The sequence below is a fragment of the Flavobacterium tructae genome, assembly GCF_002217475.1.
In the GTDB taxonomy this organism is placed as follows: Bacteria; Bacteroidota; Bacteroidia; order Flavobacteriales; family Flavobacteriaceae; genus Flavobacterium; species Flavobacterium tructae.
On sequence record NZ_MUHH01000016.1, the window covers coordinates 1 to 57,671 of the forward strand.

Here is a 57,671-nt window from a genome sequence, read left to right on the forward strand (position 1 = left end):
CTTTTTGGTACAAAGATTTTTTGCTCATAATTGATTAAATTGAAAAAATAAATAGACGACTATTTTTAAATTTTGCGCAAAAGTACCCATTTCAATCGATTTCGTAAACTGTTTTATGATTTATTTTTGAAATTTGTATAAAAAATAATTTTTCCTAATTACTTAAAAATTGAACTTATGATAATGAAAATGGGAGCTCATTTGCGAAGAAAAACAAAAAAGTCACCTTATTTCTAAGATGACTTTTTTAGGAGTTTTCAGTCTCGGCTTTCAGTTTCCAGTGTGAAACAAGCTGTAAACTGCTACTGAGAACTGCGACCGTAAGGAGAGGTTTAAATAATAATTCTGAGAATTTCACCCGACTTACTGATCATTTCAAGACGCACACTTTGTCCGTCATTTTTATTGTTTAAAAGTTTAGAAACAGTTTCAATGTTGGTTGCTTTTACATTGTCAATACTTAAGATAATATTGCCTTGAAGCTCATTTTGATATTGCATTAAGTTTTCGTTAGTGATGCTTCTGATTTTTACACCATAATCAATTTTAAATTTCTTTTTATCTGAGGCATCGATGTTTTCCAGCTCGATTCCTTTAAATTCAGTGCTGAAAAATTCATTTTTACTTAAGGTTACCGGAACTGTTTTTGTTTTTCCATCTTTAATATAGGTCACTTTTACAACATCATTAGGACGTTTGGTATTAATGTAACCGGACAGATCTGCATAAGTGGCAATGTTCTGGTCGTCAAGTTTTATAATAATATCTCCTTTACCCAATCCTGCTTTTTCGGCTCCGGAGTTTTTAGAAACTTTGCTAATGTAGAAACCTTGTGTTTCGGTAATTCCTAGTTCTTTGGAAGCAGTACTGTTTAATTCACCTCCTTCAACACCCAAAATACCTCTTTGTACATTTCCGAATTCCATAATGTCTTCGATTATTTTTCGGGCAATATTAGACGGAACAGCAAAAGAGTATCCTACATAAGACCCCGTCATAGAAGATATCATTGTATTGATACCGATCAACTCACCTCTGGTGTTTACTAATGCACCACCACTATTTCCGGGGTTTACAGCCGCATCTGTCTGAATGAATGACTGAATTCCGTTAGTATCCAGATTTCGGGCTTTTGCCGAAACAATTCCGGCAGTAACCGTAGACGTTAAATTATACGGGTTTCCTACTGCCAAAACCCACTCTCCGATTTTTACAGAATCAGAATTAGCAAAAGCGGTATAAGGCAATTTTTCATCAGCATTAATTTTCAGTAAAGCGATGTCCATTTTAGAATCGGTGCCTATTAATTTTGCTTTGTATGATTTTTTATTGTTTAAAGTAATTTCGATTTCTGTAGCATCTTTAATCACGTGATTATTGGTTACAATGTATCCGTCTTCCGAAATAATAACTCCGGATCCGGTTCCAACTTGCTCCTGCTGTTGTTGACCTCCATAACCGTAGAAAAATTCCATCATAGGATTGCTGACGGTTCTTCGCGAGACATTTTTTACGTGAACAACAGTGTGAATGGTTTTGTCTGCGGCCGCTGTAAAATCAACCGTTTCAGCAGATAGTGCTACGTTTTTTCCAAATGAGTTGGGGGCAAGAGTAACAACAGAATTTCCTCTTCCAAAAAAAGAATTGCTGCTTTCAAATAATAATTTGTAAGCACCAAGGGTAGTTGCACCGCTAAGCAGTGAAACTAAAAATAAGGTTGAAAATCTTTTCATATTACAGTTTATATTATTGGTTATTTTAACGTAAAAATACTTCAAAAAATTATCTGAGAAAATGGTTTAACGCTCTTTAACAATGATTAACATTTCATTAATTATTTGTTCGTACTTTTGTGTCAGTTAATGTAAAAAAAATGCAAATAGAATTTTATAAATATCAGGGTACCGGGAACGATTTTGTTATGATTGACAACCGTTCAGAGTTCTTTCCAAAAGACAATATTAAATTGATTGAACGCCTGTGCGACAGACGTTTCGGGATAGGTGCCGACGGACTTATCTTACTCGAAAATGATACGGAAACTGACTTCAGAATGGTCTATTATAATTCAGACGGAAACCAAAGTTCGATGTGCGGAAATGGTGGTCGTTGTCTGGTAGCTTTTGCCAATCAGTTGGGGGTTATTGACGACAAAACTACCTTTATTGCAACAGATGGATTGCATCATGCTTCGGTGGGAGAGGATGCTATTATTTCCTTGCAAATGATTGATGTGGATGAAGTAAAAAAATACGATTCTTATACGTTCTTAAATACGGGTTCACCACATCATGTGCAGCTTGTAGAGGATTTAGAACATTATAATGTGAAAGAAAATGGTGCCGCAATTCGTTATGGCGAATTATATGGTGAAAAAGGAAGTAACGTTAATTTTGTAAAAAAAGTAAACGATAGTACCTTTTCATTGCGTACTTATGAAAGGGGTGTTGAAGATGAAACTTTGGCTTGCGGAACCGGAGCAACGGCAGTGGCAATTGCAATGAATGCTATTGGTTTAACAGATAAAACGTCAATTCATCTGAATGTTGAAGGCGGAAAATTGGTGGTTTCTTTTGAGAAGTCAGACGAACACTTTACCAATGTTTTTTTAACCGGGCCAGCCAAATTCGTTTTCAAAGGAACGATCGAAATTTAATTAGTCTCAAACGATCCAAAATCAGCAATCTAAAATCAAATGATAACACTCAAAGGCGATTCAATTTATCTGCGGGCACTGGAACCTGACGATCTGGAGTTTGTATATGCTATGGAGAATGATGAGCGCATTTGGGAAGTCAGTAATACCCAGACGCCTTACAGCAGGTTTTTGATCCGCCAGTATCTCGAAAATGCACAGCAGGATATTTATGAGGCCAAGCAATTGCGTTTGGCGATCTGTCAGGATCAGGACTTTCCGGCGATCGGATTAATTGATTTGTTTGAATTTGATCCGAAAAATAACAGAGCAGGGATTGGGATAGTCATTCAAAAGGATGAAAACAGAAATCAAAAAGTTGGATCTGAGGCATTAGGGCTTTTAATTAAGTATGCATTTCACCATTTAAGTTTGCACCAATTATATGCAAATATTGCTATGGGAAATGCAGCAAGTGTAGCTCTTTTTACTAAATTTGGCTTTGAGAAAATAGGAATTAAGAAGGACTGGGTTTTGCTCCATAACAAATATCAGGATGAAGCAATGTTTCAGTTAATTAATAAACACATTTAAATTTAAAACTTTGAGCATAAAAAAAATCATCACGTTAACTGCTGTTGCCGTAATTTCAGTTTTATTGGTTTACGGATTTATTTTAATTAGTAAAATCTTCAGTGCCAATACCAAATTCGAGGAGAAAGAATTGTACGTGTATGTTCCAACTGGAGCAAAGTATACCGATGTGAAGAAAATATTGGAGCCCTATATCAAGAATTTTGAAGATTTTGAAATGGTGGCTAACAAAAGAAGTTATCCTGAAAATGTAAAGTCAGGTCGTTTTTTGCTTAAAAAAGACATGAACAATATAGATTTGGTTCGTGCTATGCGTTCTAATGTTCCGGTAAAATTAGCTTTTAATAATCAGGAGAGATTGGAAAATTTTGCAGGAAGAGTAGGTTCTGAAATCGAAGCGGACAGTTTATCGCTATTGAAAGCCTTTAGAGATCCGGAATTTTTAGCTGCAAATGGTTTTAATGAAGAGAACGTTTTTGCTATGTTTATTCCGAATACTTATGAAATCTACTGGAATACTTCAGCAGAGAAGTTTCGTGATAAAATGATCAAAGAATATCACAATTTTTGGACTGCAGAGAGAATCGAAAAGGCAAAAAAGCAAGGATTAACTCCGGTTCAGGTTACTATTTTAGCATCCATCGTTCATAAAGAGTCCGTAAAGAAAGATGAAAGACCTCGTATTGCAGGTGTTTATTTGAACCGTTTACGTTTAGAAATGCCATTACAGGCTGATCCAACGGTAATTTACGCTTTAAAACTTAGAGACAATAATTTCGATCAGGTAATTAAAAGAGTTTTTTACAACGACTTGATTATGAAATCGCCTTACAACACTTACGTGAATATTGGACTTCCCCCGGGACCAATTGCAATGCCTGATATTACAGCCCTTGAAGCTGTTTTAAACCCGGAGAAAAACGATTATATTTATTTTTGTGCAAGCGTTGAACGTTTCGGATACCATGAATTCGCTGCTACTTTGGCAGAACACAATGTAAATGCAAAAAAATATTCAGACTGGATTGCTAGTCAGGGCGTAACAAGATAGTTTTGAATTTTAAAAGCATATTTTTTTTATCGGTTTTAGGGTTTTGGAGTGTTTTTTCAGTGAACGCTCAAAGCAGGGTTGAAAATTTTTTAACGCCTTCGGATACTTTAAATAAAAAAAGACAAAATACAGTCATATTTACCGAAGCTACTCTGGCTTCGGTAACTTTGCTGGGTTTGAATCAGCTTTGGTATGCTGATTATCCCCGCTCTAATTTCCATTTTATAAATGATAATAACGAATGGCTTCAGATGGATAAGGTGGGGCATATGTATTCGGCTTATCATTTAGGAAGATTTGGTGCTGAAATGATGAAATGGAGTGGTGCTGATCAAAAAAAGCAATTAATTTATGGTGCAGGTTTTGGCTTTGCCTTTCTGACGGCTGTCGAAGTATTGGATGGATTTTCATCAGAATGGGGCGCTTCTTCAGGAGATGTTATTGCTAATGCCACCGGTACTGCCTTATATGTTTCTCAGGAATTACTTTGGAAAGAACAGCGTATTGTTCCAAAATTCTCTTTTCATACTACACAGTATGCGAATTTAAGACCTAAAGTATTGGGAAGTTCGTTAAATGAACAGCTTTTAAAAGATTATAATGGGCAAACCTATTGGCTCTCCGTAAATCTTCATTCTTTCGCAAAAGAGAGTAAAATTCCAAAGTGGTTAAATGTAGCCTTTGGGTATGGAGCTGAAGGAATGTTAACCGGGAATTTACAAAATGATAATCCTGATTTCACACAAAACCCGAAAAGATTTCGTCAGATTTATCTTAGTTTTGACGTGAATTTGACGAAAATTGAAACAAAATCACATTTTTTAAAGACTATTTTTTCCGTTTTTAACACAATAAAAATTCCGGCGCCAACTCTCGAATACTCCGCCAATAAAGGGCTTAAAGCGCATGCCTTCTATTTTTAGAAAACATTAACTTGTTGATTATCAGTATAATTTGTTTTTTATTACCTTTGCACCGTAGAAATTTCAAAAAGGTGACAGCGTTTTGAAGAAAAACAATTTATGATAAAGAAGTGGTATTTTTATGCGAGTTTGATCGTTATTATTACATTTTTGACTTTGGGTTTTAAACCCTTTAATCTGGAAACCAAACCGTGGTTTCTAATAGAAAAAACAGATGGATCTGAATACGTATTTCCATCACAGGAAGAGGATGACTATCCCACCTTACACAAATTAAACACCCCATTTACCGGAAAACGCCTTATTGGATTCAAAGAAGCTGTAGCTTTTAAGGAATCTCAAGGGAAATATCGTTTGGTAAATTCGTTAGGTTATATGGGGAAATATCAATTTGGGACTCAGGCACTGAGAGCTATTGGTGTTCAAAACAACAAAGCCTTTTTAAAAGACCCTGCCTTACAGGAAAAAGCATTTCTGGTGTTATTGTCTAAAAACAAATGGATTTTACGCAATGAGATCGAAAAGTATGAAGGGAAAATTATTAACGGTATTGAAATTACAGAGTCTGGTATTTTGGCTGCTGCTCATCTTGGTGGTGCAGGTTCAGTTAAAAACTTTTTTAAGAACAAAGGAGGCCAACACTTTAGAGATGCCTACGGAACTTCTTTAAAAAGTTACCTTAAAGCCTTTGGCGGTTATGATCTTTCGTTTATTGAAGCGGATAGTAACGCTACAATACACCATTAATAAAGTGTAAGCTTTATAAAGAAAACCTGCTGTAAAAAGCAGGTTTTTTTATGGCTGGTTTTAATTAGTAACGGTTATTGAGATTTTAAGATTTGAATTGCCCCTTGTGTGTCATTTCGACGAAGGAGAAATCACAAACGTAGCTCGACAAAGATTGGTAACTTGTTTGCAGAGTTTCTTTATGGAGTTTCTTTGTAGAATGGTTCGTGTGATTTCTCCTTCGTCGAAATGACAATAGGAGTCTGATAATAGGAGTCCAACAATAGGGGGCTGATAAAGATTGAAGGGTTTTTTGTTGATGGGAGAATGCAAAATAAAAAAAGAGAGGCAATTGCCTCTCTTATAATGAATTTATCTTCTAATCAATTAAAATTTCTAAGATTTTAATGGCCGCTTCACTAATTTTTGTTCCGGGACCAAATACTGCAACTGCTCCGGCATCAAAAAGAAATTGGTAATCCTGAGCAGGAATTACTCCTCCTACAATGACCATAATATCTTCGCGTCCGTGTTTTTTAAGTTCTTCAATCACCTGAGGGACTAAAGTTTTATGTCCGGCAGCCAGTGATGAAACTCCTAAGATGTGAACGTCATTTTCAACCGCTTGTTTGGCAGCTTCGGCAGGAGTCTGGAAGAGCGGACCTATGTCTACGTCGAAACCTACATCGGCATAACCCGTCGCAACTACTTTTGCACCTCGGTCATGTCCGTCTTGTCCCATTTTAGCAATCATAATTCTGGGACGTCTTCCTTCTTGTTTGGCAAAGGCATCCGCTAATTGTTTTGCCTTTTCAAAATTCTCGTCATTTTTTATTGCTGCACTATACACACCGCTAAAGGATTTAATTTGTGCTTTGAACCTGCCGAATACACTTTCAAGGGCATCGCTAATCTCTCCTAAAGTCGCTCTGTTTCGGGCTGCTTCAATTGCGATTGCAAGTAAGTTACCTTCTCCGGTCTTTGCACAATGAATTAATTTTTCGAGTGATTGATTTACTTTTTCAGTATCTCTGGTTTCTTTAATTTTTTGAAGTTGATCTACCTGCTGCTTGCGAACCATTTGGTTGTCAACATCCAGAATGTGTAGAGGATCTTCTTTTTCTAATCGATATTGATTTACACCAACAATTATATCTTGTCCACTGTCTATTCTGGCCTGTTTTCTTGCCGCAGCTTCTTCGATTCTTAATTTTGGAATTCCCGCTTCAATAGCTTTTGTCATCCCGCCTAATTCTTCGACTTCTTCGATAAGTTTCCAGGTACTTTTGAGAATTTCATCCGTTAAGCTTTCCACATAATAACTTCCTCCCCAAGGATCAACGGTTTTAGTGATTTTAGTTTCTTCCTGTAGAAAAATCTGCGTATTACGCGCAATTCTTGCCGAGAAGTCAGTAGGCAAAGCAATAGCCTCGTCTAATGCGTTTGTGTGCAAGGACTGTGTTCCTCCAAAAGCAGCTGCCGTGGCTTCGATACAGGTTCTGGCGACATTATTAAACGGATCTTGTTCAGTTAAACTCCATCCACTAGTCTGACAATGGGTTCTCAGCGCCAAAGATTTATCACTTTTAGGATTGAATTGTTGTACCAGTTTTGCCCAGATCATTCGACCTGCTCTCATTTTGGCAATTTCCATAAAATGATTCATTCCGATAGCCCAAAAGAAAGACAATCGGGGCGCAAAGTCATCAATACTCATTCCGGTAGAGAGACCGGTTCTAATGTATTCCAGACCGTCAGCTAAGGTATACGCCAGTTCAATATCGGCAGTAGCACCCGCTTCCTGCATGTGGTATCCCGAAATTGAAATAGAGTTGAATTTGGGCATTTTTTGACTCGTAAATTCGAAGATATCAGCAATGATCTTCATCGAAGGAGTCGGAGGGTAAATATATGTATTACGCACCATGAACTCTTTCAGAATATCGTTTTGAATGGTTCCGGATAATTTTCCAATCGGCACGCCTTGTTCTTCTGCCGCAACGATATAAAAAGCCATAATAGGTAAAACGGCTCCATTCATAGTCATTGAAACCGACATTTCATCAAGTGGAATCTGATCGAATAGTATTTTCATGTCTTCGACAGAATCGATGGCTACCCCGGCTTTTCCAACATCACCAACTACTCTTTCATGATCGGAATCGTAACCACGATGGGTAGGTAAATCGAAGGCAATCGAAAGACCTTTTTGTCCGGCAGCCAAATTTCTTCTGTAAAAAGCATTACTCTCTTCAGCGGTCGAAAATCCTGCATATTGACGAATCGTCCACGGACGTCTTACATACATGGTAGCGTAAGGTCCGCGCAAGTTGGGTGCAAACCCGGCTCCAAAATCAAGAAATTCTAGATCTTCAAGATCCTTTTCAGAGTATCTTTTTTTGAGCTCAATTCCTTCGGCCGTGGTGAAGTTATGCGTTACGGGTTCTGAGTTATGTGCCAGTTGGTCTAACTTTTCACGGTTAACATCTAACTTAATATGTGTAAGGTCTTTTCTCAATTGTAAAAATGTTATTTAGAATAAGTTTAATTCACTATCTCTCGATGTGTGAAAAATAGATTTAATTACGATGCTGTTTTTATAAATAGAATAATGTATTGCGTATGGAAACGTTTTTAAAAAGATGATTCGAATATTGTCATATCTAATCTGAAAAGATAATGGGTTGCTTTTAAGGATTGAGATACTTTTTTTAAAGGAATCATTGAATTTGTTACCTAATTTTGGATGTATATTTTTATAATAAAGCAAGGAATTTTTATAATCTGCTTTTGCTTCTTCAATAATGACTACTTTATAAATCATTTTCGATTTCTTTTAAAAAATCATCAATGTCAGAGACATTATCAGGATTTTTTAAATAGTTTTCAGTTCTTTCCCTAACCTGATCAATTTGCCATTGTGGAATTTTATAGTCATCATGCTGTACCGGTAAAATAATTACTTCAACTTCATTTGCTACAAAATCGTCCGGCAGAATTATGGTTACAGAATGATTTTTAACTGATAGTATTTGTCTGATCGCTTCCATAATTATTTTGATTTATACTCAAATATAGTTATTTGAAATTAATTTCATTCAAGCTCCAATCGCTCCTGTTCCAGTTTTTCGGCTAATCTTTTTTCTATTATTGGAGTAATTAATGTTTTTCTTGGTTTTATTTTTACGAAAGGAAACAATTCTAAATCATGTTTCATTTTGTCTTCTTTGTTCGGATGTTTGTTCGTACCTAAGAGAATCTCCTTTTTAGAATCGAATAATTCCTGTTCTTTTGCAGCACTTTCCTGAATTTTCTTCTTGATCGTTCCGTCATTTAAAAGCTTTAAGAATCCTCCATTTGCTTCAATATCTTTAAACAAGGTTAAGCTTTTTTCGGCCAGCTGCATCGTCAGGCTTTCAATGTAATAACTTCCGTCTGCCGGATTATCAACCTTGTCAAAATAGCTTTCGTGTTTTAAAACCAGTAATTGATTGCGGGCAATACGATCACCAAATTCATTGTCTTTATGATACAAAGAATCGTAAGGAAGGTTGGCTACAGCATCTGCACCGCCTAAAATGGCCGACATGCATTCTGTGGTTGTGCGCAACATGTTAACATTGTAATCGTAAATCGTTTTATTTCGTTTGGTAGGAGTTACTAATAAATGACATTCTAAGTCAGGATTATATTCAGCAGCGATTAATTTGAAAAGCATGCGCAATGCACGAAGTTTAGCAATTTCAAAGAAATAATTAGTTCCTACTGAAACTTCAAAAACAATTGGTTTTAAAGTATTCGGAAAGCGGTTCAAATATTCATTGGCATGTGCTAAGCTATAAGCAATTTGCTGCGTGATAGTAGCACCTGCATTTTGATACAAACCTGAGTCGATACTTAAAAATGAAATGTTGGCTGTTGCTTTTGAAATTTTTTCCAGCGTTTCAAAATTATTTTTATCTGCTGTAGAAAACCAGTTTCCTTCTCTTGCCAATTGTCCAATAGGATCAGTATTGCAATAAAAAGTGGCTTTCTTTTGAATTGAAATCTGGTCCAATAGCTTTACGAAATCGATTGAAATGAAATTCAAATTAAAGTAAACAATTCTATTTTCTAAAGGAAGTGTTTCCAGTAATTTTTGAACATCAATGGTTTTGTCTTCAATTGTGAAACGCAGACTTTCAGCGCCTCTTTCAAGTGTATTGATGGCTCTTTGAATTGATTTATCAATATCATAAACAAAAATGTTCTGGCAAATTTTAAAGTCGGATACCTGAGTTTTTACCGTTGCGGCCTTTGTAAATTCATCAGTGTGGTAAAATGGTTTTACCTGAATGTCTTCGGGAGAATTCCAAATTACGGTTTGGTTGTAATCGGCTCCATCTAATTCAAACTGAATTTTTTGTTTCCATTGTTTGGATGAAATAGGGCTAAAATCGTCGAACAGGGTAGTGGCCATTGTGTATTTTTTCGGGTTATTCTTTATCTTGAATGGTATCTCCTTCAAAATGTATGATGTAAATATCTTCGCTGTCTTTTTTCATAAAGTACTTTTCGCGGGCATATTTTTCAATTTGTTCAGGATTTTTGAGCTGTTTGATCTGTTCCTGATCTTTTTTTATTTCGTCTTGATAGTATTTTTTATTGTCTTGTAATTCATGAATCTGGTTGTCCAGAAAACGATGATCAAAATAAGAATAATTATCTAAGAATAACATCCATATTACAAAAAAGAGCAACACCCAAACGTATTTGTTGCCCAGGAGTTTAAACCATTTTTTGTCTTTATATGGGTTTTTAATTTTCATTTAACCGATTGCGTTTTATAATTTCGATTGATGTTTTGGTTTTGATAGAAGTGATAATCCTTTTGTGCCATTTTCGGGCACAAAAGGTGAAATGTATCTTCTAATTTTGATGCATTAAATTTACAATAAAAATTATAAAATTCGCTGATTAATTACAGCCCGGACTACATCAATGGCCACGGTATTGTATTTGTCGTTTGGAATTATAATGTCGGCGAAAGCCTTAGAAGGTTCTATAAACTGTTCGTGCATTGGCTTTAAGGTGTTTTGATAACGTGTTAAAACCTCGTCAATATCACGTCCGCGTTCTGAAATGTCTCTTTTTAAACGACGGATTAATCTTTCGTCTGAATCGGCATGAACAAAAATTTTGATGTCAAAAAGATCACGTAACTCCGGATTGGTCAGAATTAAAATTCCCTCAACAATCATTACTTTTCTTGGATGAGTTGAAACCGTATCGTCGGTTCTGTTGTGCTGTATGAAAGAATATACAGGCTGGTCTATGGTTTCACCTGCTTTTAATGCTTTAAGGTGTTTTACCAGTAATTCAAAATCGATAGCACGCGGATGGTCAAAATTGATTAACGCTCTTTCGTCAAATGACAAATTGTTAGTCTCTTTATAATACGAATCCTGAGAAATTACACCCACTTCTGTGTCTGGTAATTCATTCATGATTTGGTGTACTACTGTCGTTTTTCCACTTCCTGTTCCTCCTGCAAGTCCAATAATGAGCATAAAATTTGTGTTATATATTTGTTCGGCAAAAATAATAATTTAAGTGGATTCATAATGGTATCCGAACTTTAAAATTGAATTTATGCGGATAAGTTTAACTAAGGTTTTGAAAGGATTACAGGAACTATGCAAAAAAAATCCCGATAGCAATGCCATCGGGATTTGGTGCAATCAGTATAGTTTTAATAAAATATTCTGAATTTAGTAAGCACTTGTAATTATTTATTCTTTTTTGCTTTAATCATCATTTCAAGCTGATCCCAAAGTTCTTCCGGGATTGCTTCCAGTAAATTAAACTGTCCGGCACCTTTTAACCACTCTCCACCATCAATTGTAATAACGTCTCCGTTTACATAAGCTGAAAAATCTGAAACTAAATAAGCGGCCAGATTAGCCAACTCCTGATGATCACCTACACGTTTCAACGGTACTTTTTTAGCCATATCGAATTTTTCGGCAAGATCTCCCGGTAATAATCGATCCCAAGCTCCTTTTGTAGGGAATGGTCCCGGAGCAATTGCGTTAGAACGAATTCCGTATTTTGCCCATTCAACGGCCAAACTGCGGGTCATCGCCAGTACTCCCGCTTTTGCGGTTGCACTAGGTACTACATAGGCTGAACCAGTCCAGGCATAAGTTGTAACAATATTTAAAATCGTAGCAGAAGTTTGTTTGGTGTCGATCCAGTGTTTTCCAAAGGCAAGCGTACAGTTTTTAGTACCTTTCAATACAATATCAATAACCGTATCAAAAGCATTCGCAGATAAACGTTCTGTTGGCGAGATGAAATTTCCGGCAGCATTATTCAAAAGAACATCAACCTTTCCAAAAGTTTTTAAAACTTCCTGAAGCATGTTCTCCACTTCTTCGTAATGACGAACGTCACATTGAAGCGGTAAACATTTTCCTCCGGTTTCAGTTTCAAGTTCAGCGGCAGTGTTTTTAAGCTTTTCTAAATCTCTTGAAGTAATGGCTACTTGAGCCCCTAATTCTAAAAAGTATTTGGTCATGGCTTTTCCTAAACCGCTTCCTCCACCTGTAACAACAATGACTTTGCCTTTTAAAGCGTCATCTCTTAACATTTTATCTGTATAGCTCATATGTATTTCTTTTTATTACAATATTAATTAAATAAATAGGATGCACGCATAATAATGTTATAAAATTTTAATAAACTTTAAATATCACCTAATTTTTTTGCGGCTGCTTCCAATGTAAAATTGTCTTTAGCAAAGCAAAAGCGGATTAGCTTTTGATCTTTGTGGTTGGAATAAAAAGTAGAAATCGGAATAGCGGCGACGCCATGTTCGGTGATTAATTTTTTACAGAAAGTAACATCGTCATCGTCTGAAATAGTAGCATAAGAAGCCACCTGAAAATAAGTTCCTTCGCAGGGTTTTAATTCAAATCGGCTATTTTGAAGTAGTTTTTGAAAATAATCCCTTTTTTCCTGATAGAACTTTCCAAGTAAATTGACATCAACAATCTCCAGATATTGACTGATGGCAGCCTGTGAAATACTATTCACACTAAAAACCAGAAACTGATGTACTTTTTTAATTTCCTTCATTAAATGTTCCGGAGCAACGGTGTAGCCAATTTTCCATCCCGTAATATGAAATGATTTTCCAAAAGAAGAAACCATGATACAACGGTTTAAAAGAAAATCTTTGGTATGTGCCGAAATGTGTTTTTCTTCAAAAGTAATGTATTCGTAAACTTCATCAGACAGGACAAGAAGGTCAGGGTGTTTGGATAATAATCTCTCTAAGTGAGAAAAATCATCCTGAGTCAAAATTTTACCTGTTGGATTATGCGGATTGTTGATGATAATCATCTTCGTTTTTGAAGAACAGGCTTTTTCTATTGTTTCCCAATTTGGGGTGTAATCGTCATTTAGTGCTACTCGCACTGGTTTTGCATTACATAATAAAACAGGAGATTCATACGAATCGTAGCTCGGATCCAGAATGATGACTTCATCACCGGTTTTGACCAAAGCCAAAATTGTAGTGAAAATTCCCTGAGTGGCCCCCGCTGTTACCAGAATTTCGGTTTCCGGATGAATGGTTCTGTTATAAGATTTCTGAACCAATTGTGCTATTTGTTCCATCAATGGAGGGAATCCTGCCATTGGAGTATATTGATGCACGTTTTCTTTTGCTAATCGCGCAATGATATCTGTCAATCTTTCATCAACAGGGAAATTCGGGAATCCTTGTGAGAGATTTATGGCGTTGTATTCCGCTGCCATTTTAGACATGACCGTAAAAATACTGGTGGTTACATTGGGAAGTTTACTCATGATAAAGTTTGATTAGGGGAAAACTTGTGAGTGATACAGATGAATTTTGTCTAGCTTATAGTTATCGCGCCTGTATTCAAGGTTCTTACTTCTTTTGTTTTATGCTTGCCGGGCTTCCATTTTGCAGCAGACTTTAAAACACGGGTTGCTTCATCTCCGGTTTTGAAACCAAGATCTCTTATGATTTTTATATCACTAATAGAACCGTCTTTTTCGATGATAAAAGTGAAGTAGATTTTTCCTGTTAGAGTTGGTTTTTCAGCGGGTTTTATAAAATTTCTGTTAAGGAAGGCAGTGAATTCAGTGACACCGCCAGGGTATTCGGGTTTTTCCTCTATTCCTTTGAGATCATAGACAGTATTGTCATTCGAAATTGAACTTGCTGTTGTTTTTTCAGATTCTTTATTGGTTTGCGAAAATGTAATTTGGGTAAAGCAGATCAGAAGTAGAAGAAGAAACTTTTTCATTATGAATACGGTTTAATAGTTTACATTTTATGAATAATAAAAATGGTAGGGCGTTTGTCAATATCTATTTTTAGCTTTTTCCAATCAGAAACCCGCATTGTTTTAATGAATTCTGTTGGTAAAGTAATATCTGTTGCAATACAAAGATGTGTTGACGGATTTAAAATCTGTAAAAGATCTTCGATTAATTTGTTGTTTCTATACGGAGTTTCAATAAAAAGCTGTGATTGGTTTTTATCTTGTGATAATCTTTCGAAATGACGAATTGCTGATTTTTTTTCGTCTTTATCAATAGGCAAATAGCCATTGAAAGTAAAGCTTTGTCCGTTCATTCCGGAAGCCATCATGGCTAATAAAATAGAAGATGGTCCCACTAAAGGTACCACCTGAATTCCTTTTTCATGTGCCAGTTTTACAATTACGGCACCGGGATCAGCAACACCGGGACAGCCGGCTTCGCTCATTAATCCAACATTTTTTCCTTCCAGTAAAGGTTTGATGAAATCTAAATGTTCGCTTGTTTCTGTACGTTTATTAAGGGTAAAAAGAATCAGTTCTGATTGTTTTTTTTCCGGCGAGACTGCTTTTATGGATTTACGGGCCGTTTTTTCGTTTTCAACAATATAGTGATCTATAAAATCGATACTTCTTTTGACAGTTTGAGGTAAAACATCCATAGGGTCGCTTTCGCCCATTGTTGTTGGAATTAAGTATAGTTTTCCCAGGAGTTTCATAGATGTCTTTTTATTTTGTTAGGAAAAGAAGAGCTTATGAATGTTTTTCGATAAGTTTCTTCGAGATGATATCGGTTACTTCGTCTAACATTTGATATACATTTTCAAATCCGTTGGTAACGCCAAAGTAAGGATCCGGAACATCTACGTTTTCATCGGGAAATAATTCGTCTAAAATCAGACGGACTTTGTTTTTATGTTCTTCAGTTTGAGCCAGTTTTATAACGTCGTCATAATTAGAAGAATCCATCACATAGATGTAATCAAAAGTATTGAAGTCAGCAGGTTTGAATTGTCTTCCTTTTTGGTTTCCAATGTCCAGGCCATTTTTTTTGGCTACTGCTATAGATCGTTTATCAGGGGAGTGTCCTACATGCCAGGATCCGGTTCCGGCTGAGTCAACGATGAAATTATTTTTGGGTAATTTTGAAGCTAAAATACCTTCAGCTAAAGGTGATCTGCAAATGTTTCCCAAACAAACCATTAAAATTTTTACTGGCATGATGCGCGTTTATAGCGTTAGTTTTTTGTTGATGTCTTCGACAAATTTTTTGAATTGTTTGTCTGTAGAAACTAAATTGTCAACTGTTTTGCAAGCGTGTAATACGGTAGCGTGGTCGCGATCTCCAATTTGTGAGCCAATGTTTGCCAAAGAAGCTTTTGTGAATTTCTTTGCAAAAAACATGGCCAATTGTCTCGCTTGTACCACGTGCCTCTTTCGGGTTTTAGATTGAAGTGTTTCAACATCCAACTGGAAATAATCAGACACAATTTTTTGAATATAATCGATAGAGATTTCTCTCTTTACATTTTTAACAAATTTCTCTACAACACTTTTGGCTAACTCAATAGTAACTTCTTTTTTATTGAATGAAGACTGAGCAATTAAGGAAATAATGGCTCCCTCTAATTCTCTAACGTTACTCTTGATGTTACGTGCCACATATTCAATAATATCTTCCGGCATTTCAACACCATCACGATATAGTATGTTTTTTAAGATAGAGATGCGAGTCTCGTAATCCGGTTGGTGCAGCTCGGCAGAAAGCCCCCATTTGAAACGGGATAATAAACGCTGCTCGATATCCTGCATGTCAACAGGTGCCTTGTCAGAAGTAAGGATTACCTGTTTTCCGTTTTGATGTAAATAATTGAAAATATGGAAAAATACATCCTGAGTTCCTGATTTTCCGGATAAAAACTGAACGTCGTCAATAATTAAAACATCGATTAACTGATAAAAATGAATAAAATCATTACGATTGTTCTTTTTAACAGAATCAATATATTGCTGCGTGAAAATTTCGGCAGAAATGTATAAAACCGTTTTTTCAGGGTATTTGTCTTTTACTTCCACACCTATAGCATGTGCCAAGTGTGTTTTTCCTAATCCAACTCCTCCAAAAATCAATAACGGATTAAAGGAAGTTCCTCCAGGCTTGTTGGCAACTGCCATACCTGCAGAACGGGCTAAACGGTTTGAATCTCCTTCAAGGAAATTATCAAAACTGTAATTTGGATTTAACTGAGATTCAATTTTTAAATTTCGGATTCCCGGAATTACAAACGGATTCTTAAGTTCAGGATTTAGGTTTTTAAACGGAGCATCAACCTCTTGAGGTTTCATTGGAACTCTGTTGGAACTTGGCAGCTGCTCGGTAAACGGCTGTTTATTTCCATAAGTGTTCTCCATTTTAATTTTATAGAGTAACTTTGCGTTTTTTCCCAGTTCTTTGGTAAGTGCAACTTTCAATAATTTTACGTAATGCTCTTCGAGCCATTCGTAGAAAAATTTACTTGGTACTTGAATGTATAACGCGTTATCGGTTAGTTCAACTGACTTGATTGGCTCAAACCAAGTTTTGTATGCTTGATCTTGAATATTGTCCTTTATAAAAGACAAACAGTTTTCCCATACCGATTGAGCAGTTTTAGTCATAGATTCAAATAAATTTTCTTATTATTGATAAAGATTCTCCTAATAAAAAAGGAGCAGTTTTATTCCGTATTTCGGGATAACAAATATGTGAACAAATTTCTGTAAAAAAAAATATTTTGAAGTCTAATTTTATAAAAAAAAGTTGTAAGTAAACTTTTTAAACTTAATTTTTTTTAATCTGAAAATAATGAAAAATCATCAAACGCAAGTGCGTGTCCGTTACTCTGAAACCGATCAAATGGGCGTTGTTTATCACGGAAATTATGTGCCATATTTTGAGATTGGACGAGTGGAATGGCTTAGAAATAAAGGGATTTCGTATAAAAGCATGGAAGAAAGCGGTATTGGATTGCCAATTGTTTCAATGCAGATAAATTATAAAAAATCGGCACGTTACGATGAGCTTCTTACTATTCATACAGCTTTCAAAAGTCAGTCATCTGTTAAGATTGAATTTGATTGTGCAATCTATAATGAAGCAGATGAGTTATTAACAACTGCTGTGTTTATTTTAGTATTTATTTCGTTAAAAACGGGTCGTCCTACAGCGCCTCCAGATTACATTTTAGAATTATTTAAAACACTGGTATAATTGTTAAAATGTGACGGCTTTTAATGTCAAATTATATAATTTTAATATCGATTTCAAACATTAAATCAAAAATGTCGAATATTGTTTCGGCATTTTTTTTTCGTGTTTTGGTTGTTATTTTGCCAATTGGAAGTCCTGAGTCTTCATTAATCTCCATTTCCTGAGCTGTAATTTCCAGTTTTTTTTCTTTTATAACCCGCATTACCCGATTCATATTTTTGTAATCAAAAGAGATTAAAAAGTGAATGTCTATTGTCTTTTCTATAATCTCACAGGCTTCCAGCGCCATTTGTGCTGTTGTTTTGTAAGCAGTGATCAGGCCACCAACGCCTAGTTTAATTCCTCCATAAATCCGAACTACTACTATTAAAACGTTGGTTACGCCAAAAGATTGTATCTGTCCGTAAATTGGTGCGCCTGCAGTGTTACTGGGTTCTCCGTCGTCATTGGCGCGGTAGGAAATTTTGGGCGCGGTTCCTAATTGGTAAGCATAACAATAATGTACGGCATGGGGATGCTGCTTTTTTAAGTTCTCAATAATAGGTTTTACCTCGTCTTCACTTTCGATAGGATAGGCATAGCCAAAGAATTTGCTGCTTTTTTCTTTTAAAAGCACTTCTTCAGATTCAAAAGAAATGGTCTGGTACGTATCGTTAATTTCCAAATTGAGTTTGATTTTTTTTAGCCACTGATTAAAAAAGATTAAATGGATTTTATCTTTTTGTGTTTATGATTGATTTCTAAGCTAGGGTTGATTTTTTAGTCACAGATTATAATTGTAATGAAATCGGCGCAATCGGCGTAAAAAGAATTATTTTAATCATTTTAATCTGTGGCAGAAAACGTTAAAGGATTTGTTTGTCAAATAAATCAATAACATCTTCTTGTCCAACTTGTAAATTCCAGACATGAAATCCCAGTGCTGCGGCTGAATCTGTATTTTCTTTTTTATCGTCTACAAACAAAGTTCTTTTTGGGGATAGTTCGTGTTTGTTGATGAGATATTGAAAGACTTCTGCATTTGGTTTTCGCATGCCAATTTCAAATGAAAAATAAACTTTTTCAAAGCATTGATAAAAATCACTGTAAAACGAAATACCAGTTTTACTTTCGAAAGTTTCAATATGTATAGAGTCAGTATTACTCAATAGAAACAAGCGGTATTTTTGAGACAACAGTTGTAAAAATTCCAGTCGGTATAACGGGAAGTCTGCTAAAATGGCGTTCCAAGCTTCCAGAATTTGTTCCGTAGTGGCATTTGGAAGTTGTTTTTGAAAGCCCGTCAGAAAATCCTCAGTTGAAATGTCTCCGGTTTCAAACAAAAGATTCAATTGATCTAATTCTGCATTCCATTCTTTTAGTCCTAATTTCTGCAATCCCGAAATAGTTGCCTGTTTGTTCAGATTGATGAAAATATCTCCAAAGTCAAAAATTATAGTATCAATCATGATTTCTAATGTTTAATAATTCGTCGTCGAGAATATTGGTTTTTGTCACGTTTTCTTTTGGAATAAGTGGTGCTTTAGTTCCGTTTTTGAAAGAGGTTTTTCCAATAAAAATGCGGGCTTCGTCCCAAATATTCTGGTCTATAAAGGATTGTAAAGTCTTAGCGCCTCCTTCGATAATAACAGACTGAATCTGATTTTGATACAAAGCTGTTGTGATCTGCGGTACAATGCTACGTTCAAAATCGATTACTGTAAAGGTAGTGTTTTCTGTTGGAAGGCTGGTTTCAGATTTTGTAAATACGATGGTTTTTATGCTATCGTCAAAAACAAAACTGTCTTTCGAAATGCGGTTATTTTGATCCAAAATAACCCTCACCGGATTATTCCCTGACCAATCTCTGGTATTTAATTTCGGGTTGTCATCAATAACAGTTTGTGTTCCCGCTAAAATTGCCTGTTCTTCACTTCTCCATTTGTGAACCAATTGTCTGGAATAGGAATTGGTAATCCAAATTGGTTCTCTTTCTGCATCTTTTTGTTTTTCAGGAGATAAAAAACCATCCTGACTTTCGGCCCATTTTAATAGTATATAAGGTCTCTGTTTTTGGTGAAAAGTAAAAAAGCGTTTATTAAGTTCGTAACATTCTTTTTCTAAAACTCCAACAGTAACATTTGTTCCGGCTTCGATTAGTTTTTTGATGCCCTTTCCTGCTACTTTTTCATTGGGATCAACAGTTCCAACAACCACATGTGGAATTTTATGTTCTATAATTAAGTCACAGCATGGAGGTGTCTTCCCAAAATGGCTGCAAGGTTCTAAACTAACGTATATCGTCGCTTTGCTTAACAGTGATTTGTCTTTTACAGAACGTACGGCATTAACCTCTGCATGTGGTTCTCCCGCTTTTTTGTGCCAGCCTTCTCCGATGATCTGATTGTTGTAAACAATTACGCTCCCAACCATGGGGTTTGGATAAGTAGTTCCAAAACCATTTTGAGCCAGTTCGATGCAGCGTTTTATGTATTTTTCATGTATATTCACGATACAAAAGTAGTTAATTTTGAGTTTAGTCCCGATAGTTTTGGGGGAGTTAAGCAACTATCGAAAAAGTATTTTTACTTTTGTAATGACATTAAAGGAGTAATGAAATATGGAAAATTGGACTATTAGAGCTATTAAAAAAGAAGACAATCAGGCAGTTGCACATTTAATACGATCCGTATTTGATGAAATGGAAATACCTAAAGTAGGAACTGCTTATGAAGATCCGTATTTAGATTTAATGTTTGAAGAATACAATAAGCCGAAATCAGTTTATTATGTGGTTGAAAAGGAAGGTGAAATTATAGGCTGCTGTGGAATTGCGCCTTTAGAAAATGGTTCTCCGGAGATTTGTGAGTTGCAGAAGATGTATTTCTTGCCGAAAACCAGGGGCTTGGGAATTGGAAGTGTGATGATGAAGAAGTGTTTAGAGCAAGCGAAAATTTTTGGTTTTGAAAAATGTTATATCGAGACGATGCCTTTTATGCATGCCGCGCAAAAATTATATGTAAAATCAGGTTTTGAATATTTAGAAGCTCCTATGGGTAACACAGGTCACAGTTCCTGTCCTGTTTGGATGTTGAAAAAATTATAGGAAATTAGTGTAGCAAATTAACGTTACAATACTTATCTTGTAATACGGTTGCCCTTGGCTGAAAAATAATGCTCAAATACCCAAAATGAAAATCAAACAATATCGGACTCAGTTCATTAAAGATTTATCACCCTTTTACGATGCGTATGAAGCGGAAAGTTTTTTTTATTTAATTCTTGAAGATAAGCATCAATTACGACAAATTGATTTGGCATTGAATCATGAATTGGCTTTTTCAGAAGATGATTTTCTGATTTGGGATTTTTTAGTACTGCAATTAAAGAAAGAAGTTCCGATTCAGTATTTGTTAGGTAAAACCCATTTTTACGGCTTAGATTTCGAAGTCAATGAAAATGTTCTGATTCCCCGTCCCGAAACAGAAGAGTTGGTGGAATGGATTGTTAATGATAATTCAGGAGGAACTAAATCAAAAAAAATCAAGATCCTTGATATTGGAACCGGCAGTGGCTGCATTGCCATTTCTTTGGCAAAAAACCTTCCCCATGCAGAAGTGTATGCAATTGACGTTTCTAAAAAAGCAATAGCAACGGCTAAAAGAAATGCAGTCCGGAATAAAGTTGAAGTTACTTTTATGCTTCAGAATATTTTAGAGGCAGAAGAATTGAAGCACAACTTTGATATCATTGTTTCAAATCCGCCTTATGTACGGAATTTAGAAAAAGAAGAGATTAAAAAGAATGTTTTGGACTATGAGCCGCATTTAGCTCTTTTTGTAGACGATAACGATGCTTTGATTTTTTACAGAAAAATAGCTGAACTGGCCAGGGAAAATCTTTTGCAAAACGGACAATTGTACTTCGAAATCAATCAGTATCTGGGGAAAGAGATGATTGATTTATTGGAAAAGATGAATTTCAATAATATTGAACTGAAAAAAGATATTTACGATAATGATCGTATGATTAAGGGAACTGTTTGAGTTTGCAGTCGCAGTCTCAATTTTTAGTCTCAGTCTCAGTTTTCAGTCTTACAACTAACTGCAAACTGTAACTGTAAACTAGAAATTATTCATATCGTAATGCTTCAATCGGATCCAGTTGTGATGCTTTTATTGCCGGATACAGACCGGAAACAATGGCAACCATAAAACTGGTAGCAAAAGCAGCAAAGATAGCTACCCAAGGAATTACAAAAGCAAAACTCATCGCGGCTGCAAAGGCAAATCCAACAAGAATTCCTAATACAATACCAACCAAGCCGCCTATTTGACCAATTAATAAGGTTTCGATAAAAAACTGTACTGAAATCGTTATTTTGGTTGCTCCCAGGGCTTTTCGAACGCCAATTTCACGGGTTCGTTCTGTAACCGAAACAATCATAATGTTCATTAAAGCAATTGATGACCCCAGAATCGTGATGATACTAATAATCCAGGAGGCCCATCCGAGATATTTGGTGATTCCCAGAATTCGGTTAATTAAATCGTCACTTCTCCCAATACCAAAATTGTTGTCACGAACAGGGCTTAATTTGCGAACCCTGCGCATCGTACTTGTGGCATTGTCTACAGCTTCGTCCAAAAGTTCTTTTTTTGAAACCATCACGCTAATGGTGTAGTTGATTTTTGGTGTAGTAAACAAAGATCGTGCGACCTGAATTGGAATTAAAACACGTAAATCCTGACTGTTACCGAAGGTTGAGCCTTTTTCTTTTAAAACACCGATCACTTTGAATCGGGCACCGCGGATAGAGATAATTTTATCAATTGGGTTAACGTCTTTTAGTAAGCCTTTTTCAAAATCAGAACCTACAACACACGAGTAAGTATTGTTTTCAATGTCGAATTGGTTGAAAGAACGGCCTAAAGTAGTTTCCAGACCTGAATTAGAGATAAAATGCTCGTCGACACCAACAATCGTAATTTCCGGATCGGTTTTTTGGTCTGAATATTTTACTTCAGCTTTAGAGGTAGCGGTAAAAGAAAGTGAAGTTTCGGTAAAAGGATATTTGTATTTATTTTTGAAGGCTACTGCCTCCGGGTAAGAAATAATCGGATTGATGATTTCGCGTTCGTTTCCTCCTCTGTTTTTTAGATTGTTTTCGTATTGATTGATGTTAAAGGTGTTGGCACCCATGGATGCAAAATTGGTCGAAACCGTATTTTCAAGTGCCGTAACGACCGTCAGGATTCCTACCAAAGCAGTAATTCCGATAGCAATAATTAAAACGGTAAGAATCGTACGCAGCAATTGAGTTTTGATAGAACCAAAAGCAATTCGGATATTTTCTTTAAATAATTTTAGCATCATGATCTATTTGTCACGAAAATACGTTTTTTGTTACAAGTTTGTTTTCGAAGTGGTATTATTTATTTTAAAAAGTAAGATATTTGCAGTCGTTCAGAATCTGAGAAAAGGAAGTTCTGAAAAGACAGTAATTCATAAGGAGATTTTTAAATTTTAAGATTCAAAAAAAATCTAATAATCTAAAGATCCAAAAATCTAATAATCTAAAAAAATGGCTTCAAAACCAAGCATACCACAAGGAACAAGAGATTTTTCACCGGCGGAGGTGTCAAAACGTCAATATATTATTCAGGTTATCAAACATAATTTTGAGAAATTTGGCTTTCAGCCGATTGAAACCCCTTCATTTGAAAATTCAGATACTTTGATGGGGAAGTACGGGGAAGAAGGAGATCGTTTGATTTTTAAAATATTAAATTCAGGAAATTTTTTCTACAATAAAAGTAAAATTGAACTGCCAAAATCTATCGAGCAGCTTCAGGCTGTTTCTGCTGATAAAATTACTATTGCAGAAAGAGTTGAATTAAATTCGTTTACAAAACAAATTTCTGAAAAAGCATTGCGTTATGACTTAACAGTTCCATTTGCGAGATATGTGGTGCAACACCAGAATGAAATCGAGTTTCCGTTTAAAAGATATCAGATTCAGCCGGTTTGGAGAGCTGATCGTCCGCAAAAAGGGCGTTTTAGAGAGTTTTTCCAGTGTGATGCCGATGTGGTGGGCTCAAAATCGTTGTGGCAGGAAGTAGAATTGGTGCAATTATACGATACCGTTTTTACTGCATTAGGTTTAGAAGGGGTAACCATTAAAATCAATAACAGAAAAATTTTATCCGGAATTGCTGAGGTGATTGGTGCTTCTGATAAATTAATTGATTTTACGGTGGCTCTTGATAAACTGGATAAAATCGGTGAAGATGGTGTGAAAAAAGAAATGATCGAGAATGGTATTTCTGAAGAAGCATTGGTAAAAGTGCAGCCTCTTTTTAGTTTTACCGGAACTTTTGCAGATAAAATCAATCAGCTTTCAGATTTATTAGCAGCGTCAGAAGAAGGAATGAAAGGTGTGGAGGAGCTTAAATTTATTTGTGACAATGTGGCAACTTTAGGATTGTCGACAGCTACTTTAGATTTAGATGTGACTCTTGCTCGTGGATTAAACTATTATACCGGAGCCATTTTCGAAGTAGCGGCTCCAAAATCAGTTTCGATGGGTTCTATCGGAGGTGGTGGAAGATACGACGATTTGACGGGTATTTTTGGTTTGAAAAATATGAGTGGTGTTGGAATTTCTTTCGGACTAGATCGTATTTATTTGGTTTTAGAAGAACTTCAGTTGTTCCCGGAAACTGTTTCGGCGACTTCAAAAGCATTGTTTATTAATTACGGAGATGCAGAGGCTTTGTATGCGTCACAGGCCATTCAGAAATTACGTCAGGAAAATATAAAAGTAGAGCTTTATCCGGATAACGTAAAAGTAGGGAAACAGTTTCAATATGCTGATAAAAGACTGATTCCTTTCGCGGTAATTGCGGGAGATCAGGAAATCGCTTCGAATTCGTATTCACTTAAAAACCTGGTAACAGGCGAGCAGATTACGGTAGATTTTGAAGGATTGAAAAATGCTTTGCTGGCTTAGATTTTTATGCTGAAATAAAATATTTTTTTGCGCAGATTCAGTCGAATTTGCGCATTTTTTTTACTTAAACGAGATCTAAAAAAGGAATAATTCGAGAATTCGTAACAGAAAGGAGACAAGTCTGACGTGATTATTTTTCACGCAGATTCGGCAGATTCGGCAGATTTTTTGTTTTTGCGTAAGCTTGTTAAGAACTAATTCGGGAATTCGTGGCGGAAGGGAGACAAGTCTGACTTGATTATTTTTCACGCAGATTCGGCAGATTAAGCAAATTTTTTGTTTTTACGTAAGCTTGTTAAGAAATAATTCGCGAATTCGTGGCAGAAAGGAGATAAGTCTGGTGTGATTTTTTTCACGCAGATTCGGCAGATTAAGTAGATTTTTTGTTTTTACGTAAGCTTGTTAAGAACTAATTCGAGAATTCGTGGCGGAAGGGAGACAAGTCTGGTGTGATTTTTTTCACGCAGATTCGGCAGATTAAGCAGATTTTTTGTTTTTATGTAGGCTTGTTAAGAATTAATTCGTGAATTCGTGGCTAAAAAAAGATAAGTTTGGCTTGATTTTTACTTCAAGCAGATTTACTTTTACATCCGTTAGTAAATGGTCTGTTCAAAGAATGTTTTTTGTAATTCGTTGCAGAAGAAAAAGTTAGGTAAAGAGCTGTAGTGTTGCTGATTTTTTATTGAATTAAAAGCGGTGAAATAGTTGCCGGAAGAGAAAAAAAACGTTTAATTTGCGACTTCAAAATACGGGCGTAGTTCAAGGGTAGAATAGCGGTCTCCAAAACCGTTGATGGGGGTTCGAATCCCTCCGCCCGTGCAATAATAGTCTTGCTTCCTCTGTTTAAGATTATTGCTTTACTGACTTAGTTCTTTATGTCAGTTGGATAAATTGGAGGTTTTTTGTCTCTCATAGATTCTGTAAATTTATTTTGGTTGAAAAGTCACATTAGAAATAATTCGCGAATTCGAGGTGGTCAAAAAATGTTCTAACACAATCACAAAAGAAATCATAAAAAAAAGCTTCGTCTCATAAGGCGAAGCTTTTTTTAATATAAGGTAAACTTGAATTAATAATTATTTACAAAGCCGAGGCTAACCCTTAAATTCAATTTTGATAGGTAATAATTTAGTTTTCAATTGGATTTCAAATATACTATAATCTATATCGTGATAGTCTTAAAATTATACTAAATTTTAAAAGGCTGTTTTTACTTTTTAAATGACTCAGTTTTAATAAAGTGACAATTTGACATTTTGAAAGATTTGGCAGTACTTTTGCAATCCAAAAGAAAGAATAAAAAATGAAGTTTAAGAATATTTTTAAAAATAAAAGTAATATGACTACGGAAAATACAGAATTCGATCAGGAATTAGATGATGTAACGTTAGAGAACAACGCCAACGGTGAGCAGTTAATTGTTGAAGAATTAAGTGTTGAAGAGCAATTGGCTCAAGACTTGGCAAAAGAAAAAGATAAGTTTTTGAGACTATTTGCTGAATTCGAAAATTACAAAAAAAGAACTTCAAAAGAGCGTATCGATTTGTTTAAAACTGCAAATCAAGATGTTTTATTGGCCATGTTGCCAGTTTTAGATGATTTTGACAGAGCTATAGTAGAGATCAATAAATCGGAAGATGAAACTTTGACAAAAGGAGTTGAATTGATTCATGAAAAATTAAAAAATACTTTAGTTTCTAAAGGTTTAGAGCAAGTTGAATTAAAAGCAGGTGATGCTTTTGATGCTGATTTTGCTGAGGCAATTACCCAAATTCCGGCTCCGTCTGAGAAATTAAAAGGGAAAATTGTTGATGTTATCGAAAAAGGTTACAAATTAGGAGACAAAATTATTCGTTTCCCTAAAGTTGTTATCGGGAACTAAGAAAAGCAAATGACATATTCTGAAAGTCAATTTTTAAAAGTATTGGAATTCGGAATTTTAAGTTTGGACACAAGCGCTAGCGAACTGGCGAAGCAATTTAACCTAAATTATGAAAAAAGATTTTTACGAAATACTAGGCATTTCAAAAAATGCTGACGCTGCCGAAATTAAAAAAGCTTATAGAAAAAGTGCATTAAAATATCATCCGGATAAAAATCCGGGCGACAAAGAGGCAGAAGAAAACTTTAAATTAGCGGCAGAAGCTTATGAAGTACTAAGCGATCCGAACAAAAAAGCGAAATACGATCAGTACGGACATCAGGCATTTGATGGTTCTGGCGGATTTGGCGGTGGTCACGGTGGTATGAATATGGATGACATTTTCAGCCAGTTTGGTGATATTTTTGGCGGTGGATTTGGTGGTTTCGGCGGAGGCGGAGGCGGTGGCCCTCGTCGTGCTAAAGGAAGCAATCTTCGAATTAAAGTTAAACTGACTTTAGAAGAAATTGCAAATGGTGTTGAGAAAAAAGTAAAAGTAAAACGTAAAGTTCAGGCTAAAGGAGTTACCTATAAAACATGTTCGACTTGTAACGGTCAGGGACAGGTAATGCGTGTAACCAACACTATTTTAGGAAGAATGCAATCTGCGTCAACTTGTCCTACTTGTGGCGGATCTGGTCAGATTTTAGATAAAAGACCATCTGAAGCGGATGCTCAGGGAATGGTTTTGGAAGACGAAACTGTTTCAATCAAAATTCCTGCGGGTGTGGTAGATGGTATGCAGTTAAAAGTTTCTAATAAAGGAAATGATGCTCCGGGAAACAGTATTCCTGGTGATTTAATTGTTGCTATTGAAGAATTGGAACATGAGTTTCTGAAACGTGAAGGCGAAAACATTCATTACGATTTATACATCAGTTTCCCGGAAGCCGTTTTAGGAGTTTCTAAAGACATCGAAGCAATTAATGGAAAAGTTCGTATCAAATTAGAAGAAGGAATTCAATCCGGAAAAATCTTAAGATTAAAAGGAAAAGGTATTCCAAGTATCAATGGTTACGGAAGTGGAGACTTGTTAGTTCATGTAAATGTATGGACACCAAAAACGTTGAACAAAGAGCAAAAACAATTTTTTGAAAATGCACTTAACGACGATCACTTTATTCCGAGTCCTGAAAAATCAGAAAAATCATTTTTTGAAAAGGTAAAAGATATGTTTTCATAAATCGGACTTTTTCTAAAAGGAATCAACAATAAATTTAAGGAACCCATTCTATAGCAAACCGTAGAATGGGTTTTTTGTGTGAATAGTACAAGATTTCGATACTATTTATTTACTTTTACATCCATAATGCCACAATGGTCAAACTGACGCAGAAAATCTTAATTATAGCATGAGCAACTTACTCGAAGTACATAAAGTCGTAAAACAATACGGTGATTATGTAGCGCTTAACGAAGTTTCATTAAATGTACCAAAAGGTAGTATTTATGGACTACTAGGTCCCAATGGAGCCGGAAAAACTTCCCTGATCCGAATTATAAATCAAATTACTTTACCTGACGGTGGTGAAGTGATTTTGGATGGAGAAAAATTACAGCCCAAACACATACAACATATTGGTTATCTTCCTGAAGAAAGAGGATTGTATACTTCGATGAAAGTTGGAGAACAATGTTTGTATCTGGCTCAAATGAAAGGACTTTCTAAAGCTGAGGCAAAATTACAATTAGAATATTGGTTTGACCGTCTTGGAATTCAAGGCTGGTGGAACAAGAAAATTCAGGAGCTTTCTAAAGGAATGGCGCAAAAAATTCAGTTTGTAGTATGTGTGCTGCACAAGCCTAAATTGCTGATTTTTGACGAGCCTTTTTCGGGATTTGATCCTGTGAATGCAAACGTAATTAAAGATGAAATTCTGGCACTTAAAGAACAGGGAGCTACCATTATTTTTTCGACACACCGTATGGAAAGTGTAGAAGAACTATGTGATCATATTGCCTTAATTCATAAATCAAATAAACTGATTGAAGGAAAAGTAAGTGATGTTAAGCGTCAATTCCGAACCAATAGTTTTGAAGTGGGTATTCTAACGGATAATGTAGAAGGCCTGATGTATGACATTACACAAAAATTCACCGTGTCGCCGGCAAGTTTTAAATCCTTAAATGACGATCTGAAACTGGATATTCAAATTGGAGACGCAGCGCCAAATGAGCTATTGCATTTACTAACGCAACGCGGACAGGTTACCCATTTTGTAGAAAAAATACCAAGCATAAACGATATTTTTATTCAAACAGTTACCGAAAACAAAAAATAAAATTCCAAAAAATAAATTCCAAATTCCAATTTTGATCGCTCTGAAACTGGAATTTGGAATTTGAAAATTAAAATATTTATGAGCATCATTTCTTTGATTATAAAAAGAGAATTTATTGCAAAAGTACGCAATAAGTCTTTTGTTGTCATGACCTTTTTGAGTCCGTTATTGTTTGTGGCAATCGCAGGATTCATTGGGTATCTGAGTTCAATGAAAGCAGAGACGAAAAGAATCGCCATTCATGACGAAACAGGTTTGTTTGCACAGGATTTTCTAAAACAGAATAAGGAAGAAGCCGAGTTTAAATACCTCAATTTGTCTGAAATTGATACAAAAGCTCTAAAAGACAGTATTACTAACGAAAGCTTTGACGGTTTAATTGTTATTCCAAAAACCGGTAAATTATCAGATTTAGAAAGTAAAATTGAGTTTATTTCGAATAACAGTCCCAGTATTTCTTTTGTCGAAAAAACACAGGATGTAATTGCATCAAAAATTACCAAAATAAATCTTGAAACGGCAAAACTGGATACTTTGGCCATTCAGAAAGCGCAATCGGATGTGAATATTCATTTGGTAAAAGCATCCGGAGAAGAGAGTTTAAAAGGATTGAATGAGATAAAAATCGGAATAGGAGGTGCTTTTGGGTATCTGATTATGATGTTTATTATCATTTACGGCAATATGGTCATGCGAAGTGTGATTGAAGAAAAAACCAACCGAATCATCGAAATTATTATTTCGTCGGTAAAACCATTTCAGCTGATGATTGGTAAAATTGTGGGAACTTCACTTGCAGGATTGCTTCAATTTATGATTTGGGCCATCATAGGTTTAGGATTAATGTTTGCAGCATCGGCTTTTTTTGGAGTAAATGTTGGTCCAACAGCCAGAATCTCACCGGAATTAATGCAGTCTGCCCAGCATGAAATGTCGGGAACAGCTCAAATGTATATTCGCGAATTATGGAATTTACCAATTGCCAGTATTATCATTGGCTTTGTGATTTATTTCATCGGAGGATATTTTTTATACAGTTCGTTTTACGCAGCTATCGGTGCTGCAGTGGACAATCAAACGGACTCGCAGCAATTTCTTTTGCCGATCATTATGCCGTTGATTTTGAGTGTCTATGTTGGTTTTTTTACGGTTGTAAATGATCCTCACGGAACCATTGCTGTGGTATTCTCGATGATTCCGCTAACCTCGCCAATTGTTATGTTAATGCGACTTCCGTTTGGAGTGCCGTGGTGGCAAATTGCGATTTCGGTATCATTATTGTTTGCTACCTTTTTCCTTGTAGTATGGTTCGCCGCCAAAATTTACCGAATAGGGATTTTAATGTACGGCAAAAAACCAACCTGGAAAGAATTGTATAAATGGCTTAAATATTAATTTTTAAAGTAGCTAAGATTCTGAGATGCTAAGTTTTTTAGCTTCTTATAGAAAAACCTTAGAACCTTAGAACCTTAGTAACTCTGAACCTTAGAACCTCAAAAGAATGAGTAAAATACTAATTATAGAAGACGAAGCGTCCATCAGAAGAGTTTTGGTAAAAATTTTATCAGAAGAAAATGATACGTATCAGGTAGATGAAGCTGAAGATGGTGCAGCAGGTCTTGAGAAAATAAAAAACAACGATTACGATTTGGTATTGTGTGATATCAAAATGCCAAAATTAGACGGGGTTGAGGTTTTAGAAGAAGTAAAAAAGATTAAACCGGAAATTCCAATGGTTATGATCTCTGGTCATGGCGATATGGAAACCGCGATTCACACGATGCGTTTAGGAGCTTTTGATTATATTTCGAAACCACCAGATTTGAATCGATTGCTGAACACTGTTCGTAATGCTTTAGATAAAAAACAACTCGTAGTAGAGAATAAGATTCTGAAGAAAAAGGTTAGTAAAAATTATGAGATGGTAGGGGAAAGCGAAGCGATCAGTCATATTAAAGTAATGATTGATAAAGTAGCCCAAACCGAAGCCAGAGTTTTGATTACAGGTCCAAATGGAACCGGAAAAGAGCTGGTAGCACATCAGTTACATGAAAAAAGCGAGCGCTCAAATTTTCCTTTGATAGAAGTAAACTGTGCGGCTATTCCAAGCGAATTGATCGAAAGCGAATTGTTTGGACACGTAAAAGGAGCCTTTACATCGGCGGTGAAAGATCGTGCCGGAAAGTTTGAAGCAGCCGATAAGGGAACTATTTTCCTGGATGAAATTGGAGACATGAGTCTTTCGGCACAAGCCAAAGTGTTACGTGCGCTACAAGAAAATATGATCACAAGAGTTGGAGCTGAAAAAGACATCAAAGTCGATGTGCGTGTGGTAGCAGCAACCAATAAAGACCTGAAAACTGAAATTGCAGAAGGCCGCTTCCGTGAAGATTTGTACCATCGTCTGGCAGTAATTTTAATTAAAGTACCGCCATTGAACGAGAGACGTGATGATATTCCGGCATTGATTACTCATTTTACCGAGAAAATTGCATCAGAACAAGGTAATTCGGTAAAAGTATTTTCGCCAAAAGCTATAAAGCTATTGCAGGAATACGATTGGACAGGAAATATCCGTGAACTTCGAAATGTAGTGGAAAGATTAATCATTTTGGGAGGAAGTGAAATCTCGGAAACCGATGTGAAAATGTTTGCAAGCAAGTAGATGCTTCGCGCAATACGCTTTAAGCTTTAGGCTTTAAGCTTTTATAAAAACGAAATAAATTTTTGCTTACAGCGTATAGCTTAAAGCTTAAAGCATAAAAAAAATGAAACTGAAAAAAATAAACGAGAAGTTGCAAGACGCTTTAATTGAGAATGGTTTAACAGAAGCAAATGCGTTGCAGCAGGAAACTTTTTCGACCATTAAAAGTGGGGCTGATTGTATCATTCTTTCTCCGGAAAAGAGTGGAAAATCGACAACAATTGTATTAAATGTCATTCAGCAATTGGCAGGGAAAACCGAAGAATCGCCACGTGCTTTGATTATTGTTGAAGACAAAGCCAAAGTGTTGGAAATGGAAGCGCTTTTTGAAAAATACGGAAAGTATACTAATCTTGAAGTTTATGGTGTACACGATAAAGGCGATATGGATTATGATAAAAATTATGTTTCTACGGGAATTGACGTTTTAATCGGGACACCAAATAAATTGAGTGATATGTTTACAACAGCGGGCTACAATGTAAACCGTCTGAAAATGTTTATTCTGGATGATGCCGATCCAATTCTGAAATTGCGTCATGAAACTAAAATCATGCGTATTTCAAACAGTATTGCTAAAGTACAGCGAATTATTTTTGCTGAAGAACTGACAGAGCGTATCGAAATCCTGGCCGACAAAATGTTAGTAGAACCTTATCTTTTTGATATGGAGGATGAAGGAGAAGAGGAGCTTGATGAAGATGAGGATGATATTGAAGAGGAAGAATAATTAAACGATAAAAAATAAATGTCATGGGATTAATGAAAGTGTTTTCAGGGAGTGAAGTGTTAGCAATTGCTTTGAAAGAAAGATTAGAAGAAGCCGGAGTAGAAACGGTAAAAAAAGATAACATCCAGTCGGCTCGTATGGGAGGATATGGCGGATCTGATTTAGCAGTAGAAGTATTTATTCAGGAAACTGATTTTGCCAAAGCAAATCCGGTTATTGAAGAATTTAGAATGAATATCCAATAGTCGCATTTTTTTGTAAGATGTAAAATGTGAGATGTGAAAAGTTTTAGTGTACAGAGACTGAACACTGAGACTGCAAACTGAAAAAAATATGCAATATAAAATGTTAGTGCTCGACATGGATGATACCTTGTTGACAGACGATCATAAAATTTCGGACCTTAATAAAAAAGTACTGCTGGAGGCACAGTCAAAAGGCGTTTACGTCGTTTTGGCTTCGGGCAGACCAACATCGGCGATGACTGCTTATGCTAAGGAGTTAGAGCTGGATTTGAATGACTCGTATATAATTTCGTTTAATGGAGCGATCATTAGTACGGTTAAGGATGATGTTATTTTGTTCGAACAAAAATTAACCGTTGAGCAAATCCATGAGCTGTATGACTACAGTGTAAAAAAGAAAACTCATATCATTACGTATCTGGATGGTGAAATTATAAGCGAAACCGATTCGGAATATATTGATGTTGAAAAAGAAATTACAGGATTACCACATAATAGAGTAACTGGTTTTAAAGAAGCGGTTACAGAACCTGCGGTAAAATGTATTTTATTGGCGGAACCTTCTTATTTAAAAGAATTAGAAGCTGACTTAAAAGCAGCAATGCCTCATTTGAGTGTTGCCATGTCAAAACCTTTCTTCCTGGAAGCAGCACAGAATGGAATAGATAAAGCGGCCAGTTTAAAACTTTTAGCCGAAAAGTTAAACATTCATCAAAGCGAAATTATTGCCGTGGGAAATGCCGGAAATGATCTGACCATGATCGAATATGCAGGTTTAGGAGTTTGGGTCGATAACGTAACCCCGGAATTAAGAGACAGAGCAGATTTAATCGTTGCTTCAAATAATGATGATGGAGTTGCTGAGGTGGTGCAGCGCTATATTTTAAATTAATTTGTATGAAAGAACCAATTGAAACAGAACGACTAATTTTAAGAGAATTACTTCTTTCGGATGCTGATGGAATGTTTGAATTGGATTCGAATCCGAATGTGCACCTTTTCGTTGGGAAAAAGCCTGTAACAACGATTGAGGAAAGTGTCGTTCAAATCGAAAATATTCAGCAGCAATACAAGGATTTTGGAACAGGTCGCTGGGCTGCTGTACTAAAAGAAACGAATGAGTTTTTGGGTTGGTCAGGTATAAAGTTTATCACCTATGAAATTAACGACCACAAAGATTTTTATGAAATAGGATATCGTTTCATCGAAAAACACTGGGGGAAAGGCTATGCGACTGAAGCCGGAAAAGCATTTGTTGATTATGCATTTAACAAAATGAAAGTCAAAGCTCTTTACGCTTATGCCGATGAAGGAAATGAGGTATCAAGAAAAGCGTTGGAAAAATTAGGTTTTCGCTACGTGAATTCTTTTGAATATGAAGGAGAGCTGGAAGTTTGGTATGAATTGAAGCATCCAGACCTGTAAAGAGATAAAATGAAATGTGTTCCAAATCTTTGTAAACTCAAATTGCTTAAGATTTGCAAAGATTTGGAAAACAGTTCTTAGTTTTTTAATACTTTAGAAAGAGGTATTAAATATTATTTTTTAGCTACTGAAACAAAATATTTGTTTCCGTCACCCATTGTCAATTTTACACGTTCGTCGCAAAGATCGATAGCGAAGTTCGCACTTTCATAGCAAGTACAAGTTGTGTTTTTGTCTTTAGACATTTCAGTTTTACAATTGTTGTTTTTAAAAGTTGACAATTGTGGAGTGTACAAGCTTACTAAATCAGTAGAAGCAGTTACTAACGAAATGATACTTGCCGAATTGTTGTTTGTAATTCTGTAAACGATTCTGTCAGTGTAGTTTACTTCATTTACGGTTACTTTACGAATATAAGTGTAAGCTGTTGAGCCTTCACCCGGTTCTTTTACTTCAAATTTAAATCCAACCGCACGAATTGCAATATCAAATTGAGATTGAGAGTTTAAGCTCGCCCAGTTTGTCAATGTGCTGATAGATGGAAATGGATTAGCAGCCGGAGCAGTTTGTGCCTGAGCGCTAAAAAGGGTTAAGAACATCAAGCAGATTGTGGGTAAAAATGCTTTCATATGGAGTTTTAATTTTTAATTTTTGCCTACTCTTTATGGTTTTCGGCCTGCCCATTTTTATTATAACAAAACAACAACATAACGATGGAAAATCAAAATTGTTATGCGCTATTTATGATTTTGATGCTATAGTTTTTGGTTCCTATTTTTTGACGAAGTGAAATTACTTCTAAAAATATTTCCAGCAAAGTTAAATGTAAGAAAATTTTAATTTAATATCTTAAAAAACGCACTTAATCGATGTTATTTGCGTTTAATCGATCAATTTGTCGTTTTATTCTTATCGAATTGGGTTGCGTTTTTTTCAGTTTAATTTTTTTTTCCTGACGATTTGGTTTGATTTACAGTTTTTTGAAACGAATTAAAATAGCAGGTTCTTGCAAAATATTGATATATAGTATATTATTGATTTTATTTTAAAGAATATTGTATGTAAATTTGCAAACTCTTCAAAAGAGATGTAAATATAATATCTTACTACTTAAAACGTAGTTTATTCCTATGGAAAATAGAAAAAAAGTTGCCTTTTATACGCTTGGTTGCAAACTGAATTTTTCAGAGACTTCAACTATTGCCCGAAATTTTAACGATGAAGGTTTTGATCGTGTTGATTTTGAGGAAATAGCCGATATCTATGTTATCAATACCTGTTCGGTTACAGAGAATGCTGATAAGCAGTTTAAGCAGGTGGTGAAAAAAGCAATGAAACTGAATGAGAAAGCTTTCGTAGCGGCTGTAGGCTGTTATGCCCAGTTGAAACCGGAGGAATTAGCAGCTGTTGATGGAGTTGATTTGGTTTTGGGAGCTACAGAAAAATTTAAAATTACGGATTATATTCATGACCTGAGCAAGAATGACATGGGTGAAGTACACTCTTGTGAAATTGCCGAGGCTGATTTTTATGTGGGAAGTTATTCTATTGGAGACCGTACCCGGGCTTTTTTGAAAGTTCAGGATGGCTGTGATTATAAATGTACATATTGTACCATTCCGTTAGCAAGAGGGATTTCGAGAAGTGATGCTCTGGAAAATGTATTGAAAAATGCCAAAGAAATTTCTGCTCAGAACATCAAAGAAATTGTTTTAACGGGAGTTAATATTGGGGATTACGGAAAAGGGGAGTTTGGAAATAAAAAACACGAACATACTTTTCTGGACTTAGTTCAGGCTCTGGATGAGGTTGACGGGATCGAGCGTTTGCGAATATCCTCTATCGAACCTAATTTACTGAAGAATGAAACCATTGAGTTTGTTTCTAAAAGCCGAACTTTTGTACCGCATTTTCATATTCCGTTACAATCCGGAAGCAATGATATTTTGAAATTGATGAAGCGCCGTTACTTGCGTGAAGTGTATACTGAACGTGTTCATAAAATTCGTGAAGTAATGCCACATGCCTGTATTGGTGTAGACGTGATTGTTGGATTTCCGGGCGAAACAGACGAGCATTTTTTAGAAACCTATCATTTCCTTAACGAAATGGATATCTCTTATCTGCATGTGTTCACGTACTCCGAAAGAGACAATACAGAAGCTGCAAATATGCCGGGAATTGTTCCGGCAAATGTAAGAGCGAAACGCAGTAAAATGCTACGTGGATTATCCGTTAAAAAACGTCGTGCTTTTTATGAAAGTCAGTTAGGATCTAACAGAACTGTTTTGTTCGAAGGAGAAAATAAAGAAGGATATATTCATGGTTTTACAGAGAATTACGTAAAAGTAAAAACACCGTGGAATCCTGAATTGGTAAATACTCTGCAGGAAATAAACCTGACAAAGATCGACGAAGACGGAAGTGTTCGTCTTGAGTTCTTGAATAAGCTTACTGAGGCTTAAGGTTCGTGTTTCGCTGAGATACACAAAGATTTCCACGGAGATACACAAAGTTTAGATATAAAGTTTGTCATTTATGACCAAAAACGAAAAAGCCTCATTAATGAGGCTTTTTCGTTTTTATATGAGAAGTCTCTGTGAATCTCGGTGAGAAACTCAGCGTATCTTCGTGGAACATCTTTAAATTCAAAGTTAAAGATTTTCTCCAACTACTAATTTCAATGAATTGATATAATCGGTATCAAATTCAATTACCCTTATCTTTTGTGGATTAAAGCTTAATTCACCGCCAAACTGACCTTTTGTGTCCAGGAAATCGATAGTAAGTTCTTCATCCGTTAATTCGATTAGTTTTCCCAAATAAGCTGACTTTGCTGACTTTTTAGCAATCTGGAAAATACCGTATTTGTTTGTGATAAAATTGATGATCGAATTCAAATCTCGTATCGGAATGATATCTTCGGCATTTGTTCTGAGACCTTTTAGACGGATTACTTTTTCGGTAAATTCCAGATCCTGATCTCTGTGTATGGCTTCAATGTTTTTGTTTTTCAATAGTACAAAGCCATCCAGTATAAAATCTACGGGATTGTTTCGTAATAAAATCCATTCATCCGAATAGTCGATAAGAAATCCGGTATAAAGTTCTTTCTTATCGGTAAATTCTATGGCAATTAATTGTCTTAAATAGTTTTCCATCGTTTAGTTTTTAGAAATTACAACATTTAAATTCCAAATTCCAGCTTGCAGTATTTGGAATTTGGAATTTTTCAAAAGATTGGAATTTATTTTTAAGGATTAGTAGACCAGATACTGCTGTTTTTAATGAAAACGCGACGACTCAGTTTTAGTTGTGCGACAATCAGTTCGGCAATATCTTCGGGCTGCATTACTTTTTCAGGGTTTCCGTCTGTCAGATTTAAATCTTTGGCCATATCAGTAGCTACTGTACTTGGTGTTAAAGCAGTAACACGAATATTGTGTTTTCTCATTTCCTGCATCAAAGAATCCGTTAGACCCAGAACAGCAAATTTTGAAGCACTGTAAGCGCTCGTAACGGCGTTTCCGTTTAAACCTGCTGTCGATGAAATATTAATGATGTCTCCCGTTTGTCTTTCGATCATATTTGGAATAACGGCGCGGGTGGTATAGTAAGTTCCCATAAGGTTGACCTGAATGATTCTTTCCCAGGTGTTTGGTTCTAATTCCAGGAATTTTCCAAAAGCACCAATTCCGGCGTTGTTGATTAAAATATCGATACTTTTAAATTCGGCTAATGCTTTTTCTACGGCACTATTTATAGAATTAATATCAGAAACATCAGCAGCTAAAGCCAAAGATTTTACACCTAAGTTATTGATTTCGATTGCTAGCTGGTCAACATCTGCTTGCGTTCTCGAAACTAAAATTACATTAACTCCCTCGTTGGCAAGTGCAAGTGCGATTGCTTTTCCTATTCCTTTTCCGGCTCCTGTAATTAGGGCATTTTTATTTTTTAAGTCTGTCATGATTGTCATATTAGAAATGCGAAAGCATCATTTGAGTACCACAAAAATAAGGCTTTTGCTTCCTAAAATGATGCTTTAGATGTTTTCTTAATCTAAGTTTAACAACTTTTTCTATTCTTTCAAAACCATGTCGATACACATTACAGCTGCCAGAATTAATTGCCTTTGCGGACTGTCCTGTGCTACAGTTTCTTCAATTTGAAGAACATAATTATCGGCACTGGTGAAGAGTTCTTTCCCCATTCCGGCCCATTTTTTACTTACCTGAGCCAATTGCTTATTTTCGTGGGTAAATTTGAAATCCCATCCTGTCCATTTTCCCTGAAGTGTAGCAACCGGTTTTTCGTTTTTATCTAAAATTTCAAATCTGCCGCCAAAAGAAAAGAACTTTTGTTTAAAGGTACCTATCAGTCTCTCTTTTTCGTCAAAAACTTCAACATTAGATCTGAAAACGGCAATACCTCTTTTTACCGAAATTAGTTTTTCACCTGAAGCTGCTGCAATTTCAACATTAAAAGGTGTCATTCTTTTGTAATCGGTGAAACGCAACATTTTAGTGAAGAATCCCAGATTATTTTCTCTACAGTTTAAGATGATCTGATTGCTTTCCGGATTATAAATGTCATAGTTGTTTGATGCTTTAAACATGCCAACATGCTCTTTTACAAGAAATAAATTCTGATTTAAGATAGGGTTCATTAATTGATTGTGTGAAAATGATTAAATAATATGATTGATCTCCTTCTGAAAGGGTTTCAAAAGGAGATCAAATGTAAAAATAATTTTGTTAATAAACCGCTGTTAAAAATGAAATCTGTGTTATCAAATTTCAGTTATTTTTCTTTGTTGTGATAATTATAGCACCATTTATTCCTTTATTTCCGTAGACTGAAGTTGCTTCAGTTTCCTTTAAAACTTTCATCTCTTTGATAGTATTCGGGCTCACTTTAGGAAAATCTTTAAAATTGATTATAACTCCATCAACAATTACCAAAGGTGGATTAATAATAGATTTTTTTGATGGTGCACATATTATGATCTGACTATCGGCATTTACAGGTTTTGTATGAGATACATCTTTTTCCTGTGCATGTGTTACGAGACAGAGAAATATAGAAAAAGCCAATGAAGCAAGTTTTACATTTTTCATCGTAAAATTTAATTGAATTTTACTGCCTCAATTAAACGGATAAATTCGGCCTTGTAACCTTCAGGATCGTTGGAAAGCCCCTGTTTGGCTAATTTCAGAATAGCATCTGAAGATTTGTCTGAAATTAATTTTGAATCTCTTAGTTTCAGACCGAACCAGGCCACTGAACTGCTGAATTTAAAATCATCAGAGGCTTTTTCCAATGCAACCGATTTGTTTTCGATTACCTGTACCAGTTCAATACTTTTATCTCCGTCCGGTTTTTTATAACGGAATTTTATGGTAGCAAGTTCATTGCTGTAATTTATTCCGGCTTCTTCGACTTTGGTATATTTTAAAGCATCAGGCTGCTGTGCCAAATAATCGCTTTTTACTCCGGTGGGAACAATTTCATAAAGAGCAGTAACGGTATGGTTGCTTCCAAGTTCTCCCGCATCAATAGCATCATTTTTAAAATCCTCCGGACGCAGTTTTCTGTTTTCGTAACCGATTAAACGATAAGCCTGAACTTGTTTGGGATTAAATTCTATCTGAATTTTTACATCTTTAGCAATTGCAAACATGGAACCTTTGAACTCTTTTCCTAAAAAACGATTGGCCTCCTGAATGTTGTCGATATAAGCATAATTTCCATTTCCTTTATCGGCTAAAGTTTCCATCTTACTGTCTTTGTAATTTCCCATTCCGTACCCCAGGCAGGTAAGGAAAACGCCGGTTTTTCTTTTGTCTTCAATTAGCTTTTCCATGTCTGCATTAGAAGTATCTCCTACATTAAAATCACCATCAGTAGCCAGAATCACTCTGTTGTTTCCGTTTTTGATAAAGTTTTCTGCAGCAATTTTATACGCCAGTTCAATTCCTGCTCCTCCGGCAGTACTTCCGCCCGCATTCAATTTTTCAAGAGCATCAATAATGGTTTTCTTTTCGTCACCTGAAGTTGGAGGTAAAACCAGTCCTGCTGCACCGGCATAAACCACCATGGCAACTTTGTCTTTCGGACGTAACTCATTTACCAGTATTTTTAATGATTGCTTTAGCAAAGGCAATTTATTCATGTCGCTCATCGATCCTGAAACATCAATTAAGAAAACTAAATTAGAAGCAGGTAAATTTTCGGTTGGGATGTTTTTCCCCTGTAAACCAATTTTAAGCACTTTGTTTTTGGCATTCCATGGTGAATCACTTACTTCTGTGTTAATAGAAAACGGATTTTGATCTTTTGGCTGTGGATAATTGTATTTAAAGAAGTTAACCATTTCTTCTACACGAACGGCATCTTTCGGAACTGCTTGTCCGTTATTGATAAAGCGTCTCACATTGGTATACGAAGCATTGTCAACATCGATAGAAAATGTAGAAAGAGGTGCTGTTTTTGGACTCTCGAAGGCATTTTCGACAAAAGTATTGTAATCTTCCTCATTAGGTTCTACCGGCTGCGGAACAGTTATTTTTTTCAGTTTGGCATTTAATTCTTTCTCCGTAAGGTTTTTGTAAATGCCGTTTTTGGTAGCAACAAGAACAACTCCGTTTGTGGCTCTGCTTCCATAAAGTGAAGTTGCTTCTGCTTCTTTTATAACTTTTACTTCCTCCACATCATTCGGATTGATTTTTGAGAATTGATCAGATTTCACCGGAACACCATCGATTATATACAAAGGTTCATCTTTAGAAGAAATAGATGTAGTCCCTCTTATAATGATGTTTTGATTGGGTGCAGGCTGAATATAATTACCAGTAATTGGTAGCCCGGCAACTCTTCCCTGAAGCGTTGAGGTAATAGTCTTTGCGGCCATTTTCTTGTCACGACGGCTGTAATTTGAGCTTTCGTAGTCGCTGTTCGAAACCCCATAGCCCACGACTACTACTTCGTTAAGGGATTGCTGTTGGCCGGTTAGTTTAACATTAATCACATTTTTATTGCCTACGGTTTGTGTTTGAGAGTTGAATCCGATATAGCTAAAGATCAAAATATCACCTTTTTGAGCCTTGATGGAATACTTTCCGTCAAAATCGGTTTGAGTTGTGTTTTTGGTATTTTTAATCACGATAGTTACTCCCGGAAGCGGTATGCTGGCCTCGTCTGTAACGTTTCCTGTAATGATTTTCTCCTGTGCTGATGCTACGAAACATATAAGCATAGATAGGGCTAATGAAAGAAGTTTTACGTTTTTCATGATAGTAATTTTTAGATGGATAATCGGGTTGATCGTAGTCTAAGCCTTAGACTTAGGAATGATTTTTTGAAATTAAATTTGAGTTTTTACCGTTAGTTTTTTGCTGCGGGTTTTCCTTTTCGGGTAGTAATGATTACAACACCTTTTTTCCCTTTATCACCATATTTAGAGGTGGCTTCAAGGTCTTGTAGGACAGTGATCGTCTTGATTTCCTGTTTGTTTAAAGGGGCATACGGACTGGTTGGATTATTGCCAAATAATTCACTTTCGGAATAATATATGCCGTCAATGATGTACAATGGCGCATCCAGTACCACAAGAGAATCTACATTTTCGGGCTGTAAATTTGGTAGCTCTGCCTGCATCATTTTGTCTCTTTTTGCATCGTCATTGTGCGACATGGCATTTCCGTTTAAAACAATTAACGGAGCACTTTTTTTAGCCATTTGTACAGGTTTTTCGGCATAAGCCATTTTGGCTGATTCTCTTCGTGCTGCTCCGGCATAGCCATAGTTTTGAATGGCTTTATCTTTGGCAGCGTTGTTTTCTGTCTCTTCTTCTTTAAAATATTCAGATGATGCAGCTACCGGAGGAATTATTTGATCTGCAACGGGAGCAGGACTGGCTTGCGTAACAATAGCATTGTCGGCTGTATGCTGTATTTCCTGTATCGCTACTTTTTGCTGTTGTTTGATTTGCTGATCCAGAATTTTTACAGCTTCTGCTTTTGGTATTATTGGTGACTCTGAAGAAACAATTACTTCTTTTTTCTCTAAAATGGGCTGTGTTGCTTTTTCTTCTTCGTTCACAACAACTTTAGGAGTCAGAGCAGGAACTGTTTTGTCGGACTTTAGAAATTGTGCTCCCAAAGAAAGGAGTAATAAGAGCGAAGCTGCGACCGCAATTTTTTTCCATAACGAAATGGTTTTTTTGTCTTCCTTTTTGTCCAGTTTATCTTCAAGGCGTGACCATACTTTTTCCATTCCTGGAAAATCTTTGGATTCCGAGTTCTGTGCGGCCTCTTTAAATTTATCGAATATTTTATCTTGATTGTCCATGACTATTTTGCTTTTTGGTAATACAATTTATTTACTAATTCCTTTAATTTGGTTTTAGCGGCATTCAATTGTGATTTTGATGTACCCTCAGAAATGTTTAGCATAGCGGCTATTTCTTTATGTCCGAAACCTTCGATAACAAAAAGATTAAAAACCGTTTTACAGCCGTCCGGAATATGGTTTAGTAAATTCAGCAAATCTTCTTCTTCCAATGCGTTCACTTCTTCGGTAAAAGGCTGCGAAAGCAATTTGACATCATCAAGGTACATATTGAAATTGGTGTTTTTCTTGATGGTTGCCAAACAATGGTTGACGGTAATTTTTCGTGCCCATGCTTCAAAAGCTAAAAGCTCCTTAAGCAGATCCAGCTTTGTAAATATGGTATAGAAAGCGTCAGCCATAGCTTCTTCAATTTCTTCTTCCTTCTTAAGGTATCGTTTGCAAACGCGATACAGTTTTGGAGCCATATGCTCATAAACCTGACGCTGAGCATCACGGTTCATTTTTTTGCAGTTGGATATGAGAGTTTCGTTTATCACAATTGTTGTCTTTATACTAAAGAGGGCTTAAAAGATAAAAAGGTTGGGACAGCAATGAAAAAAAGTTCAAAAAAGGCTTTTATTTTCTTAATAGATGGTTTTAAAGGTACGATTTTCTTAATAAAGAGCCACTGTAGTACTTTTTTAGGTACTACAGAATGAATGAGTTTGTAACTCAAAATAATAAAAAGTGAACGATCCTTTGTGCGTCTCTGCGAAATTTTTTAGAATCTCTGTGATACAATTAAGGTGAAGAGATTCTTTATCTATTTAACAGGCAAACTCAATTTAAAAATCTTCGTTTCTAAAACCTCTGTATCATTATCCTCGCAAAGTAGAAATTCGATTGTATTGTTTTCTTTTTTATAGAAAGTCAAACCTTCGAATTTATGGGTTGCTGTAATTTTTTGGGTGAAATCAATTTTCATAGTTTTAAGGTCTATTCTTCCTATGAAGCTTCCCAAAATTTCACCATCATCATAAGTTGATTTAGTGTTTTCTACTGTAGAAAGGAAATAGATTTTATCTTGTACCAAAACAGCATCGGTAAAACTGGATCGAATCCCTTTTATTTTTGGAAGCTTATAATTGGTTGCAACCAGAGCAAATTCTTCTCCCAGACTTTTGGCATGAATGGTAAAAATGGTGTTTTTGTTCGAGATTCCGTTACCGCGATTGAACAGGTACCAGTTCTCACCATCAAAAATAGAACCTTCCAGATTAAAGTCTTCCGGTTTTATTTCGCCAAAACTTTGCATTAGAACATATAAATCAACCAGATTGTTTTTTTGCAGTATAGTTTTCTTTTTAAGATCGAATGCAATCATTTTGTTTCGGTTTTCGGTAGATCCGGAACCAAAAACATAAAGCGTGTCGTTATGGTTGGTTAAAGACTCAAAATCAGGTTTAAGATTTTTTGCGATATTTTTCGTCGGATTGTCAATTAAAGGGTGTTCGTTCAATTGCTGATTCTGCATGTTGTATTCGTATAGAAAACCGCTGTTATCTCCAACTAGATAAAGTGAATTGTCAGTAAAAAATAATCCGGATGCTGATCCGATTCCGATGATTTGAAATAATATTTCTAAGGTGAATTTTTCCATGAATGTTGTTTTGAAAATAAAATCGCTGTCCCTGAAAGTATTACAAGGTACAGCAGGGATATGCTTTGTAAAAATAGTATATTTACTATTACGAAAAAACTCATGAATATGAAATCAATAGATCCGAATGATTTTAAAATCACAGATAAAATAAAATTATCAAAGATTCCTACTTTGCTCGACCTTGATGCAGACAGTGAAGAAAAAGAAGCTAAACTCGATAAAGTTCAGGCTAAATTGAGTAAACAGCAAGATGCCATGTATGCTCACAACAGATATGGCGTTTTGATTTGTCTGCAAGGAATGGATACTTCCGGAAAAGACAGTCTGATTCGGGAAGTTTTTAAAGAGTTTAATCCGCGTGGAGTAGTGGTGCATAGTTTTAAAACGCCTACTTCGGCAGAGTTGGAACACGATTATTTGTGGAGACATTATATGGTTTTACCTGAAAAAGGAAAATATGCGATTTTTAATCGTACCCATTATGAAAATATTTTGGTTACCCGCGTGCACCCTGAGTATATATTGAACGAAAATTTACCCGGAATTGAAAAGGTAGAAGATATTCCGAAAGATTTTTGGAAAGACAGAATAGAGCAAATCAATAATTTTGAAAAGCATATTACGCAAAATGGAACAATTGTACTGAAGTTTTTCCTGCATTTGAGTAAAGAGGAACAGCGTAAACGTTTGCTAAGACGATTGGAAGAAGAAAAACACAACTGGAAATTCTCGGTCGCGGATTTGAAAGAACGTGCACATTGGGAGGAGTATCAGCAATATTATGAAGAGGCTATAAATAAAACTTCGACAAAAAATGCTCCGTGGTATGTAATTCCGGCCGATGATAAAGAAATGGCCCGTTACATTGTGGCTAAAACCATTTGGGAAGAAATGCAGAAGCATACCGACATTAAAGAGCCTGAGTTACCGGAGAGTATAAAGGCTAATATTAAAATATATAAAGAGCAATTAGAAAACGAGTCTTAAAATAAGGCTCTTTTTTTTGCTTTAATGTTACTGCAAGTTTATGAGTGTTTTGTAGTACTAATTTAATGTTAACGTTTTTTTGTTTTATAACGCATTTTAGGAAAACTGTTGATTTTTTGATAATATCTAAATCATTTTAAGTTAAAGAGCAGTGGGTTACTTTGTAAAAAAAATAGAAACCAATTTTTAACTACATGAAAAGAATTATTTTACCCCTAATTATGTTAGGTTCGTTGCTTACATCTTGTAATAACGATTCTAAAGACGAAGCAGAAACAACAAGTGTTGTACTGAAGGATCAATCTGTAACACCAAGTTTAATAAAAGCTCAGACAGGATTTGAAAGTTTGAAAATTTACTCTCTTTTTAGTTCAGATGATGTTTTTGCAGACAGTCCTAAATTTGTTTTTGGAGGTTCTGCTGATGGTTCAGGTCTATTGAAAAATACGGACGGAACTTTTACTTTCTTAGTAAACAACGAAGACAATTTTGCGGTTTCAAGAATTACTTTAGATAAAACATTTAAACCAACAAAGGGAGAATATTTGTTAAACTCTAGCGGAGGAACTTGGAGATTATGCGGAGCTACTATGGCTACACAGGCAGAACACGGTTTTGGACCTCTTTATTTAACTTGTGGAGAGTCCGGAGAAGAGTCTCGTACACATGCTTTAGATCCGTACGCTAGTGCTGGAGGAGCATCAGTATCTAAAGAATTGGCAGGATTTGGACGTTTAAGTGCCGAAAATGCTTTACCATTGCGTTCTACTGCTTACAAAGGAAAAACAGTTGTAGTAATTGGTGATGATGACTCAGGAACTTACGGAGGCCAGGTTTTTATGTATGTATCAAACACAGTTGGTGATTTAAGCGGAGGATCTTTGTACATGTTAAAAAGAAATGACAGCAATCAAAGAGAAAGAGACATGACTGTGGATCAAACGTATCCTGTTTCTTTCGTGAAAATTGACAACCACACTACTTTAACAGGAGCTCAGATCAATGCATCTGTAAATACTTTGAAAGCAATCAAATTTGGTCGTGTTGAAGATTTGGATTACCGCAAAGGAGGTAACAATGCTGACCGTGAATTGTATTTTAACGTGACCGGACAAGATATCACAGGAACGAATGCCGATGCTTCAAGAACGAAATATGGTAGAGTTTACAGATTAAATCTTGATGCTGCCGATCCGTTAAAAGGAACTTTAGAACTGGTTTTAGATGGTGACAACCGCAGTGGAAAAGCTGGAAAATTCCAAAATCCTGATAATATCTGTGTAACCAGTAACTATGTTTACGTTCAGGAAGATGCAAACGGATACGGTGACGAAACACACGATGCTTATATTTATCAGTACAATATCGCTACAAAAGAATTGAAAGTGGTATTGGAATTAGATCACCGTCGTACTCAGGCTGATGCTGCCAAATATAACGTAGGTAAACTATCAAAATTCGGAGATTGGGAATACGGTGCAATGATCGATGTATCAGATCAGTTGGGTATTCCGGATACTTTCATGTTAAGCATCCAGCCTCATACCTGGACTGGCGAAAAATATAAAGGAGTTGACGGAGGAACAAATCGTCCGAACGAGCAACAAGCAAGTCAAATTGTAGTGATTAAAGGTTTAGCGAGATAAATTTTTAAAGCATTATAAAACAGTCATCCACTATCTCAGTTTGAGGTAGTGGTTTCTGTTTTTCTGAATATTTCCCTTTTAATTTTTAATACACATGAAAAAAATATACGGTTTGTTTTTCCTGCTGGCATTGGTAGCCTGTCAGAAAAAAGACAAACATCAGGAAGTAAATGAATTGTTTCAGTCTGATATTACTTTACTGATTGAGAAGGTTGCTAAGCTTAAATATTCCGTGCAGTCAGATTCTACCGAAGTACAAATTCAGAGACAATTTCTCGAAGCACATCAAAGTTACAAAAAGGTCGAAATGATAAGCGAGTATTATTCGCCTGCAGTTTCTAAAGCGATAAATGGTCCCGCAATACCCGAATTTGAAGAAAATGATAAAGTGACTGTTCCGCCTGAAGGATTTCAGGTTATTGAAGAATTGGTTTTTCCTAAATATGACAAAGAGCATAAAAAAGAATTGCTTCAGGAGCTGGGTATCTTGTCGGCTAATTTGGCTCGTTTAGAAAAAGTTTCAAAATCCAATCAATTAACGGATGCGCATGTTTTTGATGCCATGCGATTGGAAGTATATCGAATAGTTACTTTAGGAATAACCGGATTCGATTCGCCAGTCGTATTGAATTCACTTCCTGAAGCTGTGGCAGCTTTAGAAACCATTGAGAAATATTACAAAGTGTATGTCGAAGATAAGCCCGTTTCAAATTCGAATCAGGTGCTTGAAATATTGAAGAAAGGACAGCACTATTTAAAAACAAATACCAATTTCAATGCTTTTGATCGGGCTTATTTTATTAAAGAAATCGCCAATCCATTAAACAAAGGGCTATTCAAAACGCGATCAGAATTGGGTATTCCGCTGATGAAAGAGCAAAGAGGATTAAAAACAACGGCACAAACGCTATTCGACTCAGGAGCATTTGATCCCGAGGCATTTTCAGGTTTCCCGGATTATCAAACAACTCCGGAGAAAATTGCATTAGGAAAAAAGCTGTTCAATGATCCGGTTCTGTCGGGCAACAACACTCGCTCCTGTGCTTCGTGTCATCATGTTGATAAAGCTTTTACCGATGGTTTGGAAAGAGCTGTTACATTAGACGGGAAATCGATGCTGCAGCGCAACACGCCGACATTGAATCATATTGCTTTTCAGCGCGTATTTTTTGATGATTCCAGAGTAAGTTATCTAGAAGATCAGGCCATTGCTGTGATTAAAAATGAAAACGAAATGCACGGTTCTCTCGAGAAATCAGCTTTAGTACTTCAGAAGAATCCGAACTATGTAAGAGATTTCAAAAAAGCATTTCCGAAAGGAGCCATCAATGAATTTGAAATCAAGAATGCTTTGGCTTCTTATATTCGGTCATTGAGTCAGTACGATTCAAAGTTTGATGGGTATATGCAAAACAAAGAGAATTTCACGTCGGATGAAAAAGCAGGTTTTAATTTGTTTGCAGGGAAAGCCAAATGTGCGACCTGCCATTTTATACCATTAACCAACGGAACTGTTCCTCCTAATTTTGACCGATCGGAGAGTGAAATATTAGGCGTTCCAAATAAAAACAAAAAGCTGGACGGAGATTTGGGCAAGTTTGTCATCACGCAGGCGGCTATTCATAAACATTCGTTTAAAACGCCAACGATCCGAAACATTACACTTACCGCTCCCTACATGCACAATGGAGTTTACAATACTCTTGAAGAAGTGATTGACTTTTATAATGAAGGAGGCGGAGTAGGTTTAGGATTCGATGTTCCGAACCAAACCTTACCCGAAGACAAGTTAAACTTATCAGAGTTGGAGAAAAAACAGCTCATTGCCTTCATGAGAACTTTGACTGATAAAAAGTATTTGAAGTAAATAGTGGGGTATCACATCTAAACCCGACAGGTTTTTGAAACCTGTCGGGTTTGTTGCGTAAAACAGCTAAGGAAGTCCGTTAGTCAACACCCAGCTGCCGTTCATCAAACTAATTTTTAAAGCGTTTCAGGTTTGTGCTCCTTTGCATCAAATTAATAAACATTATTATCATGAACACGTACAAATTATTATGGTTGACAGTTATTTTTACCTTAATCTCTTTTAAATCAAATGCACAATCCCCGCTTCCTATTCATGTTGGAATAAAAGCAGGATCAAATTATTCTGAACTTCCCGTTTCAAAAGGTTCGGATTCAAAGTATGCAGCGGGCTTTTTTGGCGGTGCTATGGCCCGATTTGATTTCAAACGTTTCTTCATTCAAAATGAAATTCTCTACAGTGAGAAGTCTTCTAAAATTGAAAGAACAGCTTCTTTGCCTTCTAAAAATCTAAAATGGAGAAGCCTCGAAATGCCGTTGGTAATTGGTTACAAAATAATTGATCAATCGATGCTCAACGTAAGAGTTTTTGGAGGAGGAATTTATTCTTATGTGCTGGATGAAAATATTTCTTCGGTGAATCAATTGAAAACTGCCTATGGAAAATTTAATAAATCCAATATAGGCTATCAGGTTGGAGCAGGAATCGAAATTTCGAAATTTACTCTGGATGTTACGTATCAGGGAGGGTTAAACAACATAAGTAAGGAGTTTAGTTCGAAGCCAAATTCGTTTAACATTGGGGTTGGTTATTTTATATTTTAAACAGGCTTTTTTGGTTTAGCCTTGTCAGCAGCAAAGGATCTTTTTGGGTTCTTTGCTGTTTGTTTGAAAAATATAGGGTTATTTTTGAACATGAAGTTTCACATCAATTTTTTATTCTTTTAGAATGGTTGTAATAAATAAAAACAGACACCGAATATTTTTAGTTTTTTTCTGGTGCTTACTCGGAATAACGATCTGGTCACAGCTGATAGAGGCTTACGGCGTTCGAGCGGCAGCTTTTCAGGCGTTTTTGGTTTTACTTTGTTCATGTCTTTTGGCGCATTTTCTTAGCGATATTGTATTGCCTGTTGCGTTGCGTAAAAGAAGAATGGCACTATTTGCAGTGCAAAGTGTCATGGTAGTTTTTATGCTTTCATTTTGCCTGGCCGTTATTGATGCCATCTTTTCAAATTCGCATACCCGCGCACGATTGTATCCTGACGAAGCAAACATGACGATGATTCAGTTTTTATTTGCACGATTCTTTGGCAGTACCCCTGCAGCTATTTTGATTTGCGGTACTGCCTGCGGGCTTCGGTTTTATCAGGAACATAATATAATCGAAAGAAATCATGCTCAGCTGCAACAGGTTCATCTTGAGGCACAAATCAAGATTCTTCAGGATCAGATTAATCCGCATCTTATGTTTAATGTGCTCAATCACATTCACATTTTGATGCAGAGCGACGTAAAACTGGCTTCGGATTTGCTCATTCGGTTTTCGGATATTTTGAGGTATCAATTGTACGAATGCAACAAAGAATACGTACCGCTGCATCTCGAAGTAAAATACCTGAAAGACTTAATTGGAGTCGAAGAAACGAGATGGGGCAATGAATTAAAAGTAAAATGTAAATGGAGTATTGAAGATGCCCAGCTTCAGATCGCACCATTGCTTTTAGTTCCTTTAATAGAAAATGCATTTAAGCACGTTTCAAGGCTTCCGGGGCAAAAAGGATATGTGCATTTGGGATGTAAACAAACGGCAAAACAGCTGCATTTTAAGATTGAGAATTCCTATACGGAACAATACAAAATCCCTTCAAAGAATCAAGGGCTCGGACTTGAAAATGTCAAAAAAAGACTGGCGATTCAATATCCTGAAAAACACCAGTTAAACATCATTAAAACCGATTCTGATTTTACGGTAATCGTGGTTTTGGATTTGAAGTAAAAGATTTTGTCGTTTCCGATAGCACAATGTCATGAAAGATTTTAGATTGAAGACTTACGATTGCAGATTTTTGATTGGGTAGTGGTAAGGGTGGAATAGGAGCTATTTTCCTGAATTTCACAGCTCAGAAATCAAAAATCGACAATCATTTTAGTTATTGGGGTATAATGAAGAACCGAAAAAAAATAAAGAAAAAAAAATCTGCCTGATCTGCGGGAAAAAATAAAAAAAAAGTAAAAAAACAAAATATGAAAATGAAATGTCTTGTTATCGACGACGAACCTATTGCAAGAAGCGGAATAGTAGATTTTGTTTCTAAAATTGATTTTCTTGAAGTCGCAGGTACCTGTGCGTCCGCATTAGAAGCTACTTCGTACATTCAGGAAAAAGAAGTCGATTTGTTGTTTTTGGATATTAATATGCCGTATCTCACGGGGCTGGAATTTCTGGAATCGCTGGACAATCCGCCTTTGGTTATTTTTACGACAGCTTATTCTGAGTATGCCCTTGAAGGATATCGTTTGCAGGTGGTCGATTATTTACTAAAACCCATTACGTTTCAACGTTTTTATCAGGCTGCTTTAAAAGCAAAACAATGGTATCAGATGCTGGGTGCTCCAAAGCAGAATCAATTAGATCCCTATTTGTATGTACGTCAGGAAGAAGGATTTCAAAAGATCTCCTGGCTTGATATTCTCTATATCGAGGGAATGCAGAATTATGCAAAGCTCCATTTTAAAGATAAGGTTCTCGTAATTCATCAAACAATGATTTCTTTGGAAGAAACACTCCCGACAGAAATTTTCTTTAGAATTCATAAATCTTTCCTTGTAAATATTACTCATATTGACTCTGTTTCCGGTGGACGATTATTTATAAAAGGACAAGAACTACCCATTTCAAGAACACGCCGCGAAGCATTACTGAAAGAGGTAGTCTATAAAAACTTATTAAGCCGATGACCCTAGAATTGCCATTTTAGGGCCACAGCTCCGTAAAATGTAGTCGTGAATCTAGGATTAGCCATGTCTTTCTCCTTGAAAATATCCTTAATTTTTCTGTTGGTACTGGAGAAGCTGCGTAAAAGTGTCGATCCTGCCGTTGGTTGCAGTGTCCAGTGTTTGCCAAGCTTAATTTCAGGCTGTATACCGGCAATAATTTGCTGATACCCCAATAGTGATGTTCTGTTATTCACTTTTGTTTCCGCCGTCATTCCGCTTAGTTCGACCACCGCTTTCAAGTCAAAGTTTTCTGAGATTCGATATCCAAATTGCAGACCTTCCGGAAAGGTAATTTTAAAATGCCACGCACCTCTGGATTCCCAGTTGAAATAAATTCCCGGAAGCACCATCGGAACACCAAAACTATTGGTTAGTACAGGTCCCATACCAAATGCCATATTGGGATTGAAATGTTTGATGAAAAACACACCACCCTGTAACAATACATCATCTTTATTGATCTCGACCATATCCGTGTAAACCCCCACAGAAGCCATTATCATTAACGACCAGGTTGGTGAGATAGAACGTAAATGTTTGACTCCGATTTGCGCATTCAGCATTTCATTAGGAAAGCCGCCCTGAAATTCTAACGGAAGAGACTGAATTTCATAATTCTTGTTTTCCATTTTGGCATAACTTCCGTTTGCAAAAAGAGACCAGAGTTTTGGACGGTTGTATTGGTCCATTTCCAGAGAAAGAGGTATTTCAAAAGCAATTTGCGCCCTTTTGAAATTACTTTCAGCACTAGTTTTAGTACTGTCCATTGGACGGACATAGTTGGAGAACGGAACATAATCAACTTTAAGTTCTCCTGCTATTTTTGATTGTGATTGTGCAGCAATACTAGTCAATAAAAAAAGGAAAAGCTGCGATAGATAAAAGATTGTTTTGTTCATGATTTGATTAATTTTTCTGCGAATTACCGCGTTCTAAACCAATCACGAAAAATCATTTGACTAATGGCAGTTCTCTTTTGACCAATGGTATAAAAAACACCAAACCCGATAGATTTTGATCTCTACCGGGTTCATACCAAAAACAAAAAAATAAATTAAACTTAATCTTTATAAATCAAAGCCATAGGCTAAACGTAAAGCAACCTGATTGGTTTTGAATTTATTATAATCTTCATAACGGACACTGATATCAATGTATTTGTTGGCATAGCCAATTCCCGGTGCCCATAAAAAAGTAGTATCGTCATACCCGTTTGTGACAGCAAAACCGGCACCTACTTCTCCTAAAACATAAAACTGATCTTCCCAGATAAAAGCTTTAAAACCTGCTTTTGCCGGAATGAATCCAAGATCTTTTGCGTCATTTTTCATAAACAGATTTGTAAAACCTGTTGTTAAGGTTAGCGATGTTTTTTTAGATAAATCGTACTGCAGACGAACATCTCCGCCAAGGGACCATTTATAGTCATTATCCGTCGGGATACCACCATTTAAACCAAAGCCTAATCTAAAACCCTGATTATAATTCTTAATGGTACTGTCCTGAGCGAAAGTAGTATTGGCGTATAAGAAAGCGAAAGCAGCGAGGCATAACATTTTTAAATTTCTCATGACAATCATTTTTGAATTTCTAATAGTGTAAAATTAGTTTCAGGATCTTAACATTCTGTTATATAATTTTTAGGATTTGTTATATAATATCGGTGTCGCTTAAAAAGCACATAATATTAGCTTATGTTTTTAATCGTAACAAAGAATCCAAAGCTTCTGATTATCTTTGCCGACTAAAAAAGAATCGAAGTGAATTTTAAGCAGTATACCAAAGAGTTTTCATATAATTTAAGATTAGCATACCCTATTATATTAGGAATGGTCGGACACACTCTAATAGGAATTGTCGACAATATAATGGTAGGAAAGTTAGGAAGTACAGAATTAGCAGCCGTTTCGTTAGGAAACAGTTTGATTTTTATCGCCATGTCATTAGGGATTGGTTTCTCTACCGCCATTACACCAATTGTAGCAGAAGGTGATGCCGAAAAAAATGATGGTAAAATTCGTTCCGCGTTTCATCACGGATTGTTTTTATGCATCTTGTTAGGACTACTGCTTTTTGGAGTTATTGTTTTGGCTAAACCGTTAATGGAATTACTAGAGCAGCCTGCCGATGTAATTGCTCTTGCGAAACCTTATCTGGATTGGGTCGCTTTCTCTTTGATTCCGTTAATTGTCTATCAGGGGTACAAACAATTTGCCGACGGTCTTTCACTGACCAAATATTCAATGTATGCCATGGTTATGGCCAATGTGCTGCACGTTGGAATCAACTATATGTTGATCTATGGAATCTGGATTTTTCCAAAAATGGGAATTATCGGAGCAGCATTGGGGACGGTGATTTCAAGGATATTCTTAGTGATGTTCATGCACATTATGCTTTCGAGAAGAAACGATTTGAAACGTTTCTTTAAAAACTTCAGTTTTAATCAAATCAAAAAGGAAACGCTGAAAAAGATAATCAGTATCGGATTTCCATCGGCGATGCAAATGCTTTTTGAAGTGGTTTTGTTTACTGCGTCGATCTGGCTTTGCGGAAACATTGGAAAAACAAGTCAGGCCGCCAATCAAATTGCTTTAAGTCTGGCGTCAATGACCTTTATGTTTGCTATGGGATTGAGCGTAACTTCGATGATTAGAGTAAGCAATCAAAGAGGTTTGATGGACTATAAAAACTTAGTTGTGGTAGCGCGTTCGATCTTTTTGCTCGCGATTATCATCGAAACATTCTTTGCGATTCTGTTTGTAGCGTTTCATGATTTCCTACCACATATGTTTTTGAATATGGAAAACGGAGGGCAGCTTCTGGATAACAACGAGGTAATCGGTATCGCGTCAAAATTACTTTTAATCGCAGCCGTTTTTCAGATTTCTGATGGAATTCAGGTGGTTGTTCTGGGAGCATTACGTGGATTGCAGGATGTGAAAATCCCGATGTACATTACATTTGTAGCCTATTGGATCGTTGGTTTCCCGATTTCCTATTACCTTGCTGAATATACGGAACTAAAAGCGCAGGGAGTTTGGATAGGACTTTTGGCGGGATTAACGACTGCTGCAATATTTCTTTATCTTAGATTTCATTACCTGACTAAAAAATTAATCAAAAATTCAGTTTCAAATACTTAAATTTGGACTGCAAAAGAATCAGTTGCAGCTAAAAAGGATCCTTAAAACACTTTGAAACCGCTGCAATTGGTGAGCCAATACATAAAAATAATAAATCAATACAAATGGAATTACCTAAATTTTTACTCGGAGACAATACTGATTTTCCAGATGATATTTTCATCATTCACCTGGATTACCCAAGATTCATTATCAATTTAAAAGATGATGAGGTAGAATTCATGGAAGAAGCGGAAGATCTTGATGAGGCAGAGTTAAATGCTGAAATGGAAGGCTTAATTGTTTTGGCAAATGAGTTTTACGATCGTGAAATAAACCGTTACGAAGAGTAAAGACATACAGAGGTGTGTCTTTAGGATATGCCCCAATCTAAAAACATTTAAATCTTTCTAATGAAAAAATTAAGTTTTTTAAAACCTATCATTAACTTCATTGCAATCGGATTGCTGATTACCACTTTAAGCCGATTGTTTTTATTTTTTATTTTTAAAGACAGAGTAACAGAAACACCAAATTTCTGGTACATTTTTCCAATCGGACTTCGAATGGATTTGATTTTACTTTGCTATATGTCTTTCCTGCCGGCAGTTTTAATTACTTTTCTGCCCGATAAAGCATCGAAGTTTACCAATAAATTTCTTGTAATTTATAGTTTTTTATTGCTGTTTCTGATTCTGTTTGTAGAGTTGGCAACGCCCGATTTTGTAAAACAATACGATACACGTCCCAATAAAATTTTCTTAGACTATCTGATCTATCCAAAAGAGGTAGTTGGAATGCTGCTTAAAAGTTATCTGACTTCGATCATTGTGACTTTTTTAATTTTAGGAGTAGTCTTGTATTTTGCCTTCAAAAAAGGAAAAAAATACTTCTACACGAGCAGTGCAGACTATAAATTTAAATTGATGGTTTTTCCGTTATTGGCTTTTTTATTGTTTTTTGGAGCACGTTCAAGTCTTACCTCAAAACGTCCGATCAATGCCAGTAATGCTGTTTTCTCAACAGATCAGCTGACTAATACTTTGGGATTGAATTCTTTTTATACCGTTGCTTTTGCGGCGTATTCCATTAAAAACGAAGGAAACACCAAGATGTATGGTAAAATGGAAGAAGCCGAGGCCATTGCCCGTGTTAAAAAATACATGATCGCTGGGCCTGGTGATTTTACAGATGCCGAAATTCCGTTTTTACATGTACAGCAACCGGACACACTTTTAAAGAAACCGTACAATTTAGTTATTTTTCTACAGGAAAGTTTAGGAGCGGAGTACGTTGGAATTTTAGGAGGAAAGCCTTTAACGCCTGAATTTGATAAACTGTCAAAAGAAGGTTTATTGTTTACCAATTTGTACTGTACAGGAACCCGTAGTGTACGTGGAATCGAAGCAGTAGTAACCGGATTTTTACCTTCACCTTCAGAAAGTGTAGTGAAATTAGGAAACTCGCAGCAAGGATTTTTCACCTTAGCCGATGCACTGAAACAAAAAGGGTATGAAACCAGTTTTATTTATGGCGGAATGGCGAATTTTGATAATATGGCTTCTTTTTTTAACGGAAATGGATTTCAGGATATCGTAGATCAGGAGGATTTTGAATCAGACGGAAACAAATACGCTTTTAAAGGAACCTGGGGGTATTCAGATGAGGATCTGGTAACCAAAGCGAATAATTATTTTAAAGCAAAAGGGGATAAGCCATTCTTTTCTTTAATGTTTTCGACGTCCAATCATGAGCCTTTTGAATATCCTGCGGGACGTATCAAACCTTATGATGCTAAACCTGCAACGGTTAATAATGCCATGAAATATGCAGATTTCTCAATTGGGAAATTTTTCGAAATGGCTAAAAAAGAACCTTATTTCAAAAACACCATTTTTATCGTAATCGCAGACCATAATACAAGAACCTACGGTAAAAATTTAGTGCCAATCAATAAATTTCATATTCCGGCTCTGATCATGGGGCCAGGAGTTAAAAAAGGCACTGTTTACAGTAAATTGGCAAGTCAGATTGATATTCCGCCAACCTTATTAAGCTATTTGGGATTACCATTTGAAACTCCGATGGTAGGAAGAAATCTAAACAAATTAGATCCAAAAACGCAAGGAAGATCAATTATGCAGTTCAATGATATCAATGCTTTCAGAGTCGAGAACCAGGTCGTAATCATGCAGCCTAATTTGAAACCCTTACAGTTTGAAATCAAAAACGACACCACTTTAATTCCTGTTAAGTTAAATGAAGACTTAGCGAAAGATGCTTTGGCACATGTAATTACAGCAGGAAATTTATATAAAGAAAATAAATATAAACTTAGGGATAAGAAAAAGTAATTTTCGGTTTATTGTAAAAAAAAAGCTGCTAAGTATAGAAGTACTTAGCAGCTTTTTTTTGTTAAAATTTAAAAATAGGGGGTAACAAAAAATAATTTAATTGATTTATACTAAACCAAAAGGCGTAACCTGAAAAGCCTGTGATAGAGTAAGGACAATTAAATTTATTTATTATGAAAAAATTACCAAAAAAAAAATCTGAAGTATTAAAAGTAATGTTAGTTTTTGTGTCTGCCGCTTTTTTTATAAGCTGTAATAACGAATCTGTTGAAGATCAAAATACTCAATTATCAAACACAGAGAAGCAAAATCAATCCAATACTCAAAGAAGATTGCCTCACTATGAAGGAGTTATTGTGCGAGATTGGGGAGCACATAATGTTGATTGCAGCCAGCCAGAAGGTTTTTGTAATTTTATTTTTTACTTATGGGGAACCTTTAGCTTTTTGAAACCAGCCCCTGACGGAACACCGGTACGTGTTACAAATGAAAAAGGAAATTTTGTTATGGAAATTCAAAAAAGTGCTTTAACCCCAGAACATAAAAAAGTATTATTGCGAAATAGAGAAGTTTATTTAATACCTGAGGGACAGACTATAGATCCGGAATTAGTTAAATCTCTAAAATTCAATTCAAATATTTTAGTTCCCGGTAAATACCCTATTCAAGAAAGTGAAGAGACCTATACACTTGTTATTAATGTGAAATAAATGAAAAAAAGCTTTAAGAAATTAGAAGCTGTTTTTATATTTATCTAATAAAAACTGAGCGGCTGCAAAAGGTGATATTTCATCATTTTGCACCGCTTTTTTGATTTGTATCAATTGCCCAATAATCTCAGGATGATTGTAAAAGTTTGATTTCAAATGTTCATCAATGGTTTCCATCATCCAGAACTGATTTTGCTCTTTTCGCCTTTCCTGAAAGAAGCCCGTTGAACTGG

Annotated in this window: 57 protein-coding genes and 1 tRNA gene (1 of these 58 running past the window's edge); 30 read left to right on the plus strand and 28 right to left on the minus strand. The window is 35.9% G+C overall.

The features are described 5' to 3' along the window. Positions 1–332: 332 nt before the first annotated feature. Positions 333–1,733 carry a trypsin-like peptidase domain-containing protein gene (locus B0A80_RS04315; protein ID WP_070907534.1) on the minus strand — a complete coding sequence of 467 codons (1,401 nt, stop codon included), beginning with the start codon at positions 1,731–1,733 and terminating at the stop codon, positions 333–335. Between the two features lie 140 nt (positions 1,734–1,873). Here B0A80_RS04315 and dapF point away from each other — a divergent pair, with 140 nt between their 5' ends. The 5 genes from dapF to B0A80_RS04340 all read left to right on the plus strand — a co-directional run bounded on the left by dapF (position 1,874) and on the right by B0A80_RS04340 (position 5,950). Then, on the plus strand, positions 1,874–2,656 hold the full coding sequence (dapF, locus tag B0A80_RS04320; protein WP_070907533.1) for a diaminopimelate epimerase: 783 nt from the start codon (positions 1,874–1,876) through the stop codon (positions 2,654–2,656). Positions 2,657–2,695: 39 nt separating this feature from the next. After that, positions 2,696–3,229: a GNAT family N-acetyltransferase gene (locus B0A80_RS04325; protein ID WP_089076550.1), complete on the plus strand. Its 534-nt coding sequence runs from the start codon at positions 2,696–2,698 to the stop codon at positions 3,227–3,229. 10 nt (positions 3,230–3,239) lie between these two features. Beyond that, positions 3,240–4,280, plus strand: a complete 1,041-nt coding sequence (mltG, locus tag B0A80_RS04330; protein WP_089076551.1) for an endolytic transglycosylase MltG — start codon at positions 3,240–3,242, stop codon at positions 4,278–4,280. Positions 4,281–4,282: 2 nt separating this feature from the next. Beyond that, positions 4,283–5,203, plus strand: coding sequence for a DUF2279 domain-containing protein (locus B0A80_RS04335; RefSeq protein WP_089076552.1), 921 nt, complete (start codon positions 4,283–4,285; stop codon positions 5,201–5,203). Positions 5,204–5,302: 99 nt separating this feature from the next. After that, positions 5,303–5,950 (plus strand): peptidoglycan-binding protein LysM, encoded by a 648-nt coding sequence (locus tag B0A80_RS04340; protein ID WP_070907530.1) that lies wholly within the window; start codon positions 5,303–5,305, stop codon positions 5,948–5,950. Between the two features lie 358 nt (positions 5,951–6,308). Here B0A80_RS04340 and scpA read toward each other — a convergent pair whose 3' ends face one another. From scpA to dnaA, 11 genes are all read right to left on the minus strand, one after another. Next, complete coding sequence (gene scpA / locus B0A80_RS04345; protein ID WP_070907529.1) at positions 6,309–8,447, minus strand: methylmalonyl-CoA mutase; 2,139 nt, start codon at positions 8,445–8,447, stop codon at positions 6,309–6,311. Positions 8,448–8,742: 295 nt separating this feature from the next. After that, a complete protein-coding gene (locus tag B0A80_RS04355) occupies positions 8,743–8,979 on the minus strand; it encodes a hypothetical protein (RefSeq protein ID WP_089076553.1) in 237 nt (78 codons plus the stop codon). Between the two features lie 44 nt (positions 8,980–9,023). Beyond that, the gene (locus tag B0A80_RS04360; protein WP_089076616.1) at positions 9,024–10,388 is read right to left on the minus strand and encodes a methylmalonyl-CoA mutase subunit beta; all 1,365 of its coding nucleotides are present in this window, start codon (positions 10,386–10,388) and stop codon (positions 9,024–9,026) included. Positions 10,389–10,404: 16 nt separating this feature from the next. After that, positions 10,405–10,737, minus strand: coding sequence for an FtsB family cell division protein (locus tag B0A80_RS04365; RefSeq protein ID WP_017498627.1), 333 nt, complete (start codon positions 10,735–10,737; stop codon positions 10,405–10,407). A 132-nt stretch (positions 10,738–10,869) separates the two neighbouring features. Continuing rightward, positions 10,870–11,478: a uridine kinase gene (gene udk, locus B0A80_RS04370; RefSeq protein WP_017498626.1), complete on the minus strand. Its 609-nt coding sequence runs from the start codon at positions 11,476–11,478 to the stop codon at positions 10,870–10,872. Positions 11,479–11,696: 218 nt separating this feature from the next. After that, the gene (locus tag B0A80_RS04375; RefSeq protein WP_017498625.1) at positions 11,697–12,578 is read right to left on the minus strand and encodes an SDR family oxidoreductase; all 882 of its coding nucleotides are present in this window, start codon (positions 12,576–12,578) and stop codon (positions 11,697–11,699) included. A 77-nt stretch (positions 12,579–12,655) separates the two neighbouring features. Continuing rightward, on the minus strand, positions 12,656–13,783 hold the full coding sequence (locus B0A80_RS04380; RefSeq protein ID WP_089076554.1) for a methionine aminotransferase: 1,128 nt from the start codon (positions 13,781–13,783) through the stop codon (positions 12,656–12,658). Between the two features lie 50 nt (positions 13,784–13,833). Then, on the minus strand, positions 13,834–14,250 hold the full coding sequence (locus tag B0A80_RS04385; protein ID WP_089076555.1) for an energy transducer TonB: 417 nt from the start codon (positions 14,248–14,250) through the stop codon (positions 13,834–13,836). Between the two features lie 20 nt (positions 14,251–14,270). Further along, entirely contained in the window at positions 14,271–14,984 is a 714-nt protein-coding gene (locus tag B0A80_RS04390; protein WP_089076556.1) for an SAM-dependent methyltransferase, read from the minus strand. Between the two features lie 34 nt (positions 14,985–15,018). After that, positions 15,019–15,486 carry a low molecular weight protein-tyrosine-phosphatase gene (locus tag B0A80_RS04395; RefSeq protein ID WP_089076557.1) on the minus strand — a complete coding sequence of 156 codons (468 nt, stop codon included), beginning with the start codon at positions 15,484–15,486 and terminating at the stop codon, positions 15,019–15,021. A gap of 9 nt (positions 15,487–15,495) precedes the next feature. Beyond that, positions 15,496–16,923, minus strand: coding sequence for a chromosomal replication initiator protein DnaA (dnaA, locus tag B0A80_RS04400; RefSeq protein WP_017498620.1), 1,428 nt, complete (start codon positions 16,921–16,923; stop codon positions 15,496–15,498). Between the two features lie 187 nt (positions 16,924–17,110). On the opposite strand from dnaA, the gene B0A80_RS04405 reads away from it, so the two are divergent. Then, on the plus strand, positions 17,111–17,515 hold the full coding sequence (locus B0A80_RS04405) for an acyl-CoA thioesterase (protein ID WP_070907522.1): 405 nt from the start codon (positions 17,111–17,113) through the stop codon (positions 17,513–17,515). 31 nt (positions 17,516–17,546) lie between these two features. Here B0A80_RS04405 and B0A80_RS04410 read toward each other — a convergent pair whose 3' ends face one another. The 3 genes from B0A80_RS04410 to ribD form a co-directional block, all read right to left on the minus strand. Further along, positions 17,547–18,179, minus strand: coding sequence for an IMPACT family protein (locus B0A80_RS04410; protein WP_089076558.1), 633 nt, complete (start codon positions 18,177–18,179; stop codon positions 17,547–17,549). 181 nt (positions 18,180–18,360) lie between these two features. After that, on the minus strand, positions 18,361–18,963 hold the full coding sequence (locus B0A80_RS04415) for an HAD family hydrolase (protein ID WP_089076559.1): 603 nt from the start codon (positions 18,961–18,963) through the stop codon (positions 18,361–18,363). Further along, complete coding sequence (gene ribD, locus B0A80_RS04420; RefSeq protein WP_089076560.1) at positions 18,956–20,005, minus strand: bifunctional diaminohydroxyphosphoribosylaminopyrimidine deaminase/5-amino-6-(5-phosphoribosylamino)uracil reductase RibD; 1,050 nt, start codon at positions 20,003–20,005, stop codon at positions 18,956–18,958. Before ribD ends, B0A80_RS04415 begins: the two co-directional genes overlap by 8 nt. Positions 20,006–20,114: 109 nt before the next feature. On the opposite strand from ribD, the gene B0A80_RS04425 reads away from it, so the two are divergent. After that, positions 20,115–20,600: a GNAT family N-acetyltransferase gene (locus B0A80_RS04425; RefSeq protein WP_089076561.1), complete on the plus strand. Its 486-nt coding sequence runs from the start codon at positions 20,115–20,117 to the stop codon at positions 20,598–20,600. Between the two features lie 85 nt (positions 20,601–20,685). Next, positions 20,686–21,540 carry a peptide chain release factor N(5)-glutamine methyltransferase gene (gene prmC / locus B0A80_RS04430; protein ID WP_089076562.1) on the plus strand — a complete coding sequence of 285 codons (855 nt, stop codon included), beginning with the start codon at positions 20,686–20,688 and terminating at the stop codon, positions 21,538–21,540. A gap of 85 nt (positions 21,541–21,625) precedes the next feature. Here prmC and B0A80_RS04435 read toward each other — a convergent pair whose 3' ends face one another. Then, the gene (locus B0A80_RS04435) at positions 21,626–22,870 is read right to left on the minus strand and encodes an ABC transporter permease (protein WP_070907516.1); all 1,245 of its coding nucleotides are present in this window, start codon (positions 22,868–22,870) and stop codon (positions 21,626–21,628) included. Between the two features lie 208 nt (positions 22,871–23,078). Between B0A80_RS04435 and hisS the strand changes: the two genes are divergently transcribed. The 11 genes from hisS to B0A80_RS04490 all read left to right on the plus strand — a co-directional run bounded on the left by hisS (position 23,079) and on the right by B0A80_RS04490 (position 33,813). Beyond that, positions 23,079–24,506, plus strand: a complete 1,428-nt coding sequence (gene hisS / locus B0A80_RS04440) for a histidine--tRNA ligase (protein WP_017498611.1) — start codon at positions 23,079–23,081, stop codon at positions 24,504–24,506. A 748-nt stretch (positions 24,507–25,254) separates the two neighbouring features. Then, positions 25,255–25,325 (plus strand) — tRNA-Trp (locus B0A80_RS04445). A gap of 484 nt (positions 25,326–25,809) precedes the next feature. Next, complete coding sequence (locus B0A80_RS04450) at positions 25,810–26,388, plus strand: nucleotide exchange factor GrpE (RefSeq protein WP_017495096.1); 579 nt, start codon at positions 25,810–25,812, stop codon at positions 26,386–26,388. A 109-nt stretch (positions 26,389–26,497) separates the two neighbouring features. Next, on the plus strand, positions 26,498–27,610 hold the full coding sequence (gene dnaJ / locus B0A80_RS04455; RefSeq protein ID WP_017495097.1) for a molecular chaperone DnaJ: 1,113 nt from the start codon (positions 26,498–26,500) through the stop codon (positions 27,608–27,610). A 169-nt stretch (positions 27,611–27,779) separates the two neighbouring features. Next, positions 27,780–28,709, plus strand: a complete 930-nt coding sequence (locus B0A80_RS04460) for an ABC transporter ATP-binding protein (RefSeq protein WP_089076563.1) — start codon at positions 27,780–27,782, stop codon at positions 28,707–28,709. A 78-nt stretch (positions 28,710–28,787) separates the two neighbouring features. Continuing rightward, positions 28,788–30,104 carry an ABC transporter permease gene (locus tag B0A80_RS04465; RefSeq protein ID WP_089076564.1) on the plus strand — a complete coding sequence of 439 codons (1,317 nt, stop codon included), beginning with the start codon at positions 28,788–28,790 and terminating at the stop codon, positions 30,102–30,104. Positions 30,105–30,210: 106 nt separating this feature from the next. Continuing rightward, the gene (locus tag B0A80_RS04470; protein WP_070907512.1) at positions 30,211–31,374 is read left to right on the plus strand and encodes a sigma-54-dependent transcriptional regulator; all 1,164 of its coding nucleotides are present in this window, start codon (positions 30,211–30,213) and stop codon (positions 31,372–31,374) included. 103 nt (positions 31,375–31,477) lie between these two features. Beyond that, complete coding sequence (locus B0A80_RS04475) at positions 31,478–32,143, plus strand: DEAD/DEAH box helicase (RefSeq protein ID WP_089076565.1); 666 nt, start codon at positions 31,478–31,480, stop codon at positions 32,141–32,143. Positions 32,144–32,166: 23 nt separating this feature from the next. Then, complete coding sequence (locus tag B0A80_RS04480; protein ID WP_017495103.1) at positions 32,167–32,388, plus strand: putative signal transducing protein; 222 nt, start codon at positions 32,167–32,169, stop codon at positions 32,386–32,388. Positions 32,389–32,476: 88 nt separating this feature from the next. Next, positions 32,477–33,280, plus strand: a complete 804-nt coding sequence (locus tag B0A80_RS04485; RefSeq protein ID WP_089076566.1) for a Cof-type HAD-IIB family hydrolase — start codon at positions 32,477–32,479, stop codon at positions 33,278–33,280. 5 nt (positions 33,281–33,285) lie between these two features. Then, positions 33,286–33,813, plus strand: a complete 528-nt coding sequence (locus B0A80_RS04490) for a GNAT family N-acetyltransferase (RefSeq protein ID WP_089076567.1) — start codon at positions 33,286–33,288, stop codon at positions 33,811–33,813. Positions 33,814–33,926: 113 nt separating this feature from the next. On the opposite strand, the gene B0A80_RS04495 is transcribed toward B0A80_RS04490, so the two are convergent. After that, a complete protein-coding gene (locus B0A80_RS04495; protein ID WP_026109828.1) occupies positions 33,927–34,442 on the minus strand; it encodes a hypothetical protein in 516 nt (171 codons plus the stop codon). Positions 34,443–34,943: 501 nt separating this feature from the next. Between B0A80_RS04495 and mtaB the strand changes: the two genes are divergently transcribed. After that, a complete protein-coding gene (mtaB, locus tag B0A80_RS04500) occupies positions 34,944–36,278 on the plus strand; it encodes a tRNA (N(6)-L-threonylcarbamoyladenosine(37)-C(2))-methylthiotransferase MtaB (RefSeq protein WP_089076568.1) in 1,335 nt (444 codons plus the stop codon). 189 nt (positions 36,279–36,467) lie between these two features. Here mtaB and B0A80_RS04505 read toward each other — a convergent pair whose 3' ends face one another. The 8 genes from B0A80_RS04505 to B0A80_RS04540 form a co-directional block, all read right to left on the minus strand. Next, the gene (locus B0A80_RS04505) at positions 36,468–36,974 is read right to left on the minus strand and encodes a hypothetical protein (protein WP_070907508.1); all 507 of its coding nucleotides are present in this window, start codon (positions 36,972–36,974) and stop codon (positions 36,468–36,470) included. A gap of 92 nt (positions 36,975–37,066) precedes the next feature. Next, positions 37,067–37,783, minus strand: a complete 717-nt coding sequence (locus tag B0A80_RS04510) for a 3-ketoacyl-ACP reductase (RefSeq protein WP_089076617.1) — start codon at positions 37,781–37,783, stop codon at positions 37,067–37,069. A gap of 111 nt (positions 37,784–37,894) precedes the next feature. Next, on the minus strand, positions 37,895–38,482 hold the full coding sequence (locus B0A80_RS04515) for a phospholipid scramblase-related protein (protein WP_017495110.1): 588 nt from the start codon (positions 38,480–38,482) through the stop codon (positions 37,895–37,897). Between the two features lie 130 nt (positions 38,483–38,612). Next, a complete protein-coding gene (locus B0A80_RS04520; RefSeq protein WP_070907507.1) occupies positions 38,613–38,933 on the minus strand; it encodes a hypothetical protein in 321 nt (106 codons plus the stop codon). 8 nt (positions 38,934–38,941) lie between these two features. Beyond that, entirely contained in the window at positions 38,942–41,107 is a 2,166-nt protein-coding gene (locus B0A80_RS04525) for a VWA domain-containing protein (protein WP_165769218.1), read from the minus strand. A gap of 92 nt (positions 41,108–41,199) precedes the next feature. Beyond that, positions 41,200–42,165, minus strand: a complete 966-nt coding sequence (locus B0A80_RS04530; protein ID WP_089076570.1) for a hypothetical protein — start codon at positions 42,163–42,165, stop codon at positions 41,200–41,202. A 2-nt stretch (positions 42,166–42,167) separates the two neighbouring features. Next, positions 42,168–42,668 carry an RNA polymerase sigma factor gene (locus tag B0A80_RS04535; protein WP_089076571.1) on the minus strand — a complete coding sequence of 167 codons (501 nt, stop codon included), beginning with the start codon at positions 42,666–42,668 and terminating at the stop codon, positions 42,168–42,170. Positions 42,669–42,970: 302 nt separating this feature from the next. Next, on the minus strand, positions 42,971–43,807 hold the full coding sequence (locus tag B0A80_RS04540) for a DUF6929 family protein (RefSeq protein ID WP_089076572.1): 837 nt from the start codon (positions 43,805–43,807) through the stop codon (positions 42,971–42,973). Positions 43,808–43,915: 108 nt separating this feature from the next. Between B0A80_RS04540 and B0A80_RS04545 the strand changes: the two genes are divergently transcribed. From B0A80_RS04545 to B0A80_RS04570, 6 genes are all read left to right on the plus strand, one after another. Further along, positions 43,916–44,797, plus strand: coding sequence for a PPK2 family polyphosphate kinase (locus B0A80_RS04545; protein WP_026109832.1), 882 nt, complete (start codon positions 43,916–43,918; stop codon positions 44,795–44,797). A 194-nt stretch (positions 44,798–44,991) separates the two neighbouring features. Further along, the gene (locus B0A80_RS04550) at positions 44,992–46,443 is read left to right on the plus strand and encodes a PhoX family protein (protein WP_089076573.1); all 1,452 of its coding nucleotides are present in this window, start codon (positions 44,992–44,994) and stop codon (positions 46,441–46,443) included. Between the two features lie 94 nt (positions 46,444–46,537). Further along, a complete protein-coding gene (locus B0A80_RS04555) occupies positions 46,538–48,310 on the plus strand; it encodes a cytochrome-c peroxidase (RefSeq protein WP_089076574.1) in 1,773 nt (590 codons plus the stop codon). A gap of 170 nt (positions 48,311–48,480) precedes the next feature. Beyond that, a complete protein-coding gene (locus B0A80_RS04560; protein ID WP_089076575.1) occupies positions 48,481–49,074 on the plus strand; it encodes a porin family protein in 594 nt (197 codons plus the stop codon). Positions 49,075–49,198: 124 nt separating this feature from the next. Further along, a complete protein-coding gene (locus tag B0A80_RS04565; protein ID WP_089076576.1) occupies positions 49,199–50,248 on the plus strand; it encodes a sensor histidine kinase in 1,050 nt (349 codons plus the stop codon). Between the two features lie 248 nt (positions 50,249–50,496). Then, entirely contained in the window at positions 50,497–51,210 is a 714-nt protein-coding gene (locus tag B0A80_RS04570) for a LytR/AlgR family response regulator transcription factor (RefSeq protein ID WP_089076577.1), read from the plus strand. Positions 51,211–51,212: 2 nt separating this feature from the next. Here the strand turns inward: B0A80_RS04570 and B0A80_RS04575 are convergent, their stop codons facing one another. After that, the gene (locus B0A80_RS04575; RefSeq protein ID WP_089076578.1) at positions 51,213–52,148 is read right to left on the minus strand and encodes a DUF6268 family outer membrane beta-barrel protein; all 936 of its coding nucleotides are present in this window, start codon (positions 52,146–52,148) and stop codon (positions 51,213–51,215) included. A 168-nt stretch (positions 52,149–52,316) separates the two neighbouring features. Further along, entirely contained in the window at positions 52,317–52,820 is a 504-nt protein-coding gene (locus tag B0A80_RS04580) for a hypothetical protein (RefSeq protein WP_083342548.1), read from the minus strand. Between the two features lie 189 nt (positions 52,821–53,009). On the opposite strand from B0A80_RS04580, the gene B0A80_RS04585 reads away from it, so the two are divergent. From B0A80_RS04585 to B0A80_RS04600, 4 genes are all read left to right on the plus strand, one after another. Beyond that, positions 53,010–54,395 (plus strand): MATE family efflux transporter, encoded by a 1,386-nt coding sequence (locus B0A80_RS04585; RefSeq protein ID WP_017495127.1) that lies wholly within the window; start codon positions 53,010–53,012, stop codon positions 54,393–54,395. A 104-nt stretch (positions 54,396–54,499) separates the two neighbouring features. Continuing rightward, complete coding sequence (locus tag B0A80_RS04590; protein ID WP_017495128.1) at positions 54,500–54,727, plus strand: hypothetical protein; 228 nt, start codon at positions 54,500–54,502, stop codon at positions 54,725–54,727. A 60-nt stretch (positions 54,728–54,787) separates the two neighbouring features. Continuing rightward, positions 54,788–56,728, plus strand: a complete 1,941-nt coding sequence (locus B0A80_RS04595; RefSeq protein ID WP_089076579.1) for an LTA synthase family protein — start codon at positions 54,788–54,790, stop codon at positions 56,726–56,728. A 173-nt stretch (positions 56,729–56,901) separates the two neighbouring features. Next, on the plus strand, positions 56,902–57,438 hold the full coding sequence (locus tag B0A80_RS04600) for a hypothetical protein (protein WP_233430708.1): 537 nt from the start codon (positions 56,902–56,904) through the stop codon (positions 57,436–57,438). 21 nt (positions 57,439–57,459) lie between these two features. On the opposite strand, the gene meaB is transcribed toward B0A80_RS04600, so the two are convergent. Then, positions 57,460–57,671, minus strand: partial view of a methylmalonyl Co-A mutase-associated GTPase MeaB gene (gene meaB / locus B0A80_RS04605; protein WP_089076580.1) — the end only. Its footprint extends 880 nt past the window's final position; only the last 212 of its 1,092 coding nucleotides appear in the window; the start codon falls outside the window, past its right edge — the gene reads right to left on this strand; it ends in the stop codon at positions 57,460–57,462.

What these genes read in the sequence shown, in the direction of transcription:
- B0A80_RS04315 (WP_070907534.1), bottom strand. Translation starts at nt 1,733, where the DNA reads ATGAAAAGATTTTCAACCTTATTTTTAGTTTCACTGCTTAGCGGTGCA.
- dapF (WP_070907533.1), top strand. Translation starts at nt 1,874, where the DNA reads ATGCAAATAGAATTTTATAAATATCAGGGTACCGGGAACGATTTTGTT.
- B0A80_RS04325 (WP_089076550.1), top strand. Translation starts at nt 2,696, where the DNA reads ATGATAACACTCAAAGGCGATTCAATTTATCTGCGGGCACTGGAACCT.
- B0A80_RS04340 (WP_070907530.1), top strand. Translation starts at nt 5,303, where the DNA reads ATGATAAAGAAGTGGTATTTTTATGCGAGTTTGATCGTTATTATTACA.
- B0A80_RS04355 (WP_089076553.1), bottom strand. Translation starts at nt 8,979, where the DNA reads ATGGAAGCGATCAGACAAATACTATCAGTTAAAAATCATTCTGTAACC.
- B0A80_RS04360 (WP_089076616.1), bottom strand. Translation starts at nt 10,388, where the DNA reads ATGGCCACTACCCTGTTCGACGATTTTAGCCCTATTTCATCCAAACAA.
- B0A80_RS04365 (WP_017498627.1), bottom strand. Translation starts at nt 10,737, where the DNA reads ATGAAAATTAAAAACCCATATAAAGACAAAAAATGGTTTAAACTCCTG.
- udk (WP_017498626.1), bottom strand. Translation starts at nt 11,478, where the DNA reads ATGCTCATTATTGGACTTGCAGGAGGAACAGGAAGTGGAAAAACGACA.
- B0A80_RS04375 (WP_017498625.1), bottom strand. Translation starts at nt 12,578, where the DNA reads ATGAGCTATACAGATAAAATGTTAAGAGATGACGCTTTAAAAGGCAAA.
- B0A80_RS04380 (WP_089076554.1), bottom strand. Translation starts at nt 13,783, where the DNA reads ATGAGTAAACTTCCCAATGTAACCACCAGTATTTTTACGGTCATGTCT.
- B0A80_RS04385 (WP_089076555.1), bottom strand. Translation starts at nt 14,250, where the DNA reads ATGAAAAAGTTTCTTCTTCTACTTCTGATCTGCTTTACCCAAATTACA.
- B0A80_RS04390 (WP_089076556.1), bottom strand. Translation starts at nt 14,984, where the DNA reads ATGAAACTCCTGGGAAAACTATACTTAATTCCAACAACAATGGGCGAA.
- B0A80_RS04395 (WP_089076557.1), bottom strand. Translation starts at nt 15,486, where the DNA reads ATGCCAGTAAAAATTTTAATGGTTTGTTTGGGAAACATTTGCAGATCA.
- dnaA (WP_017498620.1), bottom strand. Translation starts at nt 16,923, where the DNA reads ATGACTAAAACTGCTCAATCGGTATGGGAAAACTGTTTGTCTTTTATA.
- B0A80_RS04405 (WP_070907522.1), top strand. Translation starts at nt 17,111, where the DNA reads ATGAAAAATCATCAAACGCAAGTGCGTGTCCGTTACTCTGAAACCGAT.
- B0A80_RS04415 (WP_089076559.1), bottom strand. Translation starts at nt 18,963, where the DNA reads ATGATTGATACTATAATTTTTGACTTTGGAGATATTTTCATCAATCTG.
- B0A80_RS04425 (WP_089076561.1), top strand. Translation starts at nt 20,115, where the DNA reads ATGGAAAATTGGACTATTAGAGCTATTAAAAAAGAAGACAATCAGGCA.
- prmC (WP_089076562.1), top strand. Translation starts at nt 20,686, where the DNA reads ATGAAAATCAAACAATATCGGACTCAGTTCATTAAAGATTTATCACCC.
- B0A80_RS04435 (WP_070907516.1), bottom strand. Translation starts at nt 22,870, where the DNA reads ATGATGCTAAAATTATTTAAAGAAAATATCCGAATTGCTTTTGGTTCT.
- hisS (WP_017498611.1), top strand. Translation starts at nt 23,079, where the DNA reads ATGGCTTCAAAACCAAGCATACCACAAGGAACAAGAGATTTTTCACCG.
- B0A80_RS04450 (WP_017495096.1), top strand. Translation starts at nt 25,810, where the DNA reads ATGAAGTTTAAGAATATTTTTAAAAATAAAAGTAATATGACTACGGAA.
- dnaJ (WP_017495097.1), top strand. Translation starts at nt 26,498, where the DNA reads ATGAAAAAAGATTTTTACGAAATACTAGGCATTTCAAAAAATGCTGAC.
- B0A80_RS04460 (WP_089076563.1), top strand. Translation starts at nt 27,780, where the DNA reads ATGAGCAACTTACTCGAAGTACATAAAGTCGTAAAACAATACGGTGAT.
- B0A80_RS04465 (WP_089076564.1), top strand. Translation starts at nt 28,788, where the DNA reads ATGAGCATCATTTCTTTGATTATAAAAAGAGAATTTATTGCAAAAGTA.
- B0A80_RS04470 (WP_070907512.1), top strand. Translation starts at nt 30,211, where the DNA reads ATGAGTAAAATACTAATTATAGAAGACGAAGCGTCCATCAGAAGAGTT.
- B0A80_RS04475 (WP_089076565.1), top strand. Translation starts at nt 31,478, where the DNA reads ATGAAACTGAAAAAAATAAACGAGAAGTTGCAAGACGCTTTAATTGAG.
- B0A80_RS04480 (WP_017495103.1), top strand. Translation starts at nt 32,167, where the DNA reads ATGGGATTAATGAAAGTGTTTTCAGGGAGTGAAGTGTTAGCAATTGCT.
- B0A80_RS04485 (WP_089076566.1), top strand. Translation starts at nt 32,477, where the DNA reads ATGCAATATAAAATGTTAGTGCTCGACATGGATGATACCTTGTTGACA.
- B0A80_RS04490 (WP_089076567.1), top strand. Translation starts at nt 33,286, where the DNA reads ATGAAAGAACCAATTGAAACAGAACGACTAATTTTAAGAGAATTACTT.
- B0A80_RS04495 (WP_026109828.1), bottom strand. Translation starts at nt 34,442, where the DNA reads ATGAAAGCATTTTTACCCACAATCTGCTTGATGTTCTTAACCCTTTTT.
- mtaB (WP_089076568.1), top strand. Translation starts at nt 34,944, where the DNA reads ATGGAAAATAGAAAAAAAGTTGCCTTTTATACGCTTGGTTGCAAACTG.
- B0A80_RS04505 (WP_070907508.1), bottom strand. Translation starts at nt 36,974, where the DNA reads ATGGAAAACTATTTAAGACAATTAATTGCCATAGAATTTACCGATAAG.
- B0A80_RS04510 (WP_089076617.1), bottom strand. Translation starts at nt 37,783, where the DNA reads ATGACAGACTTAAAAAATAAAAATGCCCTAATTACAGGAGCCGGAAAA.
- B0A80_RS04515 (WP_017495110.1), bottom strand. Translation starts at nt 38,482, where the DNA reads ATGAACCCTATCTTAAATCAGAATTTATTTCTTGTAAAAGAGCATGTT.
- B0A80_RS04520 (WP_070907507.1), bottom strand. Translation starts at nt 38,933, where the DNA reads ATGAAAAATGTAAAACTTGCTTCATTGGCTTTTTCTATATTTCTCTGT.
- B0A80_RS04525 (WP_165769218.1), bottom strand. Translation starts at nt 41,107, where the DNA reads ATGAAAAACGTAAAACTTCTTTCATTAGCCCTATCTATGCTTATATGT.
- B0A80_RS04530 (WP_089076570.1), bottom strand. Translation starts at nt 42,165, where the DNA reads ATGGACAATCAAGATAAAATATTCGATAAATTTAAAGAGGCCGCACAG.
- B0A80_RS04535 (WP_089076571.1), bottom strand. Translation starts at nt 42,668, where the DNA reads ATGAACCGTGATGCTCAGCGTCAGGTTTATGAGCATATGGCTCCAAAA.
- B0A80_RS04540 (WP_089076572.1), bottom strand. Translation starts at nt 43,807, where the DNA reads ATGGAAAAATTCACCTTAGAAATATTATTTCAAATCATCGGAATCGGA.
- B0A80_RS04545 (WP_026109832.1), top strand. Translation starts at nt 43,916, where the DNA reads ATGAAATCAATAGATCCGAATGATTTTAAAATCACAGATAAAATAAAA.
- B0A80_RS04550 (WP_089076573.1), top strand. Translation starts at nt 44,992, where the DNA reads ATGAAAAGAATTATTTTACCCCTAATTATGTTAGGTTCGTTGCTTACA.
- B0A80_RS04555 (WP_089076574.1), top strand. Translation starts at nt 46,538, where the DNA reads ATGAAAAAAATATACGGTTTGTTTTTCCTGCTGGCATTGGTAGCCTGT.
- B0A80_RS04560 (WP_089076575.1), top strand. Translation starts at nt 48,481, where the DNA reads ATGAACACGTACAAATTATTATGGTTGACAGTTATTTTTACCTTAATC.
- B0A80_RS04565 (WP_089076576.1), top strand. Translation starts at nt 49,199, where the DNA reads ATGGTTGTAATAAATAAAAACAGACACCGAATATTTTTAGTTTTTTTC.
- B0A80_RS04570 (WP_089076577.1), top strand. Translation starts at nt 50,497, where the DNA reads ATGAAAATGAAATGTCTTGTTATCGACGACGAACCTATTGCAAGAAGC.
- B0A80_RS04575 (WP_089076578.1), bottom strand. Translation starts at nt 52,148, where the DNA reads ATGAACAAAACAATCTTTTATCTATCGCAGCTTTTCCTTTTTTTATTG.
- B0A80_RS04580 (WP_083342548.1), bottom strand. Translation starts at nt 52,820, where the DNA reads ATGAGAAATTTAAAAATGTTATGCCTCGCTGCTTTCGCTTTCTTATAC.
- B0A80_RS04590 (WP_017495128.1), top strand. Translation starts at nt 54,500, where the DNA reads ATGGAATTACCTAAATTTTTACTCGGAGACAATACTGATTTTCCAGAT.
- B0A80_RS04595 (WP_089076579.1), top strand. Translation starts at nt 54,788, where the DNA reads ATGAAAAAATTAAGTTTTTTAAAACCTATCATTAACTTCATTGCAATC.
- B0A80_RS04600 (WP_233430708.1), top strand. Translation starts at nt 56,902, where the DNA reads ATGAAAAAATTACCAAAAAAAAAATCTGAAGTATTAAAAGTAATGTTA.